This is a genomic window from Chryseobacterium sp. 7, from assembly GCF_003663845.1.
In the GTDB taxonomy this organism is placed as follows: Bacteria; Bacteroidota; Bacteroidia; order Flavobacteriales; family Weeksellaceae; genus Chryseobacterium.
Map to the genome: position 1 here is coordinate 519,042 of NZ_RCCA01000001.1, position 57,671 is coordinate 576,712.

A 57,671-nucleotide genomic window follows, 5' to 3' on the forward strand; every position below is an offset into this window, starting at 1 on the left:
TAGCATCTACTTCATCATCAAGATTTACAGAAAAAAATATCTGGACGGATGAAAAAGCAGGTTACAGCTACAACGTTCAGGTTCAGATTCCTGAAAATAAAATGAACAGCAAAGAGGAAATTGCAGGAATTCCATTGCAAAAAAATTCCAACCGACCGAATCTGGGTGATGTGGCTACCATTAAAAACAGCTTCACCTATGGAGAAACAGATAACCTTGGTGCAATGCCAACCTTAACCGTTACAGCCAATCTTAATCATACTGATTTGGGAACCGCATCAAGAGATGTTCAAAAAGTAATTGACAATATCGGAGAGCTTCCGAGAGGACTGAATGTTCAACTAATTGGTTTAAGTCAAACCTTAAATGAAACATTAAGCAGCTTACAATACAGTCTGATTATTGCTATTGTTGTGATATTTCTAATGTTGGCTGCTAACTTCCAGTCTTTCAAAGTTTCAGGAGTTGTATTGGTGACTGCACCAGCTGTTTTGGTAGGATCTTTAGCATTATTAATGATCAGCGGATCTACACTCAACCTTCAGTCTTATATGGGAATCATTATGTCTGTTGGGGTTTCCATTTCGAATGCCGTACTGTTAATTACCAATGCGGAACAGCTAAGAAAACATAATGGGAATGCCTTACTTTCCGCCAGAGAAGCCGCCGCGTTGAGGTTAAGACCCATCGTAATGACAGCCTTAGCAATGGTTGTTGGAATGGTTCCGATGGCATTAGGTTTAGGAGAAGCCGGAGATCAGGTTTCACCATTGGGAAGAGCTGTAATCGGAGGCCTGGTTGCCTCTACTTTTGCCGCCCTTTTCATCCTTCCTTTAGCTTTTGCATGGGGACAAGGAAAAGCGACCACTCAAAGTGTTTCCCTTGATCCTGAAGATGAAGAAAGTATTCATTATATGCCTGAAATTGTAAAATAAGTAACCTTAAGCTATTAAAAATAAAAGATGAACAAATTATATAAGTATTTAATTCCGGCAGTACTGATTTTTAGTCTTCAAAGTTGCGGTCATGAAGAGAAAAAGGAAGTAAAAAAATCCACAGAGCCTTCAGCACCGGAAATAGAAACGGTAAATCCCAAACAGGAAGACTTTTCTTCTTCCACGGCTATTCCGGGAGAATTACAGCCTTATCAGAAAGTGGATGTTTATGCCAAGGTAAGCAGCTTTGTTAAAAAATTGTACGTGGATGTAGGAAACGAAGTAAAAGCAGGTCAATTACTGGCCACTTTAGAAGCTCCGGAGATCAATTCTCAGCAAAGTGCAGCTTCATCAGCTTTAAAGTCAAAAGAAGCTCTGTATATTGCCAGTAAAGCAAAGTATGACCGTTTAAAGGAAACAAGCAAAACCCCTGGAACCATTTCAGCACTTGATCTGGAACAGGCTTTAGCAGCCCAGAAATCTGATCTGGCTCAATTGGAGGCTGCCAAAGCATCCTATCGTGAAGTAGCGGATGTTAAAAACTATTTGCAAATCAGAGCTCCGTTCAGCGGGAATATTGCCATGAGAAATGTAAGCGCAGGTGCTTATGTAGGACCATCAGGAAAAGGTTCTGACCTTCCGATGTTCAGTCTTGTACAGCAGGACAGATTACGTCTGGTTGTAAATGTTCCGGAATCTTACACCGGATTATTGAATAAAAACGGAGATATTAAATTCTCTATCCAGTCTATTCCAGGAGAAACTTTCACGGCAAAAGTATCAAGATTTGCAGGAGCTTTAGATAATAAATTACGTTCTCAATGGGTAGAAATGGATGTATACAACAAAGACAAAAAACTTCTCCCGGGAATGGTTGCCAATGTTATTCTTCCTTTAAGCGAAAACAGTAAATCATTGTCTGTTCCTACATCTGCTGTGCTTAATTCTACCCTGGGGGTATTTGTCATTAAAGTAGAAAAAAATACGGCTCATTGGATTCCGGTAACATCAGGGATTGCCAATGGCGAGACTACTACAATTATAGGTCCGGTATCTTCTGGCGATATGATTGTTAAGAATGCATCAGAGGAAATCCGTGATGGGCAGAATATTAGAATTAAAGCCCCGAAATAGGCTTACAACCGTGTATTTATTAACAAAAATTATAATGGCTTTTTTAGACTTAAAAATTTAGAAAATGTACTGATTCAGGATAAAACGAAATAAGTTTGTTAAAGAATCTTAATAAAAAAAACCGCACACTTACCAAAAATAGGCTGTTGCGGTTTATTTTTCTTTAACATATGTAAATAATATGTTAAAATGTGTTAAAGTAAGATCCTGACAATTATCATATCAGGGGTCTTTTGCTCGGAATCTCTACTTTTGTAATGCTTTTGAAAATAAATATTCCTTTTTAACACGGATAATCAAATATATATGAAGAAAAGAGTTTTGTTTTATTTAGTTGCTTTAGTTACTACAGTATCAATGCAATCGTGTGCTACAAATTATGTGGTTTCAAAACCAGCAACTTACACAAAAGAATACAAAACAGATGCCAAACTAGCTTCTATAGATAACAAAAAAATGGAACAGGATAAGCAAAAACTTATCGACTCTTTCCTGGCTGAAAAGGCCGCATCTATCGCTAGTGCAAAAAAAGCAGTTAAGAATTCTGAGATTGCGAAAGTAATCAAACATAATAAAACCATTGATGGTATCCTTGAAGAAGCTGAAACATACCTTGGGACTCCTTACAGATACGGAGGGACAACCAGAAACGGTATAGATTGTTCAGCTTTTGTTCTTTCTGTATTCGGAGCAGCAGCAGGGCTTAGCTTACCAAGAGTAGCTGCATCTCAGGCTCAGGAAGGTGAAAGAATTGAAAAAGGAGATCTACAGAAAGGAGACTTAATCTTCTTTTCTCATGGAAGAAGAATTTCTCACGTAGGTATTGTAGAAAGTGTTACTGAAGAGGGAGAGATTAAATTTATCCACGCAGCAACATCAAAAGGAGTAATGATTTCTTCACTGAACGATTCTTATTGGGGACCTAAGTTCAGATTCGCAAAAAGAGTGATCAATGAAGAAGGAGAGTCTTACAATAACTTAGCAGCCGCTAGTCTTCCTACACCCGCAAATTTTTAATTTTATAAATAATTGATTTAAATAATGAAGCCATCAGAATTCTGATGGCTTTTTTATGTGCGTTATTTAAGATGAGTTTCGGCTAAAGCCATGTCGAATAAATATTAAAAAGAAAAGCGGTTAAAACCCTAGTCATGGTCGGAAGATTTTTTCTTCCGACTTTTTGTTTTTAGATATTCAATATTATTATTGTAATTAATTGATTATCAACTATTTAATTTGTTTTATTGTTTCATTTTTTCATTTTTTGTATCTTTATTGCTGATAATCAATTGTTTATGTCAGTTTTTAAAGATCACAAAATATCACTTAAAGATGTTTTAGAATTTATTCCCGAAGCACTTTTAAGTCACCTTTCCGCAAGTACAAAAGTGGATTATTATAGTAAAGTTTTGCATGGAAGAAAAATATTCTACCTGCTTTTGTATTGCATATTTGATAATGAAAAATTAAGTCAAAGAACACTCGAAGATACTTTTAATAGCAGTGGATTCAAAGCCTTATTTGGTTTAGGGGAAGAGGAAAAGATTCGAAGGAGTTCAATTTCTGAGAGGCTTTCAAAAATTGATTCCAATTATTTCCTAGAAATCTACGAACAGATGTACGAAAGATTTTCGGAACTTTATTCCAAGACAGAAATCGAAAAATACAACTTAATCAGAGTTGACAGTACCATTGTAGCTGATACATGTAACAAGCTTAAAGAAGGAATTGATCAGAAAAGTGGAAAAAAATTAGTGAAATTCAGTTTTTCATTTGACGGAATTTTGCCATCAGCGGTAGATGTTTTTACGGGGCAAAAATACTCAACAGAAGATAATGCTCTTGCCCAGGCTGTTCTGAACCAGGTGAAAAAAGAAGATCATCATGATAATATTTATATCATAGACAGAGGGATCCAGTCTACAAGGACGATGAAAGATTTTGAAGAAAAGCTTCTGAAATTTATTATCCGTTCCAAAGAAAACAGGAAATATGAAGAGATTGAATCTTTTATTAAAACAGAAACCCCAATAAAATGGGATGATTGGGGAGTTATTAAAGACAGCAAAGTGAAGCTTTACACCGGAAAACCCATCCAAAACAAACGGGGAAATATTCATCATCGTGAAGAAAAAGTAGAAACATATTTTCGGTTGATCGTTATCAAAAATGAAAAAACAGCTAAAGAACTTTGGTTCATAACCAACGAATTTGAACTTTCTGCCAAAGAAATATCGGATTATTACCGTAAAAGGTGGGATATTGAGGTATTCTTCAGATTTATGAAACAAGAGTTGAATTTAAGCCATCTTGTTTCGCTCAATAAAAACGGAATTGAAGTAATGCTCTACATGACAATGATTGCTTCTATGCTGCTCTTGATTTACAAAAAAGTAAACAATTTAGGATATAAAACAGCTAAAAGACGCATCGCTATGGAACTTCGGGATATGATTACCGCAATTCTAATAATATTTGCGGGGGGTGATCCTGCAAAAGTCTTCAAAACTTAAAACATAAAAAATGGTCGGAAATTTCTTCCGACCATGACTAGTTAAAACCCAGCTTCTATTGATTCAATATCTATATTTTTATAAGTAATCTTTACACTGTGGGAGATCAGCTGTTCTTGTCAATTTCAATATCCAGCTTATACAAAAGTCCGTAGATTTCGGAAAGTGAAAATTTAGCCTTTTTAAGCTTATTTAAAGCCGGATCTATTGAATAGTTAACCGAAGTCCTGAAATCTGCCTTTTCGAGGTTGGTATTGTCGAAAACAGCGCCTGACAGATCACAGTTGCTAAAGACTGCATTAGACAAATCGCATTCAGCAAAATCTACTTCAATTAATTTAGAATCTTTGAAAACCGTTTTCTTAATGGAAGTCTGATAAAATACCGAGTTATTTAAAGCACTTCCATCAAATCTGAAAGAGAGTCCGAATGGATTACAGTCATTAAACTGAAGTCCGAACATTTTACATTCTTTAAAAATCACATCATGAAACGCCGTCTTTACCAATTTTGCCATGCTGAGGTTACACCCGATAAACTCACAATCTGAAAAGCTTACTCCTGAAAGGTTGCTGTATTCAAAATTACAGTTTCTGAAGGTGCAGTTTTCATACTCACTCTTTTCAAAAGAATATTGTGTAAAATCTTTGTTCTCGAAATTTTCGTCTGAGAAATAGGATTGTTTCATAAAAAGTGTATTGATGAAGTTGATTTTGAATACGAATGATAAGCAGAACAATGATCAACTTCCATCAGCCAGCTTCCAGCCTACCTCTTTTACACCAAGCTATTCTTATCCGAATAATTAAGTTTAAAGAAAATAAAAGTCATCATTGAGAAGGCCAGCAAAGAACTTCCTCCATAACTGAAATACGGAAGCGGAATCCCAACAGTTGGGAAAAGTCCCATAACCATCCCTAGATTGATTGAAAAGTGCATTAATAGGATCGAGGCAAAGCAATATCCGAATACGCGGTTAAAAGTAGATTTCTGCTGTTCTGCCAGATAGTAGATCCTTCCGATATAAATCATGTAGCACAGGATAAGAACTGCACTTCCTACAAAGCCCCATTCTTCCCCTACGGTACAAAAGATATAATCGGTTTCCTGCTCCGGCACGAATTTCCCCTGGGTAACTGATCCCTCACGGTACCCTTTCCCCCAGATTCCTCCGGATCCGATAGCTGTTTTGGAATATAACAAGTTGTAACCCGAAGTATCTCGGAATGCCTTTTCACCTTTATAAAGAACCTCAATTCTTTCTCTCTGGTGTTTAGGCAATTTTTCTAAAATATAAGGAGACCCGAAAGCCAGTCCGCACAGCAAAAGAATAGATCCTGAAATTCCTGAAATAGTAATCACATCCCAGGACATTCTGTGATAGTTCATCGCAATCAGAACCCCGGCAATAACTAAAACAGCTACTGCCACATAAACAGGAGGAATCGCCAATGAAATAAGAAAGACCCCGGCAAAAATAAATCCGACAGTAAATAAAAGACCACTCAGTCCTTCTCTATATAGTGCAATGAAGAATGCAATAAATACAAGCATGGAACCTACATCCGGAATGGCAAGTACTACAGCCGCCGGAATACCAATAATGGCTAAGGTAGTCCATGAAGACTTTTTATTTTTAAGATTAAAATCTGGTCCTGAAACATAATTAGCCAGCATCAACGCTGTACCTATTTTTGCAAATTCCACAGGCTGCATAGTAAAACTTCCAAATTTATACCAGTTCTTCTGCCCAAGGATTTCCTTACCAAACGGGAAGAGTCCTATCAACAGCAAAACACCGCCAATGTAAATGATCCCCGCCATATTCTCAAAAAACTTACTTCTGCTAAAGAAGATGATAAGTCCCACAAATAAAGAAATACAGAAAAACACTAATTGTTTCTCGCCCAGTTTCTGGTCAACACTGTAGATATTTGCAATCGCAAAAATGCAAAGCAGGAAATACAGCCCAAGGCCCAGTTTATCTATTCCTTCTGTCCATTTCATTGCTTCACAGGTTTTTTAGCAGTGTTATTCTTTTTAGCGTCTTCTTCTATTTTCTTTTGCAGCTTAGCCTTTTGCTGTTTCACCAGCTCCAGACTATCTTTTATTCTTTTTTGCTTGATTGAATCCGGTTTAGGATCTACATACAATCCTTTACGTTTCAAATCTGCAATCCATTGTCTTTTGTATTCAGGCATGAAACTCGAAGTGATCATCTTTTTGTAAAGATTTTCTCTTTTCAAATCACCTGTAATATATTTTTCAGCGATCACTGTACAAGCAGGCCCTGCCCATGTAGCCCCAAATCCGGCATGCTCCATTACGGCTACTACTACAATTTTTGGTTTATCAGCAGGAGCAATCAGTACAAAGATAGAATTATCCTTCCCTTGTGGAACCTGTGCAGTACCCGTTTTGGCTAATTGGGTAAAATCATTGGATTTCAAACCTCTCGCTGTTCCTCTCAAAACCACAGCCTCCATCCCTTTCAGTACCGGTTCGAAATGCTTTGGATCAACCAAAGTCTGATGTTTCACCTTAAATCTTGGATCAGGATTGGGCTTTCCATCAATTGCTTTCACAATGTGAGGAGTATAGTACCACCCTCTGTTAGCAATAGCACCCACATAGTTCGCCAACTGAATAGGTGTTACCAAAACATCACCCTGTCCCATCCCGTTATAAATAGCTCCGGTGGACATTTCATCCCAGTTTTTAAAATCAGTTCTTTGAGAACCGCTTGCTTTCATGATGGCTTTAAATCTTTTTTCGTAAAAATCTCCTGAAGGAATTCTTCCTTTGGCTCCCACAGCAAAATCATTATTCAAAAATTCTCCTACTCCGAAACTGCTCATGATTTTTTTCCACTCATCAACCCCTTTTGAAGGATTTCCCGGATATTTCTTGATGATCGCAATAAATGCGTAAGTAAAGAAACAGTTACTGGAAACCTGAATGGAAGGAATAAGCGGATCTGCTCCACCATGACCTTTAATTCTTTTTCCTTTATAGAAAAATCCACCACCACAAGGGAAAATAGTCTTTTCGTCCATTACTCCCATCTGCATTGCTGCCAGGGCTGTTAATAGTTTAAAAGTTGATCCCGGAGGATATCCTGCCTGTAAAGAACGGTCAAAAGTGGGTTTATTTTCATAAAGTGTATCTTTTGAAAGGGCGTATAAATTTTTTGATTTATAAGGTCCGGTAAAAAGGTTCGGATCAATATCCGGCCCGGTTGCTGCCACTAATACTTCTCCATTATTAGGATCTAAAGCTACGATAGCACCATGTTTGTTGACCATCATTTCCTCAGCCGTTCTCTGAAGATCGTAATCAATGGTTAAGGTAATATCTTTACCCGTAATCACATCTTTATCCAGAGATCCGTTTTTATAGGAACCAATGTTTCGGAGTCTGATATCTTTTTGTATATATTTTACTCCTTTTACTCCACGAAGTTCTTTCTCGTATGACTTTTCAACTCCTGTTTTCCCGATAAAATCTCCCGGTAAATAGTACGCTGAGTCCTTTTTTATTTCACGTTCATTCACTTCACTGGTATACCCCAAAAGATTACCGGAAGTGGAAACTTCATATTGACGCTGAGGTCTTTGTACAATGTTAAAAGCCGGATATTTAAAAATAATTTCCTGTACTCTCGCGATGTCTTCTCTGCTCAGATCCTTCAGGAACGTCATGGGAGTAAGTTTGGAATAATACTTCTCTTTTTTAATGACATCAATTCTTTTGATAAAATCTGCCTTGGAGATCTTCATCAAACTACAAAAACCGAGCGTATCAAAATCAGGTCTCATTAAAGCCTGTGTAAAGGAAACTTCATAAGCAGGCTGGTTTCCTACCATGATTTTACCGTTTCGGTCAAAAATAACTCCACGTTGTGGAATAATGTATTCAGTTTTGATGGAGGTATTGGCTGCATTTAAAGCATAACGGTCTGTAAATAACTGCAAATAAGCAAGCCTCGCCACAAAAATAAGGGCGATGGCAACGAGGATCGAAAAAATTTTTAAATAACGTGTGTTCAAACTTTTTGTTTGATTTTAAATATTAATGCGTAGATGACTATAAAGATAAACGAAATTACACTCGTCACCAACACATTAAATAATATTTCAAAAAACCTGCTAAACTTAAAGAACTCAATATACTGTACTAAAAGCTGATGCAGGAAGATACTTGAAAATAAAAACAGCAAAAACTGCGCCCATTGAAGGGACTGAAAAGAGAAAAAGTCCGTAGACGTATCTGTGGAAGTCCTGAAGATCAACGTTCTGAAATAAGCAATCAACGTTGTCGCAAACGCATTGATCCCCCATGAATAGAGGAAACCGTCAATAGAAAGTCCTATTAAAAAGCTCAATGCCAGGAACTGAAATTTATTTCTGAAAAATGGATAGAACATAACGAATACAGGATATAATACCGGAGTATATTTCCCGAAAAGCGTAATCCTGTTCAATACAAATATCTGTAATGCAACAAGAAAAATCATGATCAATATATCGGTAAATAAAGTCCTGCTAATCATTTTCTTTTTTATTACAGCCTGCATAGTGTCCTGAATCTTCTGCACTTCTGCTTTCTTAAGATTCTTCACTACATACACTTTATTCAACGCTCCCATTTTTTCACTCAGCTCTACGGAGATATCCCAGAAGCCGGTTTTATTATCTACAGAATATCCTGCAATGGTACCAATGGTAACCCCTTTAGGGAAGATTGCGGATTTACCGTCTGTAACAACTGTATCTCCAACCTTCAGGGCAACATATTTTGGAATGTCTGCAAGGTGCATTACCCTGGAGTTATCTCCATTCCATGTTAGAGTACCGAAATATCCTGAGCTTTTGAGTGCTGCATTAATTCTGATCTTGTTTACACTTAAGACCGACTGAACCAATGCATAACTATCTGTAGAATTGATTACAATTCCCGCAATACCTCTTGGCGCCATTACACCCATTTGAGGGAAAACACCATCTCTGCGGCCACGGTTGATTGTAAAATAGTTATTTCTTCTGTTGATACTGTTGAAAACAATTTCTCCGTCAACAAAAGTATAAATCTGCCCACCACCAATGGTATCATGAACTCTTTTGAAAACAGGCATTTTCGCTCCGTCTTTTCCGTAGAGCTGAGTCATAAGGGCTTTATTCTGAACTACAAGATCCTCATTGATCTGTTTTAGCTTCAGATAAGAAACTCCTTCATCAATATATCCGGAAACCCAGGAATTGAACGCAGCCGTCTGTCCCGCTATCCAGGATTTCTGCATGGCATTTCTGGAGAATATCAAAACCAGAGCAATAATTTGCAGGAATATAAAGAAGACGAAAAGAGTATTCTTCGAAAATAATCTCAGCAAAAATCCCATTCAGATATAAAGTCGTAAAAAGTTAAAATTATTTAATTAAGAAATTGAACTTATCCATATTCTTAAGAGCAATACCTGTTCCACGAACTACAGCTCTTAACGGATCCTCTGCCACAAATACAGGAAGACCTGTCTTTTTGTGAATTCTGTCCGCAAGACCTCTTAATAACGCTCCTCCTCCGGCAAGATAAATACCTGTTTTGTAGATATCAGCTGCCAATTCCGGTGGTGTAAGAGATAATGTTTCCATTACAGCATCTTCGATTCTGATGATCGATTTGTCTAATGCACGTGCAATCTCTTTGTATCCAACCATAATTTCTTTAGGTTTCCCTGTAATAAGGTCTCTACCTTGTACCGGGATATCCTCAATATCTACATCAAGATCTTCTACTGCAGAACCTACTTCAATTTTGATTCTTTCAGCTGTTCTTTCTCCGATATAAAGATTATGGTGAGTTCTTAAGTAATAAGCAATATCATTGGTAAATACGTCTCCTGCAATCTTTACAGATTTATCACATACAATACCTCCTAAAGCGACCACAGCAATTTCCGTAGTACCACCACCTATATCGATGATCATGTTTCCTTCAGGTTTCTGTACATCAATACCTACTCCAATTGCGGCTGCCATTGGTTCGTAGATCAACCTTACTTCTTTTGCATTGACTTTCTGAGCAGAATCTCTTACCGCTCTTTTTTCAACTTCAGTAATACCAGAAGGGATACAGATTACGATTCGTAGTGCCGGTTGAATGAATTTACCTTTGATTCCGGGAATTTTTTTAATGAATTCCTTGATCATGTGTTCAGAAGCGTGGAAATCAGCAATAACCCCATCTTTCAAAGGACGGATAGTTTTGATATCTTCGTGAGTTTTACCTTGCATATGCTTAGCCTGTTCACCTACAGCAATGGGTTTACCCGTAGAACGTTCAATTGCAACAATTGAAGGTTGATCTATAACAATTTTATTATTATGGATAATAAGGGTATTAGCCGTTCCCAGGTCTATCGCAATTTCTTGCGTAAACATATCAAATAAACTCATATTTTTCTTCTGATTTTAAGATTACAAAGATATAAATTTAAGACTAGTAAAGAAATTTCCCACCAACTTAATTTGGTTAAAATTTTATTAAAATTTATAATTCTTTATTAACTTTTAGTCTAGACATTTACAGAGTTTGATTTCAACTAAAATTAATGGGGTGTTAAAAGGGCTAAAAAGGCTAGGAAAGTTGGAAATTCTTAAGTGTACAAGGTAGAGATAAGAACACCATAAAAACTTTAAAAACAATTGAAATTTAATTTATAGAGCCATTCATTTGTTATTTCACATTTTGTATTTCCGTTAATGCACCTTTTCCTCCCCCTTATAGTTTTTTACGATAATTATCATATACACTATCTGAGAGTGATTAATTAAAAAAAGCGTAAATTTGCGACTGCTTATGTTACAGTATTCCAACATCCATCAGACGTCGAATTTTGCCGTGCTTTCCATAAGCTACGAGAAAGCCGATGTAGAAACGAGAGGAAAGTTTGCATTCTTTGATGAAAACATCAAAAATTTTGTTTCCAGAGTCCATCAGGAAGATCTGGGCGATGCATTTGTAGTTTCTACCTGTAACAGAACAGAGATTTATACCACTTCTCCCAATTATCTTTTAGTAGCTGAAGAGTATTGTAAAACCATAGGAGTACATCTTACGGATTTTCTTCAGTTTGCCAATATTCTGACTAAAGAGGAAGCACTTATTCATCTTTTCAGAGTAGCAGCCGGGCTTGAGAGTCAGATTATTGGAGATTTTGAAATTATCGGACAGATCAAAAAAGCATACAGCCGCTTCAAAAAAGAAAGACAAAATTCTAATCCTTATCTGGAAAGAGCAATCAATGCCGCGATTCAGATTTCAAAAAGAATAAAAAATGAAACCGGCATTTCCAACGGTGCGGCTTCTGTTTCTTACGCGGCAGTTCATTATATCTTAAACAGCCAGAAAAGGATTGCTGAGAAAAATATTCTTCTTCTGGGGGTAGGTGAAATTGGGCAGAATACTGTTGAAAATCTGGTCAAGCATGTCTTTCAGCCGAAAATTAAAATTGCCAACAGAACTCAGGAGAAAGCTGAGAAGATTTCCCAGAAATATAATATTCCTCACGTTGATTATTCTGATTTTGACCAGGAATTAAAAAATACTGATATTCTTATTGTAGCAACAGGAGCCAAACATCCTATTATCAACCAGTCTCATTTCCCGAACGGAAAAGAAACCCTGGTGATTGATCTTTCTATTCCTCATAACGTAGAAAAGAATGTTACCGAAAATGAGAACGTAACATTGATTGATGTGGATGAGCTTTCAAAACAGATCCAGGAAACGATTCAACAGCGTGAAAGAGAAATTCCAAAAGCTGAAAAAATCATCAAGGAACTGATGAAAGACTTTATTGAATGGGAGAAAAAGAGAAAACTGGCACCCAACATTCATCATTTCAAAGCAGTTTTAAAGAATATGGAACGCAATGAAATGCATAATTTTTACAGAAAAAATAAATACATAAACATCACGGACATGGAACTTTCTGACAAAATGATCCAGAAAATCACCAACCGTTTTGCAAAATATATCATCGATAACCCTTTAAAAGCCGAAGAAATTAGTAAATTAATGCACGAAATATTAGTTGAACAACCAAACAACGAATTCAATGAAAAGCATTAGAATCGGAACGAGAAATTCCGCACTTGCACTTTGGCAGGCTAGAGAGGTTGCGAGGCACCTTCAGAACAACAATTATTTAACGGAAATTGTTCCTATCGTTTCTTCTGGCGATAAGAACCTTAATCAGCCACTTTATTCTTTAGGAATTACCGGGGTTTTCACAAGAGACCTTGATATTGCCCTATTGAATGATGAAATTGATATTGCCGTACATTCCTTAAAAGACGTTCCTACCCAGCTTCCTCAAAATATTGAAATGATTGCCTATCTGGAAAGAGACCATCCGGAAGATATCCTGATCAGAAAAGAATCTGCAAGGAATAAAGAATTCCATGATCTTAAACTTGCCACCAGCAGTTTGAGAAGAAGAGCTTTCTGGCTGAGAAATTATCCTACTGCTGAGTTTTCGGATATCCGTGGAAATATTCAGACAAGACTTCAAAAACTGGAAGACGGAGATTTTGATGCCACCATTTTATCTTTGGCAGGAATCAAAAGAATGAAAATGGAAATTGATTACGAAATGCTTCCATTAATGATCTGCGCTCCATCTCAAGGAGTAATTTCTGTAGCAGGACATACAGACAAACCGGAGATCAACGAGATTGTAAGACAAATCAACCACCAGTCCACTCAAATTTGTGTAGAGATTGAAAGAAACTTCCTGAGTACTTTGGAGGGAGGCTGTACTGCACCTATCGGAGCTTTTGCACAAATCATGGGAGATCAAATCCGCTTCAAGGCAGCACTTTGCTCTCTGGACGGCAAAAACTGTATTGCTGTAGATGAAAACTTTGAATATATTCCAGCTGAGAATTTCGGAGAAAAGTTTGCCAAAGTAGTTCTTGAAAACGGTGGAAAAGAATTAATGGCAGAAATTAAAAGTCAGATTTAAAAAATTTCCTTCATCCAGCTTCTTGCTTCAAGCCTTACAACATGAAAATCTTATTTACCAAAAATATAGACCAAGCTATTATATCCAAAGAATTAGGAGAGGATATTTCGGCGGACTGTGTGGAGGTAATTAAGACAAAGCCTATTATGATCAGCCCCTTTGATCTGAAGAATTATTCTTTAATTTTCACCAGCTCAAATGGCGTTATTTCATTTTTCAAAAACAGGTTTAAGCCCAATGAGAATTTTACCGCCAAAAATTACAACAAGATCTATTGCGTAGGTGAAAAAACGAAGAGAGAACTCAGAAAACACGGTTTCGGAACTTTTAAAGTATTGAAAAATGCTGAAACTCTTTCCAGATTCATTGTCGGAAAGTGCCAGCACGAAAAGTTTCTTCATTTTTGCGGCAACCTTGCCATCAATGTTCTGGACAAGGAGCTTCCATTACAAAATATTAAGTACAAAAAAGTTACGATATACAATACTGAGGAAACTCATCCCATAATAAATGAAAAATATCATGCCGCAGTATTTTTTAGTCCGAGCGGAGTTCGTAGTTTTGCAAGGCGAAATTCTCTGGAAGGTATGAAGCTTTTTTCAATTGGCGAAACCACTTCCGGTGAGCTGCGAAATTATACACAGGAGGAGATTTTTACTTCTGAAGAAAATACGCTTACTTCTATTTTTGAACTGATAAGAAAAGAAATCAGAAGTAGAATTTAGAATATCCGTTATCGGGATATGACCGATAATATTAGTTTAAATAGATTATGATAAAAAACGACCTATATTTAAAAGCACTTCGCGGAGAAACCGTTGAAAGACCTCCTGTCTGGATGATGAGGCAGGCTGGAAGATATCTGCCGGAATTCATTGCTTTAAGAGACCAATATGATTTCTTTACAAGATGCCAGACTCCTGAGCTTGCGGCTGAAATTACCCTACAGCCTATCCGCAGATTTCCTTTGGATGCTGCGATTTTGTTTTCTGATATTCTGGTAGTTCCACAGGCTATGGGAATTGATTTCAAAATGAAAGAATCTGTAGGCCCATGGTTAGATACTCCTATCAGAACGATGGAACAGGTTCAGAATATTGAAACTCCGGATGTAAATGATACTTTAGGATACGTTTTTGATGCTATTGAACTTACTCTTCAGAAACTGGACAATGAGATTCCATTGATCGGTTTTGCAGGTTCTCCATGGACAATTCTTTGTTATTGTGTGGAAGGAAAAGGAAGTAAAGCTTTTGATATTGCAAAATCTTTCTGTTTCCAGCAGCCTGAAGCAGCTCATTTGTTACTGCAAAAAATTACAGATACTACGATTGCTTATTTAAAGAGAAAAGTAGAAAAAGGAGTTTCTGCAGTACAGGTTTTTGATTCCTGGGGTGGAATGCTTTCTCCTACAGATTATCAGGAGTTCTCATGGCAGTATATCAATCAGATTGTAGAAGCATTAAGTCCGCTTACCCACGTGGTGGTATTTGGAAAAGGATGTTGGTTTGCATTGGAAGATATGACCATGTCTAAAGCTTCTGCTCTTGGAGTAGACTGGACGATTAAGCCGGAATTCGCAAGAACATTAACAAACCATACGATGACGCTACAAGGAAATTTTGATCCTGCAAGGCTTCATTCAACACCTGAGACGATTAAGAAAATGGTGAATGAGATGATCAACCGCTTTGGAAAAGACAGATATATCGCTAATTTAGGTCACGGAATTCTACCGAATGTTCCTGTTGAAAATGCTGAGGCATTCATCAGAGCCGTAGTCGATTGGAAACCGAATTTATAAGATTATTCTCTTAAGAAAATAAAAAATCCCTGTTATTAAATAACAGGGATTTTTTATGATTATTAATTTTTCCGCAGCCTTTTATTTATTTCTTTATATTTGATTACGAACACTTTAAATCTTTATTATGAAAAAATTAAACAAAGAAAAATTGAAAAGCATTGTAGCAGGAGGAGAAATCTGCCTGGAATGTGCTATCGGATATTATCAGGTTATTATTGATGGCCGATGTTATTGCGTTCCGATGGACTAATTAAAAAAGCAGCCCAATGGCTGCTTTTAATTTATATTATAAAGAATGTAGGATTGATTAGCTCAACATTCTTTGTGCTTTCTTCACTCCCTCTACCAGAATATCAATTTCCTCGAAAGTGTTATATACTGCAAAACTTGCTCTTACCGTTCCTGCAATATTAAAGAAATTCATAATAGGCTGTGTACAGTGATGTCCTGTTCTTACAGCAATTCCCATTTTATCAAGAATCATCCCTACGTCAGAAGCAATACCCACTCCTTCCAAGTTAAAGGAAACAACTCCGGTTCTGTTTGCTTTTTCTCCATAGATTTTAATTCCTTCTAATTCTAAAAGCTGTCTTTGGGCATATTCCAATAAAGCATTTTCATGATTCTGAATATTAGTATGCCCCACTCTGTTCATGAAATCAACGGCAGCACCCAAAGCAATATTTCCTCCTACATTAGGCGTTCCTGCTTCATATTTAAATGGAAGACCTGCATAGGTAGTTCCTTCGAAAGAACATGTAGCAATCATCTCTCCTCCTCCATGAAATGGCGGCAAAGCCTCTAAAACTTCACGTTTTCCATACAAAATACCTGTTCCCATAGGAGCATACATTTTATGGCCTGAGAAGACAAAGAAATCACAATCCATCTTCTGAACATCAATATTGAAATGCGGAGCAGACTGAGCACCGTCTATTACAACATAGGCATCAGTATTTTTTCTTGTTTTAGCAATAATTTCCTCGATAGGATTTACAATTCCCAATGCATTGGAAACCTGATTCACAGAAACAACCTTTGTTTTTTCGCTTAAAAACTGATCAAAATGGTCCATTTGAAGAATTCCGTTTTCATCAATAGGAATTACACGAAGTTTTGCCCCTGTCCTTTCACAAAGCATCTGCCAAGGAACAATATTAGAATGGTGCTCCAGATAGGAAATAATGATCTCATCATCTTTCTGGAGTTTCTGTGTTAAAATATAAGCGATGAGGTTCAGACCCTCTGTTGTTCCTTTTGTAAAGATCACTTCAAAATCATGCTCAGCATTGATGAACTTCTGGATCTTTCTTCTTGAAAGCTCCATTTCCTCTGTTGCCAGCTGGCTTAGGGTATGAATTCCTCTGTGAACATTGGCATTAAGCTCTGTATAATATGCGTGACAGACTTCCAAAACTGAATTTGGTTTTTGGGAGGTAGCTGCATTATCCAGATAAACCAAAGGCTTACCGTTCACTTCTCTGTCCAATATAGAAAACTGGCTTCTTATTTCCTGAATGTCAAACATTTATTTATTTTTTAAATTAAACCGTCCTTATTTAGAACTCTTCAAATTTACGGCTTTTTTTCCGAAAGGAAGTATGAGATAAGGAGGTGATAGTTATCAGTTGATAGAAATATTCGATAGTGTATAGTAAGGATAGTATATGAGGTAAGAATAGTAAAGGGCAAATTGTTATTTATCTTTATCAAACAAAAAAACCTACCAATAAATTGATAGGTTTTATATTGTTTAAATAAGCAATTCTTATTCTGCTGCAGTTTCTGCTGCAGCTTCAGGAGCTGCTCCTTCTTCAGTTGCAACTTCTTCTTCATCTTCATCATCCATTGCAGCTGCACCTCCTTTCATTGCATTTCTAGACATCTTAACAGCAACTACTACTGCATTGTCTGGATGTACGAAAGAATAACCTTCTGTTTTGATACCACCGATGTAAAGTTTGTTACCAATTCTTAATGGAGTAACATCCACAACGATTTCGTCAGGTAGGTTAGCAGGGATAGCTTTTACTTTTAGTTTTCTGAAAGACTGACGTAAAACACCACCAGCAACAACACCTTTAGAACGTCCAGTAATTCTTACAGGAACCTCCATGATAACTGGCTTATCGTCAGATAATTGATAGAAGTCGATGTGAAGAATTTTGTCCGTAATTGGGTGAAACTGAATATCCTGAAGAACAGCTGGAATTGTTTTTCCGTCAACTTCAATAGATACCGTGTGTGCTTCAGGAGTGTATACTAATCCTTTGAAAGCTCTCTCTTCAGCAGAGAAGTTCAAAGGTGCTTCACCTCCATAAACAACACAAGGAACTAATTCAGCATCACGTAAAGCTTTTGTAGACTTTTTGCCCACGCTTTCTCTTTTTGTACCTTGAATTGTAATAGATTTCATTTATAAAAATTTAAAAAATTGTTCTAATTTTAATTTGCAATCTGCTAAAAATCAATTAAATAACAAATTTACTGCTAATTGATTTATGCTCATGAACCATAGTCATAACATCCGCAAATAACGGGGCGCAAGATAGCACTTTTATTTTAGATGACAAATTATTTTTAACAGGAATTGAGTCAGTTACAATAACTTCCAAGAGTTTTGAGTTCTCAATATTCTCGTAAGCCTTACCTGAAAGCACTCCGTGAGTGGCCATAGCTCTTACTGTTTTTGCTCCTTTCTCAATTAAGATATCTGCTGCTTTACAAAGTGTACCTGCAGTATCAATCATATCATCAATAAGGATTACGTTTTTACCTGTTACATCCCCAATAAGGAACATTTCTTCTACTACATTTGCTTTTTTTCTTTCCTTATAAGCAATTACTACTTCAGCACCTAAGTGGCCTGCATAGTTTTTAGCTCTTTTTGCCCCTCCCATATCCGGAGAAGCAATAGTAAGGCTATCAAGATTTAAAGATCTGATATAATCCACAAAAATAGAAGAAGCATACAGGTGATCCACCGGAATCTCGAAGAACCCTTGAATCTGATCTGCGTGAAGATCCATAGTCATTACTCTTGTTGCTCCTGCTGCGGTAAGAAGGTTAGCAACGAGTTTAGCACCGATCGGCGCTCTTGGTTTGTCTTTTCTGTCCTGTCTGGCAAGTCCGAAGTAAGGAATTACTACGGTAATGCTCTTTGCAGAAGCTCTTTTCGCTGCATCAATCATTAGAAGAAGCTCCAAAAGATTGTCTGCAGGAGGGAATGTAGATCCAATCAGGAAAACTCTTCCTCCTCTTACAGATTCATCCAAAACAGGCTCAAATTCCCCGTCACTGAACTCCTGAAAGTTGATTTTTCCTAATTCTTTCCCATAATTCTGGGCAATTTTCTCTGCCAAGTCCCTGCTGGTTCTTGTACAAAATAGATAACTTAACTGATCGGCCATTTTTACTTTTTAAAAGATTTTGCAAATTTAAAAAAAAACCACAAGATTTACTCCTGTGGTTTCTAAGTTTTTATTTTATCAATTATTAAGGGAATTTAACTCCTGAATATTTGTTCGGATCTACCTGTGGAAGTGTAGACCTGTATTTAGCATTGATAGACTTAATAAATTCATTAGCAACAATACCATATCCGCGACCTGTAAGGTGAACACCATCCAGAGAGAAAGCTCCTCCTGTTACAAATTTCGCAGTATATTTTACTCCGTCAAACGAAATACCGGACTGTGCGTTCAGTTCAAGCATTTTAGCAGCTGCATCTACAAAAGCCAATCCATAAGAATCAGCAAGAGATTTTATAGAATTATTATATGCTGTTGTAGCTGTTTGTACATAGCCCGCTTCTGTTTTTGTTAATACATGCTGGTTTTGTAATGGATAAGAAATACCATAAATATTTACCGGAGCCGGAACTCCCGCCGCAGTACTTCCAATTACAGAGCTTGTAGTAAGTAAAATGTAATCATCTGCTGTAGCCTGTCTAGCCTGTCCAAAGATCTGTCCGAAAGCAGCAGCTGTTGGAGCTCCCAAAGAAGGAGTCAGTGCAGCAGTAAGCTGTGCAGATAAATCTGTAAGAGCCACATCTTTAATTAAGACAGGATTCGGGCCTGTTGCAGAAAGTAAATTAATTCTATCCCCAGCTCCAAAAGCAGTAAGTGCCTGCTTCAAAGGACCATATAAACTTGAATTTAGAGTCGATAAATTTGCTCCTAAAAGAGCAGGTGTCAAAGGGTTGTAAGGCACAGTAGTAAAGAAAGGAACTGAAGTAACAGAAGGAATATTCGCAATAACACCTTTTGTTGTTCCTACACTTTTAAGACCATCTAAAACGGCTTTAATAGACCCGGCAACAAGTGCAGGATCGGAAATGTCATTTGACTTATAAGTCGTAGGATTTGTATTTCCCGTCTGAACCGTAGCAGCAGTATAAGTGGTAACCCCTCCTACTGTTTGAGAGTTTGTTCCTCCATTGGTAGCATAAGATAACACATCATTATTTCCTATCCAAAGAGAGAAGAAAGTTGCCTTCTGAGCCATAGCATCAGCCAATACACTTGTAGTAGCAGAAGAAGCAAACCTTACAAAATAAGGATTAGCCGTACCTGTCGCAAGACCTGCCTGACTGCCATATCCAGGTGCCACCAAGTGGAATGACTTCGCACCAGGCACACCCATATTATTATAAGCTCCTCCACCAGATAAAACATCTAATGCCGCTGCCGGACCACTTGCCACAGGAGACAATGATCCATTAACCACCTGAAGATTTAATTTCCCAGGGAATCCCGGAAGATTATTAAATCCTCCTACATCATTAGGCATTAATGGCAGTTTAAAATCTCCTCCTCCTGCAAACTTCATTTGTCCTGCAATCATATTTGGATAAGATTCATTTTGGCCGCTGCTGTATAAAGCTCCGTCACGATAGCCGGAAGTAAGTGAATTCCCCAGTGAAATATATTTCGTAAAATCTGCGTCACCTTTTGTTACCTGGATATCTCTCACATCCGTATCGAAATCCGTATTACAGCTTGTTACTGTAAAAAGAAGTGCAGAAACTGCAATTGTCGATATTATAATTTTTTTCATAGTCTTCTAAAATTAAAAAGGATTATAAGATAAACCTAGACCTAAGTAAAATGCTGTTGCTTTCGACTGTCCGTAGAAACCTAGACCAGCATTATTTACACTTCTGGATTGAGGCATTGCATATCCTCCTGCAATATCAACTCCGAATTGTTTCAGCTTAATACCGATACCTCCTGTTACAACATAAGTGTCATATGAAGGTGTTTCCGGAATAAAGTTATCTGTAGTATAAGGTGCTTCATCATAATAAGCTCCTAAACGTCCATAGATCATATTGGTAAATGCATATTGAGTTCCCAGTCTGAATGTTTTGGAGTTTTTGAAGTTTTTAGGATTTGTAAGAATAGTAGGATCCGATGGATTGTTTCCAATAGGTGCATTCTCGAAATCTAAAGTAAGCTTGCTGTATCTTTCCCATCCATGATAGTTAAAGTCTGCAGAAACCAACCATTTCGGTGTTATTTTGTATGTTAAACCGATGGTATATTCTTCTACTAATGGCAGCGTTGCAGAGAACCCATCCTGTCCGGCTGCATTTAATTTCAGCTGGTTATAGATAGATTGAGATGGGAATTGGAAAGTAGCTGTACCGTTTTTAGCTTTCATATCGATTGCTGAACGATAAGCAATACTTACGTCTAATTTCGGATCTGGTCTGAAATAAAAACCGAAACCATATCCGTGTCCGCTTGCTTTTTTATCATTAATATTTACCTGTCCTCCAAATTGAGTTACCGCTTTATCCCAGTCTACGACTCCTTTTGCATAGATGTAGCTGGCACCAAATGATACCCATGGAGCAAGTTTCACGGAAATCATCGGCTGGAAGTAGAAACTTTTCAGTTCTAACTTTTGAACCATTTCTTTACCTTCCCAGTCATTTGGCCACTTAATTGTACTTCCAAAAGGCGTTGTAACACTAAGACCTACGGTAAGTTTTTCTATTGGTCTATAAGTAATCGCAGCATAGAAAGGAGTTCCTACAGGGTTATCTGTTTCTGTACTTTGTAAAGTATTGAAGTTCTGAAAAGTAACTTTATTACTTGCAGCAAACCCTCCTGCCACTACACTCAGCTTGGTAGGGATAAATGACATACCCGCCGGGTTAAAAAATGTCACACTCGCGTCTTCGGCATGAGCACTAGTATGCGCCATTGCCAATTGTTTTACCCCCTGCAGGGAAACTCTGAAGCCTCCTGCGTAAGATAGAACTCCCGCCAATAAAGCAGTTGATACTAATATTTTTTTCATAGACTATTATTATATAAGCCAAATATAAAATTATTTTGAATACGTCTGTTAATATTTGCCAATATTTTAAACAATATCTTCAAAGAAAACTATGTTTGAAATAACACCTTCCAATAAACAAAAGACAAAACTATCATTATTAAACAGTTAAGATTATTTTTAACAAGTACAGATTAGACTGTTTAATTTTAAACAATTGTTTAACTTAAAAGTAATCTTATGTTTAAAAACAAGAACAGAGGGTAAAATAATAACAAATGTTAAAGGAAACAACTGCGGGCTAAAATATTAAATTAAAAAAAATTAATCTGCTCTTAAATTCTGTAAAAGCGTTCTTATTCCATTTATCTGCTTCCATTCTTACCTAAAATAAGCAAATGTTTTATCCCGAATTCAGGTTATTTAAGTATTTTAGGATTGCATAAAGATAAAAATACATAAATTTGCAGATTATAAATAATAGAAATATGAGTTGTGGATGTAAAACATCCGGCGATTCTGCACATTCTTGCGGCCCTAAAAAAACCGCAAATGGCTGTGAAAATGTAAATACCTGCGGGAATAGTTATAAATTAAGTGTTTTTGACTGGCTTTCTAACATCAACAATCCGGCACCGAACAGGTGTGATTTTGTAGAAGTTAGATTTAAAAATGACAGAAAATCGTTTTATAAAAATGTAAATAATATTCCTTTACATATAGGTAGCGTAATTACAGTAGAATCAAGTCCGGGACACGATGTAGGCGTTGTAAGCCTTACGGGAGAATTAGTAAAGATTCAGATGAAAAAGAAAAAGTTTTCTGAAGAATCTGCACTCAAAATATACAGACAGGCCAACCAAAAAGATCTTGAGGTATGGCAGGAAGCAAGGAAAAAAGAAGACGGTGTAAAGCTTGAAGCAAGAAAAATTGCTCAGAGACTAGGCCTTGAAATGAAAGTTACCGATGTGGAATACCAGGGTGACTCTTCAAAAGTTACCTTTTACTACACTGCCGAAAACAGAGTAGATTTCAGACAGCTGATTAAAGATTACGCCGGAGCATTCCGTACAAAGATTGATATGAAGCAGATCGGTTTCAGACAAGAAGCTGCAAAAGTAGGCGGAATTGGGTCTTGCGGACGTGAACTTTGCTGTTCTACATGGCTTACGGATTTCAGATCTGTAAATACCAACGTGGCAAGATATCAGCAGCTGAGTATTAACCCTCAGAAACTGGCAGGACAGTGTGGTAAGCTTAAATGCTGCCTTAATTATGAACTTGACAGCTATCTTGATGCATTAAGCAACTTCCCTTCTTCTTCAACGATCTTAGAAACAGAGAAAGGAAGAGCGTTCTGTATCAAAATTGACGTTTTCAAAAAGAAAATGTGGTTTGCTTACGTAGACAGCTCTATTGCATGGTATGATTTCGACATTGATCTTGTTAAAAAACTGATTTCAAAAAACAAGAGAGGAGAAAAAATACTTCCTCTTGAAGATCTGAAACAGCCGGAAACCTCTAATCACACTATTGACCTGATTCAGGAAAATAATGTAGACCGTTTCGAAAAGAAAAACAGAGGAAACAGGAACAGAAACAGCAACCAAAACCAGAATAAGCAGCATAACAACCAACAGGGACAGCCACAAGGGCAAAAAAGAAACAGACCTGAAAGACAGGAAAGGCCAGACAGATCTGAAAGACCTGAGAACCCTAATGCTAATGCTCAGTCCGGAAATCAGCCCAGACCTCAAAAACAACACCCACAGCAAAAACAGCAAGTGGAAAAAGTAGAAGGAAGTGCTAATGCTGATAATAAGCCACAAAATAATCCGAGCAAGAAGAAATTCAAGAAAAAATATCCTCCAAAAAAAGATAATAATGCATAAAATTTTAGGATTACTGTCACTTATCCTTTTCTTTAGCTGCAACTCTTCCTCAGGAGGAGATGTCATCATGAATTCCGTTGATAACAAATGGAATAAGAAAAGTGAGCAAAAATTTAATCTTGAAATTTCAGATCCGCAGAATCCTAAAAATATTATATTTGTTGTAAGAAATAACAACAATTATCCTTACAGTAACATAAGGTTTATAGTGAATTTCACTAATCTCCAGAACAAGAAAAAGGAAACTGATACCTTGAATTATGTACTGGCAAAACCTAATGGAGAATGGCTTGGTACAGGGTTTGGTGATACGAAGGAAACTTTGTTTCAGTATAAGGTAAAGTATAAGTTTCCGGCAAAAGGGAAATATGAAATCGGCCTGATACAGGCGATGAGGAATGACAACCTTGTGGGAATTGAGGATATTGGGGTAAAAATAGAAACGGCTAAACCGTAACCATAAATGGAAGAAAACAAAAAAAATGCAGGAAATAAGGGGAAAACATTTCCCCTGCCTCCCAAAAAAAAGAAAGATACCTCCTGGAGAAAATGGGTCTCGTTCATTTGGATCGGACTTGTTGCAGTAGTTCTGGGAATTTCAGGACTTTTCTTTGCGGTTTCTCAAGGATTTCTTGGAGAAATGCCTGATGTAAAAGAACTTGAAAACCCAAATATCTATGTAGCTTCAGAGATCATCTCTTCAGATGGGGTTACTTTGGGTAAATTCGAAAAAGAGAAAACACAACCTATCGTTTATAAGGATCTTCCTCCTTTCCTTATTTATGCCCTTCAGGCTAAAGAAGATGAACGTTTTAAAGAACATTCAGGAATTGACCTTCAGTCTGTTGCCAGAGCCGTAGTTTTTGGTGGTGGCCGTGGTGGAGGTTCTACCATAACCCAGCAGTTAGCAAAATTACTTTTCACAGGGAAAAGAGCCGACAATAAATTTAAGGCTGTCTTTCAAAAGCTTAAAGAATGGGTAGTGGCTGTAAGCCTTGAAAAAAGATATACCAAAGAAGAAATTGTAACTTTATATTTCAATAAGTTTGACTTTTTATACAATGCAAACGGTATTGAAATGGCTTCCAAAATCTACTTTAACAAGAAGACATCCGAGCTTACTTTACCTGAAGCAACAATGTTTGTTGCTATGCTTGAAAATCCGGTAAAAAACAACCCAATGAGAAATCCGGAAAGAGCAAAAGCGAGAAGAGATGTTGTTTTGGATCAAATGCTGAAAACGGGTTATATAGATCAGGCTACGTTTGATAAAGCTACTGCTACACCTATTACATTAGATTATCATCCTATCAAAAATATTAACGATGACTATTCTGCCTATTACAAGTTTTATCTGAGAAAAGAAATTGATAAGTATCTTGAAACTCATGAAAAAGAAACCGGCAAAAAACTGAATCTTTACAAAGACGGCTTAAAGATCTATGTTACTCTTGATTCTAAAATGCAGAAGTATGCAGAAGATGCCATCAAGGAACACTTAACAGATCTTCAGAAAAGATTTGACGCAGAGCAGAGAGGAAGAAAGAACAGACCGTTCTATTATCTGAATGACAAACAAATCAACAGCGTGATGGTTCAGGCAATGAAAAGAACCGGCAGATACAAACTGCTGAAAGCTGACGGCATGCCTGACGACTCTATTATGATGGAATTCAAGAAACCTATCAAAACTTCACGATTCACATGGAACGGAGAGGAAGAGATAGAAATGTCTCCTTGGGACTCTATCAGATATCACAAACAGATTGCACAGGCAGGTTTGATGTCTATGGTTCCGGGAACGGGAGAGATCAAAGCTTGGGTTGGAGGTATAGACTGGCAGCATTTCCAGTATGACCACATTAAGCAGGGTAAAAGACAGGTAGGATCTACATTCAAGCCTTTCGTATATGCAACCGCTATTATGAAACTGGGAATGACTCCTTGTTCAGCAGTTTCTAACGGAACTTATGATCATAACGGATGGCATGTACCGGGAAGAGGTGGAATGCTTACCTTAAAAGATGCATTGGCACACTCTCAAAACCCTGTCGCCGCAAGACTTATTGAAATGACAGGAGTAGACGCTGTAATCCAGACTGCAAGAGATCTGGGAGTAACAGAAGATATTCCAAGAAACAATACAATCGCTCTAGGTTCATCAGACATTACGATTTACGAAATGCTAGGTGCCTACAGTACTTTTGCCAACTATGGTAACTACATCAAGCCAGAAATGATCTGGAGAATTGAAGATGCCAACGGTAGAGTAATCAAGGAAGTAAACGTAGAGCCGAAAGAAGTAATGAACCCAATGTATGCATACACCATGATTGAACTGATGAAAGGTGTGGCACAATTCGGAACCGCGTCCGGAGAACTGGGAAGAAAAGGTATTTCCAAAGCAGTAGAAATTGCAGGTAAAACAGGTACCACTCAGAATAACTCTGATGGATGGTTTATGGGAATTACACCAAAATTAGCAACCGGAGCATGGGTTGGATGGGAAGATAGAGCTACCCACTTCTTTGGTACAGGTGAAGGTCAGGGTGCTAAAATGGCATTACCAATCTGGGCTATCTTTATGAAGAAAGTATGGGCAGATAAAAGCTTAGGAATAACTCCTGATGATAAATTTATCAAACCATCAGACTGGAAAGACGGCTGTGCCAATCTTAAAGGTTTAAGCGGAGGATATGGAGATGACGGAAGTCTTCAGACTATCGATGAGATCAAAAATCCAAGACCGATAGATCCGACACCTAAAAAACCATCAGAAAAGAAAGAGGACAACATCAATGAAAACCTTCATTCCAATGATGAAGTAGATTTCAATAAATAAATTCTCTTTTAGAAATATACAAGACCTTTCAATAATTTGGAAGGTCTTTTCTTTTATAATTAATACCTTTGAACTATGAATATCGAACGTATCAGACAACCTTTTATCGAGAATTTTCCTGGTGATTTTTCTAACAACCCAATGCAGAGAAACACACCAAAGGTTTTATTTGCCACCTTTAAACCAGCCGGTTTTGACAAACCTGAAGTAATTGCTTTTAACGAAGTCTTATCCGAAGAAATAGGATTAGGAAAATTTGAAGATAAAGATCTGGACTTTCTGGTGGGAAATAACCTTCCGGAAAACGTTCAGACTTACGCTACAGCTTATGCGGGACATCAGTTCGGGAACTGGGCAGGGCAGCTTGGAGACGGAAGAGCGATACTTGCTGGTGAGATTACCAATGAAGCCGGCAAAAAAACAGAAATCCAATGGAAAGGAGCCGGAGCCACTCCGTATTCAAGACATGCGGATGGAAGAGCTGTTTTAAGATCTTCTGTGCGGGAATATCTGATGAGTGAAGCTATGTATCATTTAGGAATCCCCACAACAAGAGCATTGAGTCTGGCTTTCACCGGTGAAGATGTTATGCGCGATATCATGTACAGTGGAAATCCGCAGCTTGAAAAAGGAGCCGTGGTGATCAGAACAGCCGAAAGCTTTCTTCGGTTCGGTCACTTTGAACTCATGTCTGCCCAAAGAGAATATAATAACCTACAGGAATTGGCAGATTTTACCATAGAAAACTATTATCCGGAAATTACATCTTCAGACAGTCAGAAGTACAGAGACTTCTTCGAAAATATATGTACCCGTACTGCGAATTTAATGGTTGAATGGTTCAGAGTAGGTTTTGTTCATGGTGTGATGAATACAGATAATATGTCTGTTCTGGGATTAACCATTGATTACGGACCTTATTCTATGATGGATGAATATGATTTGAATTTCACTCCCAATACAACCGACCTTCCAGGAAGAAGATATGCCTTCGGAAAACAGGGGCAGATTGCCCAATGGAATCTTTGGCAACTGGCCAATGCCCTTCATCCATTAATTAAAGATGAAAAATTCTTAGAAGATACTTTAAATAATTTCGGAACGTATTTCTGGGAAGCTCATGACCAGATGCTCTGTAAAAAATTCGGATTTGATCAGCTTCGAAAAGAGGATGAAGATTTTTTCACCAACTGGCAGGGACTTATGCAGGAGCTTCAGCTGGATTACACCTTATTTTTCAGCAAACTGGAAACTGTATCATCAGACACTGACTTGAAAGAACATTTTAGAGACATATCTTACATCATTTTAAATGAAGAAATGTTGGAAAAGCTTAGCCATTTCATCACAACCTATGAAGCAAGATTAAAATTAAACTCTATTTCAAAAAAAGATTCAGTAGGAATGATGAAAAGAACGAATCCAAAATTCATTCTCAGAAATTACCTTCTTTACAAATGCATAGAAGAGATCAGTAATGGCAAAAAAGAAATGCTGGAAAAACTAACTGAAGCCCTGGAAAATCCTTACCAGGAAATCTACCCCGAACTCTCCGTCAAAAGACCATCCGGGTATGATGACACTGCTGGATGCTCTACACTTTCATGCAGTTCTTAGGAAATCAACAACAAAAATGATAGTTAACTAGCATGTTTTTAGCATATTAAATATTTTCACTACATTTAGAAAAATCTTTAATATGAAAAAAGTTGTATTTTCTTTAGCATTGGCATCATGCTTTTACAGCCATGCCCAGACCTTACTTTCGGAAAGCTTCGAAGGGACGACATTTCCTCCAACAGGATGGACTAAATCTAATACAAACGCTACAAGAGCATGGGATTTAACCGGTTCCGTTTTTTCCGGAACTACAGCCCCTGCCATTGAATTAAAAACAAGATTTACCATTGCCGGAACCAATTCTGCTACCATAGACTGGATTGCAGGAGCCAATACCGCCAATCTTGTGAGCCCAACATTCAGCTTGGTGGGAGCTACAGCTCCAGTTTTCAGCTTCAAAGTAAAAGTGGGCTGGGGCTACATGATAAGCCTGAATAAAGGTAATCTTCTGGCACAGATCTCAACGGACGGAGGAACCAACTGGACCACTCTGTGGAATGAAGATGCTGAAACCGCCTTTACCGATGATGGTGATGGCAATATAGACACCGATTTTTACAATACTGTCACTGTACAGAGAAGCCTTAGCAGCTATGTTGGGCAGGCCAATGTAAAAGTTAAGATTTCAGTATGCTGCTACTGATGCTGACGCAGTTTCAATTGATGACGTACAGGTTATAGCCAATGGAACCCTTGCCACCAATGAAATTTCAAACACAAAAACCACCGATATTTCCATTTATCCTAATCCTTCAAAAGGAGAAGTCAACATTAAAACTGACAAAAAAATAAAGTCAGCATCCGTTATTGACCTATCAGGAAAAATTCTCCGAACAAATGATTCCGGAAATACAGATATTTCTTCCCTTCCAAAAGGAGACTATTTGCTGAAGGTAGACTTTACCGACGGAACTTTTACTACAAAAAAACTCATCAAACAATAATAAGCTTGATGCAAACTTTATAAAGCCACCAACTTTTGGTGGTTTTTTTATTTTACTTTTGCAAAAAATCTGACACGTGTCTTTTATCAAAACAAAAATTATCCATTTTTTTAAACTCATTTTTCCATCCACTTATACTGAACTGGCAGTTTTTCTATTTTTTATTATTTGCTATGGGATTTTAGGTTCATATATTGCTATTCATTACAGAATTATTTTTGACAGCAGAATTCCCTGGGATGCTTACTTCAGTTTTGACAATAAATCTATTCTGATGACCGGAGGCAGTTTTGAAAGACATCCCCTATCCTATTATTTTTTCAATTGGGTAAGAGAATTCTCATTATTCATTTCCGGTGGAAAAATGGATGCAAATTTCAGACTTACTCTGGCGTGGCTCAGTAATATTATCATCACCTTAAATATTGTTCAGGTTTTCAAATATCTTAAAAACATTATCTGCCTTCCATTATGGCTAAGCATTTTAATAATTCTGTTTTTTGGAGCTTTTTCAACCAATATCATACTATCATTCACTCCTGAAAACTTCACCTACACCCTGTTTTTACTCTCATTATACAACTATTACGCAGCAATAAAACTCAGACAGGAGGAAAAAATACCAGCAACAGCTCTTTCTCTTGCCGGAATTACTATAGGAGGACTTACCATTACCAATTTTGTGAAAGTTTTCATCCCTCTTCTTTTTGAAAAGGGTTTATTCAGAGATTGGAAAAAATTTGGAAATGCCGTATTTAGAGTAGCCGTTGCTACAATCTGTTTTGTACTGCTTTACTTAAACAGAATTGATTTTAAATACCAGAATATCTTTTCCAAAACCAACCAGCAATACGAGAAATTCTCCAACGTAGAATCAATGCCTACATGGGATATGATGATTTCTTTCTTTTTCGGAGGCAATATTCTTTTCCCAGGATTCATCATTTCGGATAAGCATAATATGAAAGGATTTAATTTCAAAGGTCTTTACATGGATCTTTATACATCAGCTTTTCCTTACATTTTTATAACCCTTTTATTGATCCTGATTATTTGGAGTTATTGTAAGAATTTCAAAAACAAATGGGTTCAGGTCCTTACTATTTCATTTTTTGTTGATATTATTATTCATTGTGTGATGAGGTTCGGTCTTCATACCTCATATATCTACGGAGGTCATTTTGTCTTTGTATATCCTCTTCTTTTAGGATGGCTTTTCTTCGCCTACAGATCTTCACCAAAGGTAATGTCATTTCTAACATTCACTCTGGCCATATTAGTGGTTTATTTACTGATCAATAACCTATTTCGAATGACAGAATTTTTCTCTTTCATGGAAACATATTACCAATAAAAAAGCTGAGAAAAATTTCTCAGCTTTTTTATTTATTTCGAGTAGAAACTTTTCTATTTTGCTTCCGCACAGAAAATTCTGTACTGTACTGCCATTGCAGATTTAAAATACTCTCTGATTTTAGAAAGATCACTTGCCGCACTCTGCTTAGTGAAATAACTTCCTGCCAAAATTTTATAGTTAGGCCTTAAAGAAGCATCCGTTTCCACTTTAAGGTTAGGGAATCTTTTTCTGAAATAAGACTTTACCTCATTGGCTTCTTCGTTACTTTTCACCGTTGTAATCTGGATTTTAAACCCTAAAATTCTAGGATTTTTACTACAAATTTCGGCATTGGTAAGCGCTCTGTTCGGAACATAAATTTTGGGAGGTTTTGTACTGATCCCTGTAGAAATTCCGCTATCACCAGAACTGAAATCTTTTGAAGAATTGGTGGGTGTCACTTTAGCACATTTTCCTTCAATTCCTTCCAAAGCAGCATTTATTTTAGAATCCATAGTCATAACAAGCTCCGTCCCGGAAAGGGTGTCCTTTTTAACAACTTGCTGGGCTCCAACACTATAAAAACCAAATAGTGATAATATCGAAAATATTTTGATCAAATTTCTCATTTAAACTTGTTTGCGCAAATTTATACAAATTAAAAAACTATACCAAACTAGTTATTTAGAATCAATACAAATTAAACGTAAATGATATTTTCCCTTTTCGATATACCGTTAAATTCCTGTTAAAAATATTATTTTTGCGGAATTGATTGAATGTTCAATAATTTACTAACATAAGATAATTTAAATGATTAGTTGGAGAAAGCATTATAAAAAAACGTTGATCGCAATAGGCTTATTGCTATCAACCAGTGCTTCATTTTACGGGCAAGACGGCGATCCTAAAAACGGAGAGAAACTTTTCAAAGCGAATTGTACTGCATGTCACGCGCTGGACAAACAAGTTGTTGGACCACCATTAAAGGGGGTTGTAGAACGAGTAAAGACAGAAGGTGGTGTAGACAAAGATTGGCTTCACAAGTGGATCAAAGACAACAAAGCTCTAAGGGCTTCTGGGGATAAATACGCCAATGAGATTTTTGAAAAGTTTAATAAGACTGAAATGCAGGTCTTTCCAAATCTTACAGATAAGGATATTGACGACATTTTAGCTTTCACGACTAATCCTCCTGCTCCGGAAGAGAAAAAGCCGGAGGCAACACCTGCAGCTGACGCTACTGCGGCAGCACCTGCAGACAAAACAACAACAAACGTTGTCATCATTTCACTTTTAGCGATCGCAGGTTTACTGGTTTGGATCTTGGTTAAACTAAGACAATTGGTAACGTTAGGTCAGTCTGAAGAATTAGCAGGATTGAATGAAACAAGAGTTCGTTCGTTCAGTGAAATGTATGAGAAATTCCACTACATCGGGAAAGGTTTACTGGCAATTCTTGCTATTCTGGCCGCTTACGGAGTATGGAACTGGTTAATGTGGATCGGGGTTTACAAAGGTTATAAGCCTGAGCAACCTATCTACTTCTCTCACAAAATCCACGCTGGAGAACAGAAAATTGACTGTCAGTTATGTCACTCTAGTGCTAAATACGGAAAAGTATCTGAAATTCCTTCTATGAACGTTTGTATGAACTGTCACAGAACAATTTCTGAATACAACAAAGATCACTACATGGAGCCAGGAAAAGATAAGGCATTCTATGATGGCGAAATCCAGAAGATCTATGCAGCAACAGGTTGGGATCCTGCAAAACAACAGTACACAGGAAAAACACAGCCGGTTGAATGGACAAGAATCCACAACATGCCAGACTTTGTTTACTTCAACCACTCTCAGCACGTAGTAGCAGGTGAGCAGGCAATCATCAATTCTTTCAACAAAAAGAATCCTAACAACAAAATTGATGTTGTTTGTAAGGCTTGTCACGGTAAAATTGATACTATGAATGTTGTTCAGATGGCTAACGACTTTACTATGGGATGGTGTATCGAGTGCCACAGAACGACTGAAGTTGATATGAACAACGGTTATAATAAAGAGTACTTCAAAAATCTACATGACAAGTTGAAAAAACAGTATCCACAAGATGGAGGTAAGATCACTGTAGATGCAATTGGAGGTCTTGAGTGTGGTAAATGTCATTATTAATAACTAAAAAATTAGAAGTATAAATGGCTTCAAACAAAATACAATTCAGAAGTATTCATGAACTTAAAGACCCAGCTTTAAATGGAAAGCTGGCTCTTAAAGAGTTTCAGGAAGAAATTCCGGTAGAAGATTTCCTTGGAGATGCTGAGAAAAACGGATCAAGTACTTCAAGAAGAGATTTCCTTAAATTATTAGGATTCTCAACAGCAGCAGTTACTTTGGCTGCCTGCGAAGCTCCGGTAATCAAAACAATCCCTTACGTGGTAAAACCACATGATATTATTCCGGGGGTTCCTAATTATTATGCATCAACATATTTTGACGGTTTCGATTTCGCTAGTGTTTTAGTAAAAACCCGTGAAGGTAGACCTATCAAAATTGATCCAAACCCAGCTGCTGGTGATTTAGGTAAAACAAACGCAAGAGCTCAGGCAAGTGTACTTTCTCTTTATGATAATGATAAAGTAAAGCAGCCTAAACTAGACGGTAAAGACGAAACTTTCGATAAAGTAGACAGCTTTGTTCTTAAAGGTTTAGAAGAAGCTAAAGCGTCAGGTAAAAAGATTGTGCTTTTATCACATTCTTTTGCTTCGCCTACTTTCAAAAAGCTATTCGGTGAATTCAAAGCTAAATATCCTACAGCAGAATTAGTAACTTATGATGCTTTCCCTTACTCTGCAGCATTAGATGCAGCTCAGGAAGTATTCGGACAGAGAGCGTTACCTGTTTATGACCTTAAAGGTTCAGAATTGGTAGTTTCTTTCCAGGCTGATTTCTTAGGAGATTATAACGCTTCAAGCTTAGAAACTTCTTATGCAGCAGCAAGAAAGCCAGGTCAAAACATGTTGAGACACGTTCAGGTGGAATCTAACATGTCATTAACCGGTGCTAATGCTGACTCAAGATACAGATTAAAGCCAAGTGCAGTAAACAAAACTTTAGTTGAAGTTTACAACGCAATCGTTGGTGGTGGTACTACAGATAAGACTGCTACTGAAATTGCTAACGAATTGAAAGCAAAAGGAAGCAAAGCTGTTGTTTTTGCTGACGGTTCTAAAGGAGCACAGGTTTTAGCACACTTAATCAACCAAAAATTAGGATCAGTAGCTTTCACAGGTAAAGCGAACTTCCTTAAAGAATTTGATAAAGCAAGATACCAGGAATTCTTAGGATGGGTAAATGCGGGTCAGGTTGGGGTATTAATTACCAACAATGTAGACCCTATCTACTCTCATCCAAAAGGAGAAGATTTCAAAAAATCTTTATCTAAAGTTTCTTATGTAATTGCTGTAGCTGATAAGAAAAATGAAATGTACAAAGCAGCGAAAGCTGTAATTCCAGTAGCAAACTGGTTAGAGTCTTGGGGAGATATCGAACCACAGACTGGTGTATATTCATTAATGCAGCCTACAATTCAGAAGATCTACAAATCAAGACAGATTGAAGAATCTCTATTGGTTTGGAAGAACGGTAAAAACAATGCTGCAAACAACTACTATGATTATTTAAAAGCTAGCTCAGCTTCAATCTTAGGTGCTACATCTTTCAACAAAGCATTGTACAACGGTATTACTACTTCTAATAATGCAACAACATTAGCTTACGCAGGTGGAAACGCCGCTCAAGCTGTTGCAGAACTAGGCAACTTCAAACCTTCTGAATTAGAATTGGTATTATATACTAAGACTTCTATGGGAGATGGTACTCAGGCAAACAACCCTTGGTTGCAGGAACTACCGGATCCATTGACAAGAATGTCTTGGGATAACTACTTGACAATTTCTCCCAAAGATGCAGAGAAGTTTGCTATTGATAACGATCTTAACGCGAGAATGCAGTTAGATGGTTCTATTGTAAACCTTACTGTAAACGGAGTAACAATAAAAGATGTTCCTGTATTTATTCAGCCTGGTCAGGCAGAAGGATCTGTAGGTCTTGCCCTTGGTTATGGTAAGAAAAACTCAGGAGCTACTGCAGATACCGGAGTAAATGCTTATCCTTTATTTGACGGCTCTAACCTGGCTGTTTCAGGGGTTAAAATTGAAAAAACAGGAGAAGACCACGAATTTGCAGGTATCCAGCTTCAAAATACATTAATGGGTCGTTATGAAATCGCTAAAGAAGTTCCTTTAGCTGAATTCATCAATGTTCCTTTTGATGATGAGCACAAAGGATGGAACAAGCCTTTGGAATACCACACTATCAGTGGAGCTCTTCCAGCAAGAAAAATAGACCTTTGGGATGCTTTCGATGATACAGATGGACCTCACTTCAACCTATCTATCGACTTGAACTCATGTACAGGTTGTGGAGCTTGTGTAATTGCTTGTCAGGCAGAAAACAACGTTCCTGTAGTAGGTAAAGAAGAAGTAAGAATGTCGAGAGATATGTATTGGTTAAGAATTGACCGTTACTATTCTTCAAGACAGAAAGTAGAAGTATACGAAGGATTGAAAGAAGGAATGGCTGTACCTGAATTGTATGGTACTGCTTTCGGAGACGGAGGTGCATTAAACCACCCTGCAGACAATCCGGATGTAATCTTCCAACCAGTAATGTGTCAGCACTGTAACCACGCTCCTTGTGAAACTGTATGTCCGGTAGCGGCTACTTCACACGGTAAGCAAGGTCAAAACCATATGGCTTACAACAGATGTATCGGTACAAGATATTGTGCAAACAACTGTCCGTACAAAGTAAGACGTTTCAACTGGTTTACGTATAACCTAAATGACAAGTTCGATTTCAACATGAACAACGATTTAGGAAGAATGGTACTTAACCCAGACGTAGTTGTAAGAACTAGAGGGGTAATGGAGAAATGTTCAATGTGTATCCAGGAAACTCAGGCTACTATTTTAGCGGCTAAGAGAGAGAACAGAAAAGTAACAGATGCTGAGTTTAAGAACTCTTGTGCTTGTGCTGCTGCTTGTTCTACCGGATCAATGACTTTCGGAGACATGAATGATAAAGAGTCTGAAGTTAGAGATTTATATTCTAGCAACAGAAGATATTATTTACTAGAGGAGATCGGAACAAAACCAAACGTGTTCTATCACACTAAAGTAAGAAACAGAGTAGAAAAATAAAGTTTAAATAATAAATAGGTAAAAAATGTCAGGACATTACGAAGCTCCGATAAGGGAACCTCTAATTATTGGTCACAAAACTTATCACGATATCACAGAAGATATTGCACGACCTATCGAAGAAAGAGCAGGTAAATTATGGTGGATCTCATTATATGCTGCACTAGTTCTATTCCTCTATGGATTCGGCTGTATCGCTTACACTATCGGGACAGGTATTGGAGCATGGGGGCTTAACAGAACTATTAACTGGGGTTGGGATATTACCAACTTCGTATGGTGGGTAGGTATCGGTCACGCCGGGACCCTAATCTCCGCAGTATTATTATTATTTAGACAGAGATGGAGAATGTCTGTAAACAGATCTGCAGAGGCGATGACGATCTTTGCGGTTGTACAGGCAGCAATCTTCCCTGTAATTCACATGGGTAGAGTTTGGGTTGGATACTGGGTATTCCCTTTACCAAACCAATTCGGTTCTCTTTGGGGGAACTTCAACTCTCCTCTACTTTGGGACGTATTTGCGATCTCTACGTATTTCTCGGTATCAACTGTATTCTGGTTCATGGGACTAATCCCTGACTTTGCAATGATCAGAGATAGAGCTAAAACTCCTTGGACTAGAAAAATTTATACATTCCTGGCATTCGGTTGGGGTGGTAAAGCAAAACACTGGCAAAGATTCGAAGAACTTTCTTTGGTTCTTGCAGGTTTGGCAACTCCACTTGTATTCTCAGTACACACTACCGTATCTTTTGACTTCGCAACTTCGGTAATTAAAGGATGGCACTCTACGATCTATCCTCCTTACTTCGTTGCAGGAGCAATCTTCTCAGGATTTGCAATGGTACAAACACTATTGTTGATCGCTAGAAAAGTTTGTCACTTAGAAGAATACATCACAATGTATCATATCGAAATTATGAACATCGTAATCGTTCTTACAGGTGGTATGGTAACGGTAGCTTATGCAACTGAATATTTCATCGGATGGTACTCAGGATCTAGATTTGAAGATTTCACATATCTTTCTCCGGGTGCTGCTGTAGGACCTTACTGGTGGGCATTCTGGTCATTGATCATCTGTAACCTTGTGGTTCCTGCTTCATTCTGGTTCAAAAGACTTAGAACGAACATTATCTGGACATTCATTGTTGCATTAATCATCAACATCGGTATGTGGTTTGAGCGTTTTGATATCATCGTTATCAACCTTTCAAGAGACTACTTACCAGGATCATGGACAATGTTTAAGCCAACGATCATTGATGTGGGTGTATATTTAGGAACTATCGGATTCTTCTCTGTATTATTCTTATTATACGCAAGAACATTCCCTGTAATTGCACAGGCTGAATTAAAATCGATTTTGAAAATCTCAGGTGAAACTTATAAAGCAAAAGAAGGAGATGAGCACCACTAAAATTGTATACGGACTTTATGCTGACGACGACGATTTAATGAACGGCGTTAAAGCATTCAACGATAAAGGAATCGCAATAAACGAGGTTTATACTCCGTTTCCGGTTCACGGACTAGACAAGGCTTTAGGGTTAAAGAAAACCAGAATTTCTGATGCTGCATTCTTATATGCTCTTTATGGTGTTACTATTGGTGCTACTGTAACCTGGTATGTAATGAACCATGACTGGCCACAGAATATTGGTGGTAAACCAGCTTTTGACTGGGCACACAATATGCCGGCATTCGTAGTTCCAATGTTCGAATTAATGGTATTCTGCGCAGCTCACATGATGTCTTTAACTTTCTTGGTTAGAAACAAAATGTACCCGGGAGCTCCAGCTCAGAATCCAGATCCAAGAACTACTGATGATAAATTCATGATGGAATTTGTAACTGAAGATGTAGAATCTGTAAAACAGTTGCTTATTGAAACTGGAGTTGAAGAAATAACTGTTAAAGACGCTTAAAATGAAAAAGAATGTATTAAAAATTACAGCAGTTTTAGGTTTAACAACAGTTTTACTTAACTCTTGCGGACCAAAGGAGAATACTCCGTTGGTATATTTCCCGGATATGTATTTTCCGGTAGCTTATGATCCATTGATGAAAGCTCAAGATGCTTATTCAGATCATGAAAATGAAATTCCTGCTTTTGTTAAAAATAATGGTGCAACAGGTCTTTCTCCAGTAGAAGGATCAGTTCCTCAAAATAAAGACGGTGTTTTTGAAGAAAGCTTATTACCTAAGAATGTTGACGAGTACAACGCAGGGTATGATGCTTCTAAAAAACTTACAGTATCTCCTCTGAACCCAGCTAATGTAGCTAAGGATCTTGAAAGAGGTAAAGTATTGTTTGATCACACTTGTGCTGCATGTCACGGAACAGGAGGTGATGGACAAGGACCTATCGTACAAAGTGGAGCATTCTCTGGAGTGCCTAACTATGCTGACAGAGAAATTACTGTAGGATCTGTTCATTATGTATTAACAAATGGTAGAAACGCGATGGGATCTTATGCAGGACAACTAAACGCTGGAGACAGATGGAGAGTTGCAATGTATGTGATGAGCGCTTTCAAAAAAGGAGCAGCAGCACCAGCGGCGGCAGCTACTACTGAAGCAAAACCTGAAACTACTACTGAAACTAAAAAATAAGAAAAGAAATGTATAGTTTTTCACCAAAATTAAAATCAACTTCTTTAATACTTCTTGTTGCAGGTTTAGTGCTATTTGGTATTGGTTTCTTTATGAACAAAGGAATCTCTACTGAGAAGATTGAACAAATGATGGAAGCTGTTCATGCTTCAGGTCATGATGCACCTACTCACTCAAGTGAAATGATAGGACCTCAAGATCATGCTGCTCACCTTGAGCATGCTACTCTACAGATCCACAATCAGCCTTTAGCGGCAATACATTTTGTAGCTGTATTTTTCTTCGGAGTAAGTTGTGCTGTATTATTCTTCTATTGTATTCAGCACGCTGCACACGCAGGTTGGCCAATTATTATTACAAGAGTAATGGAAGCTATTGCTTCTTATATTCCATACGGAGGAGCTATTTTGATCATCTTAATGCTTTTAAATATCTTCCACCAAGGACACCTTTTCCACTGGATGGATCCGGATTTGACAGATCCTAACTCTGCTCATTTCGATGTGATCTTATTCGAAAAGAAAAGATTCCTGAATATTCCTTTCTATGCTATCAGAACGTTCATCTATGTACTAGGTGCCTCTTTCTTCGCTTGGAAACTGAAGGCTCAGTCTAAAAAAGTAGACGAAACAAAATCAAAAGTAGAATATCAATTCCTTTACAGATGGGCTGTAGGATATATTGCATTCTTCGGATTTGCTTCTGCTGCCTGGGCTTGGGACTGGTTGATGTCTATTGACCCTCACTGGTACTCTACAATGTATATCTGGTATTCAATGGTGAGCTGCCTTTCAAGTGGTATTGCTGTAATCATTTTACTAAGTGTATACCTTAAGAAAAACGGATTCCTTCCTCAGTTCAATGACAATCACTTACACGATTTAGGAGTTTTCCTTTTCGCTACAAGTATGCTTTGGACATATACATGGTTCGCTCAGTTCATGCTTTATTGGTATGCAAACGTTCCGGAAGAGGTTAACTACTTCTTTGGAAGATTCCAGCACTATGGTACAACATTCTTACCAATGTTGATCGTAAACTTCTTATTACCTTTATTGGTATTAGTAAGCAGCAGTATCAAGAGAAACTACAAAGTTGTTACAACAATGGCTGTAGTAGTGATCTTAGGACACATTCTGGATTATTTCAATATGGTAATGCCGGGAACGGTAGGACCTTACTGGAACACTCCTGAAGTATTCATCCTTATCTTGGGAGCTTTATTATTCGTAATCGGATTATTTATGTTTACTGTACTTTCAGCTTTATCTAAACTGAAGCTGATCCCTACAGGAAACCCATTCTTACACGAATCTGAAATTTATGAGTATCCTTTCTAAGGACTCGTAACAAAATAAACAAAAGACCGATCGTCATCATGATGATCGGTCTTTTTTATTAAAATAGAAGTCAGTCGACGAAAAATAAAGTTTTGTGCGTTAAAATTTTCTATACTTCACTTAAATTTCTAAGACTCCTCAACTTCCCTATCTTTTAAATTCAATTTAAAAACGCAGGGCTTTCATAAAATAAAATTGAATCCATTCCACCGAATCATCCAGAGTAAGGCTCTGAATATAATTGTTTAAATTTTAATTATTTTTTTAACACGACGAGTTTTGTCGCACCCCCCTTGTACTTTTGTGTCAGTAATTAAATAAAGAGAATCCTAGGCAGTACTTTTATTTAATAACCAGTCAATAAAGAATGTTATGCTTGTATGTGCGCAGTACAAAATAAACAGGAAATATTGATTTTAAAAACTCCATATCAAGATATAGGGTAAAACACAAATCTTAATAATTAATTTATAATTTTAAAATGGCACAAATCACAACTTACACTGTGGATCCTGCGAAACGTAGAATCCTCACAGTTGAAAATATGGAAGAGTTAGGAATAACACCTGATTTTATTCAGGATTTTTTGAATAAAAAAGTACCTGAATTAAGAAGAATTAAAGTAGATCAAAAAGGAAGTCCTGTACTGGATACTAAAAACCAGCAAATACCATTATGGCCGGTAGGAGTATCTATAAACGATAAAAAATTTGGTAATTTCCCTGATCCAAACGCTGCACAAAGAGGATGGATGGGATTTTTCGAAGTTGGATCCCCATTGTTTGAAGAAAGATCGAATATCATCCAGCCCACTGCCGATGTACTATCCACCAGAACTTATGATAACAGAGCGAATGAGCCACGCGAATTTTCTGATACTATTGAATTTAGTATAGGGAATAGCATCACCTGGACTTTGTCAGCTACGGGACACGCTAATTTTGGAGGAAAAGTTGCCGGAGAATTACAAGGACAAATGTCAACGACTTTAGAGACTACTTTGACAGAAAGTATGTCTAATAGTTTAGCAAATTATCTTAGCAACACTCTTACGCAAACAAACACCCATGATAATCACAATCATAAAGACAATATTGGAACAGAAGATATAAGTGCTGCTGCTACTGCCAATCAATCAGCTGCTACTGCAACAACTAATTTTACTTCTACCAATTCAAATAGGGAAAGTCATACCGGGACAGGTACTGCTATTGGCCGAGGAGAGTTATATGCAGAACTAGGGCTTGCTTTAACGGGTACAATTTCCGGTACATTAACAACATCATGGAAATCAAGTTCTAGCGTTTCAGGAACTATTTCTCCTAACTCCCGTGTTGAGACCAAAGCAACACAAAGACGTCAGGTGAAACAATTTACTTACGAAATACCTATTACGTTTGATGGATACATTGCATTGAATTATGATGAATTAGTTCTTCCTATTGCAGATGGAAATGGACCACCACTTGCCAGTACTAATTATACAACTCCATCCAAAGTTATTCCTGTTAATATATCCTATTTGAAACTTGTAGAGTCAGGTAAACTATACAGAGCAAAAGGAATGGCGGAAACAGTATCCGCTTTGGATGTGAACCATACTATTTTCGACACTAAGCCGCTTAATAGAGACGGTAGTCAGAAATTCGGGACAGAGCGTCCTCACAATTTGTAAATCAATATAACTTATTTTAAAAAAAACACCAATATGGCATTTCAAGATATCTTCAATTTTACCCGCAGTTTATCTGCAGGAGGAAGTACAGCAGAAGAGCAAGTTTCCGGGTTCATACCAAAAAAAGAAAATGAATCAGTAAGTGTTGCTCCTCACGATCCATTTGATCCTCAGCAACAGGTTCAACAAGATCCGAAAATAGTGAGAGAAACCTCTCCACAATCCGATATAGTATTCAATTTTATAAAATCTGTGACTTCAGATATTAACGAATCCAGTAATAGTGTAGAGACATCAATGGCTAACCCTTCAACAGTAGTAGATCCAGCTACAGGATCTATGACTAAAGCCAGAGAAACTTCTGATCACGTTCAGGATGATACTACTACTGCTGATACATCAGTTACCGCTCCTCCTCAACCTAAAGATGTGAAACCGGAGGGATGGAATAATACACCCCAGGCAACTGATCCCAGTAATTAGGCTAACGGTAAGCATATAATCAAAAACATTTAACTATCCAAAGCAAGAATATTCTTGCTTTGGATTTTTGCTTTATAGATTCACTTTAAACTACCTCTACATGCAATGTGGAGTTCACCTGAACAAAGATTAAGAAATTTAATTTATTTAAAATGATGAATAATTAATGAACAATCCTTATCAACCAAAGTAAGAGAAAAAAATTTATAGCTTTTCAATTTTATAACTTATTCATGCATTTGACATCAGCAGTAATGAATGCCTTCATATTTAAGCATAAAAAAATCAGGAGAACGTTCTTCCTGATTTTTTCTTTTATTATAGAAATCTTGCATTAAATACTTTAGCGGACAAGCTTTACACTACGGTACTCAGCCTGTAAATAAACCAATTCTTTATTCCTTATACTTTCATTTAGATGCTTTATCATACTTTCCGGAGTAAGATAGTCCTGAAAGTAGTTTAATACATTTTCTCTCATCCTATTAATTTCAGTTTCAGGTGTATCAAAGATATTCTGTAAAATAGAATCCAGATGTTTTAAATCATCAAAAATTATAGCATTTACACCGTCTGTCAGATTAGGATACATTACTTCTGCATACTCCTTCTGAATAATCGGGATAGTACCCACAGACATGGCTTCAATTACATTATGGCACAAAGGCATTACAACTCCCGGACAGCAAAAATAAAAGTTGAAATGAGATAATGTTTCTCTCACATCTTCCATGGGAAGTTCGAAATCTTCTTTAATTGCAAAGGCGTATTTCTTTTTCAGGCTTCCTTCTTTTATCCCTTTTAAAAGTTCCTCTTTGCCGGAAAGTGTCACAAATCCAGACTTTTCTTTCATGAAGCTTAGGAGTTCTGTTCTGGGAACCACAGAAAACTCTGTTCTTTTAATATCAAGATAAGCCAGAGCATCAAAATTACCATAGCAAAAAATTGAGTTCAATCTCTTTTTATTGACATCCACCCTACGATTCCACAATCCATAATGATACATTAAAGGATGAAAGCTCATGGGAACATGAAATACATGATCCGTATTATTATTCTTTTCAAAATAGGTGGAAAAATAATCTGGGCTGAACATTTCATCTTTTATCTCGATATAATTTTCAGGTTTATATTTCTTATTCACAATTAAGAAATTATCTTCCCTTACAATCATACTGAGGTATTTCTCTTTATTGCGTATATTCCTGAATGTTGCAAAATCCATCTGATAATAGACGTTGTATCCTGCAAGCTTATAAAATTTAAGAAGCAAATAGAAAAAACGATGATAGGTAGTGTGATGCTTAATGCTAACCACTACTGCCTTTTGTGTATTTTCAGGCTTGTTTTTTTTAATCTCCTCAAAAGCTAAAATATCTTTTACAAGCCGATTTACCTGATCAAATCTTTTCTTAATCATTTGTTTATTTATTATATTCTTTATTCTCAGATTTCTTAAGATGAGAAAATTTAAGGATTGGAAGAAATAATAAAGACAATCTACATTCTCTTTATTATGGAACTTTCATATTTCACCCTCTCCCCTTCTGGTATTTCTACCATTTGCTCTTTAACAGCTTCATTAACCAATCTTCCGGCAACAGGTACTTTTTCTTGAGCATTCTGCAAGTACCACATATATTCTAAATCTACATGCCCTATATCTATTGTCCAGATGTTTTGTTTTGCCAGGTCATAAGCCATTACCGTTGCTGTAGGACCTAATGCCAAAAGTACCAGCTTATCTCTTCCAAAAGCTTTAATTTCAGAAAAAATTTTCTGGTATGAGGAAAAGGCATCTTTTGCCGGGCAAAGAATTCGCTGTAAAGATTTTACATCATCAAAAAGATCATTTCCAACTCCCAATCGTGAATATTCACCTTCTACAATCAAAACATCCTGATCTTTCCAAAGCTTTTTTATTTTCTCCAGAATTTCAGGAATGTGTTTTTTGGTTTCGTAATCCAAATAAAATCTTGTAATAAAGGCATTAGAATATTTTTTCTTCGGGTTCAGATGATGTGAAATCTGAACCCCCACTGTATTGATGTAATTCAGCCACCAAAACTTCACCCGCCAATTGAGATTATTCCTCAGAGAGAAAGTTTCAGGAATAGCTACCAGATGATTCGGTAAATCTGAGGCAAGAACTTCCCGAAGCCTGTGCGTAATCTCTTCACTCCCATTTTGAAAGCCAATACCTGCCGTATTGAGTACCAAACGAAACTCTCCGTCTCCAAATCTGCTGATATTCTTTTTATGAATACGGATTTCATCTATGGTTTCTGCCAGAGATTCCACTTTATAAAATGGAAAATTCTTCCTCAGCTTTCTGGTGCTGAGAAAAAAATGATAATAGTGATATCTTTTTTTTAAACTATTCATTAAGTCTGAAATTAAGCGAGACTGCATAACAAAAAACCTGTAGCTTAATCTCAACATTTAAAACAAATAAAATTACAATATTTTTCCAAGACAAAAGATGAGATCGTAAAATATCTATGCCTATCTCATACTTCCGGATGAATATTCTTCTCTAGGGATTTGTAACAAAATAAAATTATAAAAGACTGATTGCTAAAACTATCAGTCTTTTTTTATAGAAGTCAGCTGGCAACTATTATGAACTTTATGCGTCTCTGTAATGAGATCACCCAATAAAACAAATTCTTATTATGAAAACAAAATTTGTCATTTACTCATTATTCTTATTTCTGTTTAGCTTTTTTCAGGCTCAAACCATCACATTTGTGTCAGAAAAAACAAATCAGCCACTTCCAAGAGTTTCTGTATTTGGAAAAGACGGAAATATACTTGCTTTTTCTGATATTGACGGAAAAATTGATAAGCAGTCATTATCTCCTGCACAGGAAAAGTTCCAGTTGGTGTATAATAATTTTCTGGTGGCTACCTTATCTTATTCTGACTTTGAACAGCCTGTTATTAAGCTTAATGATCAGGTAAAAGAAATTGAAACCATCGTCATCAAAAACAGCAAACCTGCCAGATATATTTTAATCAAAGGTAATTTCAATGCCTATGTAACGGTAAACAGTAAACTGAACAGTTATACGGATGGAATTGTAACCTATATTTTTGATAATAAAACAAAAAAACTGAAAAGCGCCAATGTAGAGCAATACAGAGTTTTCAGACTTACAGATTCTAAGAATGAAAAAAAAGAAACTTCATCATGGGATTATGGAAATTCCTTACAGATTCCCAAACTTAAAAATGTAGGAAATCTGGAAGAATATAAAACAAAAAGAAATACCATTAAAGAATTGAAGGGTGACCGAAAAGATCAGATTGAGGTAACAGGCGCCGCGCTTCAGGAAAAAGAATTTTCGTTGTTCGGATTTAGATTTTTTGATATCAAAACCATTCTGAATATGTCTTTTGAAAAAGGATCAGAAAAAACACTGAAAGATTTCCTTGAATATAACGAAATGGCTTTTGTAAAGCTGAAACATAAAAGCGAGCCGGATTACAACCAGATTATTCTTTATAATAATTTTTACCCTACAGAATTTAGCTTCAGCAATGATAATGACGTTGAAAAAGTGAAGTTTGACAAAGACAACAGCAACTACAAAACATCTTACTGGCAGGATGCATCATTCCCGAATATGCAGACTATTTTCAGCAATTTCTTCAAAGGAGCACTGAAAGAACAGCCCAACAAAAAGTAAGAATATAGGATTATGGCTACTGTTAAAAGGAAATAAAATAAGCCATAAAACATAAAGTGAAAATAAAATCCAGTATTAATAAAGGTTTTATTAAATTTGCAACAAACCAAATAAAAATGAAAAAGTTTTCTTTTCTACTTGTTTTCAGCCTGTTGCTTTTTACAGCATGCAAGAAAGATCATGTAGATGCTACGAATACTAAAACACTGCAGTCAAGTATCAATGATATGACTTCCAGTTTACCCACCATTAAGCAGATTAAGTTTAATGAAGCTCTTTATATCCTTAAAACATTTGGTGTAGAAGCAGATGGTGATATCAATGAGCTAAAAGCCCTTGGGAAACTGATTAATGGAAAAAAAGTTCCTGAAATTATGTCCCTTGCAGACGAAGTGGCACAGAAAAACGGAATAGAATGGGCAAGTACCGCCCCACCATCACTTGGAGAAATGAATATCTTCGGGGATGATAAAGCTAAAGAAAGCGATCCTAATGATATAAAGGCCGGATCATTAAGTCTTGTTACAAGACCTACAGGAGACGATGGTACCGGAGCACCTACTGCAATCCAGATTGTGCCAAGACTTGTAGATACAGCAGGAAACCCGGTTTCATTTACAGGAGCTGGGCTGGAAGCGACCCTTGAAGTATACAGCAACGGTGTAAGATTAGCAACCGCTAAAAACCTAATGCAGGATAATAACTTTAAAGGATTCAACCTGAAGTTTTCTTCTATTCCTGCTGCAAAAGTGGTGGATAATAAAATTGATATCACAGTTTCTGTAAAAACAACTGCCAAGACTTTCAAAATGTCAAAGATCGGGCTTGATGTAAATGCAGCTGCTTTGAAAGTTCCTGCCATTCCTAAAACCGATACACTTGCTGTACCGGAGCAACCAAGCGCAGCAGTAGATCCAAACAATCCATCAGCAACTCCAGGAGCCACTACAGATCCTGCAACGGCTACCCCAACTGCACCAGCAGCACCAAAACAACCGACAGCAGATCCTAAAAATACAGTAAGCAAGTTTTTGAACAGCGTAAGCTCACAGAATTTAAAAGCAGCTTACGAAACAGCTAGTAACCCAAGCTGGGGAAGCTATGAGTCTTTCTCTAATCCTAATTCAGGTTTTGGAGCGGTGAAAAATGTAAGTGTAAAAAATATTACGACTAGTGGTGCTAATGCCAACAGTGCAAGCGTAAATGCTACGTATGATGTAACGGATAAAAGCGGTAAAACTACTTCTTTAAAAGTAACTTTCGGGCTTAAAAATGTAAATGGAGACTGGAAAATTTCCAGCTATAAAATCAATTAATACATGGCTTCAGCAGAACTGATCAAAAAACTAGAAGAAACTATTGAAAATATTCCTGATTTTCCGATTCCGGGAATACAGTTCAAGGATATTTCGCCTATCTTTTTAGATCCTAAACTTTATGAAGATGTTATTGCAGATCTTGCAGCATTCAGTAAAGGAAAAATAGATGCAGTCTGCGGAATAGAAAGCCGTGGTTATTTGTTTGGAATTGCTATAGCCGTAGCTTTAGATGTTCCTTTCATCTTAATCAGAAAAGCAGGAAAACTTCCCCCACCTGTTATTTCAGAAAAATATGACCTGGAATATGGAAGTGCTGTTATTGAAACCCGCGAAGGACAAATAAAACCGGGACAAAGAGTTTTGATTCATGATGATCTTTTAGCAACAGGAGGAACCACTGAAGCCGCTGCCAAGCTGGTTGAAAAACAAGGGGCTACCGTTGCTCAGTTCAGTTTCCTTATCGGGTTAAAAGATTTGAATGGTGATGAAAAACTGAAGAAGTTTGGTGCTGAAGTGTACCATATTTTAGGCTATTAAATGTAAGACATATATGCTTCGACAGGCTCAGCATGGCAACGCTAATAATTTACTGTGAGATAAAAACAGCTAGTATTATAAGTGTCATGCTGAGCAGAGTCGAAGCATCTTTTTTAATAAATTCATCTTTCACGATCAACAATTCACAAAATTTCATCAATAATACTCACAAAGTATTTTGTAAATCATTCAGAAACAATTAAATTTGCATTTCAATTTTTAAAAACTTATGGCAAAATTGGGAAAGAATGCTCAGAACGAGCAAGAAGGAAAAGAAACGGTTGAGTTCTTTAAAGACCTTGACAGAGAAGCTTTAAACACTGAGAGATTTGTAGAAAAATATTCAAAACCTCTAGGATTTGTATTTGGAGCATTAATTTTAGGCGTTTTAGGATTCTTCGCTTACAAGCAATTTGTAGTGGCTCCAAAGAATGCTGAAGCTGTGAAAAGTTTCCTTTCTGCTCAGAAAAGTCTTACTGAAGGTAAAGATAAAGATGCTTTGGGTGGAAAGTCTGCGGCTAACCCGGGTTTTGTAGGTACATATAACGAATATTCTTCTACTAAAATCGGTAAACTTTCATCTTACAATGCAGGTTTACTGAAGTTCAAAGAAGGAAAATTTCAGGAAGCTTATGATCTTTTAGACCAGTTTTCATCTGATAACAAAACTTTAGTAGCAATGAAATACGGTGCTATGGCAGATGCAAAGTCAGGACTTAACAAGAATGATGAGGCTTTAGCTTTATTAGACCAGGCAGCAACAGCTTCTGATGATCCTTATACAACCTACTATTTCACAAGAAAAGCAGGTATTGTGGCTTTAGGATTAAAGAAAAATGCAGAAGCTAAAAAATACTTTGCTACAATTGACGAGAAATATCAGGACTACGACAACGGAATGTCTGATTCTTATATCGAAATGACTAAATATTATTAAAAAATGGCAACAGTTAATCTTTCCGATTACAAGCCACTTCATATAACGAATGCCGAAGATTTTTCTATCGGCATTGTTTTTTCTGAGTGGAATGATTTTGTAACCTACAATCTTCGTGATGCAGCTTTGGAAATACTTGAGAAAGAAGGCGTAAAACCTGAAAACATCAAACTTTTCCCTGTTCCCGGAGCTTTTGAACTCAACTATGCGAGCATGCAGCTTTGCAAAGAAAGAAAATATGATGCAGTAATTTCTATCGGATGCGTAATCCGTGGAGAAACGCCTCACTTTGATTATGTATGTTCTGCAGTAGCACAGGGAATCAAAGACTGTAACATCATGACTGACACGCCTACTATTTTCTGTGTATTAACAGATGATACCAAAGAGCAGTCTATTGCAAGAAGCGGTGGAGATCTTGGAAACAAAGGTGTAGAAGCAGCCGTTACCGCTTTAAGAATGATTGATTTCAAAAAGAAATTATCTGATAAAAAAGGTAATATCGGTTTCGGACATTCTTAACCGTAAAATAACCTTTACAATATATCAGGACTATTTTTTAATAGTCCTTTTTTATTGGGAACTTTTTAAATCATAAATATTATTAATAAACGGGATGTTTTTGTTTTTTTCCGTCAAAAGTTCTGTACAAAAACTATCTTTGTGAAAACTAATAAAAACAGTACATACATGTTTTTAAGCAAAATAAAACCGTTCCTATACTTAGGAGTTTTCTATCTTATTATTTCATTGATAATAAGAACAGTATTTTTTTTTCATCCTATTACCACCGCTAGTTTTGGATTCTTCGAAGTTATAAAAGTGTTGCTGATAGGTCTCGTGAATGACATTTTTGTTTTCATATTGGCCAGTTCTGTTCTCGCGCTTTATTTCCTCTTTCTTTCCAATTCAAAATACAAAAAACCTTACGGATATATTATTTTGGGAGCGTTGGTTCTGTTCTTCCTTTACATATGGCTTGTTCCTAACAATATTTTCAAGCAGTATGGAGGTTCAATCATGGAAGTTGCGCTTGTTTTTGTAGGAATAAAGACACTTTTCTTCGGACTGATGCTTTTCCTTCCTACTCAAAGAATCAAGATCCGTAATACGTTATATTTCATCATATTACTATTATACGTTCTTCTGATTATTTTCAATGGAGTAAGTGAATACTTCTTTTACAATGAATTTGGAGTGCGTTATAATTTCATTGCTGTAGATTATCTTATTTACACAAATGAGGTGATTGGGAATATCATGGAAAGCTATCCTGTTATTCCACTGTTTTCGGCCATTATGATTGTTACGCTTACCATCACCTGGTTCATTTATAAAAAGACGAAAGATGAACTGCTGGAACTTCCGGATTTTAAACAAAAAATGGTGCTGCTTGGCAGTTTTATGGTACTTTGTGCCCTTAGTGCACTGGCAATACCTTCATTGATGCAAATCAGGTCAGACAATGTTTTTGCAGACGAAATTGAGGCCAACGGCCTTCCTAAGTTCTACTGGGCATTTACCCATAATGAGCTGGATTATTTCCAGTTTTATTCACAGATTAACCAACAGCAGGCAGAAAAGAATTTCCTAAGCCAGTATCCACAAAAGACACTGTCTAGAGCTGTAGTTGCAGAACAGCCTGAACTCAAGAAAAATGTTGTATTGATCTCTATTGAAAGTCTTTCAGCAGATTTCATGGAGCATTATGGCAATACACAGAAAATAACGCCTTTCCTGGACAGCCTTGCAGATAAGTCTCTCATGTTTACCAACCTGTATGCAACCGGAAACAGAACGGTGCGTGGTCTGGAAGCTTTAACGCTTTGTATTCCTCCTACAGCTGGAGAAAGTATCATCAAGAGAGATGATAATAAAAATAAATTTACAACCGGAAGTGTTTTCAAATCCAAAGGATATGATGTCAGATTTCTATATGGAGGATACAGCTATTTCGATAATATGCAGGACTTTTTTGCAGGAAACGGATATGGTATTGTAGACCGAAATAACTTTAAGCCTGAAGAAATCACATTTGCCAATGTTTGGGGTGTTGCTGATGAAGATATGGCTAAAAAAGCGATTCAGGTGATGAATGGAGAAGCCAAATCCAGAAAACCATTTTTCAATCACTGGATGACCGTTTCCAACCACAGGCCATTTACTTATCCTGACGGAAGAATAGATATTCCGGGAACAGCAAAATCACGTGAAGGCGGTGTAAAATACACAGATTATTCTCTTAAACTGTTCTTTGATATGGCTAAAAAACAGGACTGGTATAAAAACACTGTTTTTGTGATCATTGCAGACCACTGTGCATCAAGTGCCGGAAAAACGGAGCTTCCAATGGATAAATACAGAATTCCTGCGATGGTCTTTTCAGAAGGGTTTGTACAGCCCCAGAAATTTGAGGGATTAATGTCTCAGATCGACCTGATGCCTACCGTTTTCGGACTGTTGAATTTCAGCTATCAGTCTAAATTCCTTGGACAGGATGTATTTAAACCGGAATTCCAGCCTAAGGCTTATATTGCAACATATCAGGATTTAGGTTTAGTGAAAGACGGCCGTCTTACGATTATTTCTCCGGTAAAAAAGGTCAAACAATATTCTCTGGAACTGGAAAAAAGCGATCTGGCACCAGCATTTAAGCTGTATTACGACGAGAAATTATTAAAAAACACAGATCAGAAACTGGTAGATGATGCCGTATCAGCCTATCAGTCTACTTCTTACTGGTTAAAAACGAAACAACTTAACAGATAAAGATCTAGATATTTTTCGCTTATAGTTTGGCGTAAATTATTTAAATTAACACCTAAATTTATTATCATGAAATGGACAGACGACAGAGGCGGAAACGTTGATGACCGCCGTGGTTCCGGAGGAGGAAGTGGAGGTATGATTGTGGGAGGAGGACTCGGAACTTTAATTATAGCAGCCATTGTATTCTTTTTGGGAGGTGATCCTTCCGGTATTTTGAATTCCGGCAGCATACAGTCTTCAGGAGCTCCTACTGAACAAAGAGAGCTTACAGCAGGTGAAAAACAGATTGGGGAAATGGTCAAAATGATGGATGCATGGAATAGCCAGACCTGGACTCAGATTTTTAAAGAAAATGGGATGACTTATACTGATCCAGGCATTGTACTTTTTGAAAATACCACTTCTTCAGGATGTGGTACAGCTCAGTCTGCCATGGGACCGTTCTATTGTCCGGCTGATCAGAAAGTTTATATGGATATGAGTTTTTTCAATGAACTTCAACAGAAATTTGGAGCTAAAGTAACGGAATTTACCGTAGCTTATGTTCTTGCCCACGAAGTAGGACATCATGTTCAGACTCTTTTAGGAACCACTCAAAAAGTAGATGCCCTGAGAAGAAGCGGACAATATTCTGAGGAACAACTGAACAGAGTATCCGTCGCTACAGAGTTACAGGCAGATTTCTACGCCGGAGTATGGGCAAAAAGAACCAATGACAGCAAACATATCCTGGAACCCGGAGATATTGAATCTGCAATAGATGCAGCAGAGGCTGTTGGTGATGATAACATTCAGAAAAGAGCGCAAGGATATGTAAATCAGGAAAGCTTTACTCACGGATCTTCTGCACAGCGTAAAGAATGGTTTATGAAAGGCTATAATACCGGAGATATCAGACAGGGAAATACTTTCGATCAGCTTTTGAAATAACTTTCTAAGTATTTTAAACAGCATACAAAATAAAAATGCGGTCTCAAATTGAGACCGCATTTTTCATTTATTGCAATTCGATTGGATTAGAGTTTTTCTTGGCATCTTCTTTTACCCTTTCTTCCATTCTCTTTCTCATATCGGCCGGGTTTTGGTTTCCGCCACCGCCTCCAGGGCCTCTTCCTCCACCGCCAGCTCTCATTGGAGCACTAATACCGCCTGCACTCTGATTCATGAATGACATTGGATCCGTTCTGAACTTTTGCTGCTGTTTTAAATAATCTGATCTTTTTACTTTCAAAGTATTTCCAAACTGATTCAAAGTTGGGAACTCAGCAATCTTATAGTTCTTCATTAAATCAAAAGAATAATCTCCTTTATCATCTTCCACTTTTACAATCAGCCCCGGAAGTCCTCCGAATTTGTACGGGCCGTCCTGATAAGGAAGATCTGTAGTAAACCATGCCGTCCATTTTCTTCCGCCAAAATCTGTTTCAGCTTTCTGAACTTTATACTCTCCTATTTTTCTCGTTTCTGATTCAATTTTCCAGTTTAGAGGCCTGTCTTCCTCGTAGGAATATAGATCACGTCCAATTCTGTCTTTAAAATAGGTCTTTTGATTTGTCTTATCTTTTTCTATGGAATAGCTGATGTTAGTTCTCAATCCTTCCATCTGATCCCGGTTGATGCTTCCTCTTCCGCCTCCACCCTGAAATGCTTTTTGCATAATAGAGTCTCTTTTGATTCTGTTTTCAGAATAAAATACAGATTTCTCAGGAGAAATATCCAGGTAAGCGTTTTCAGTCTTTACATCTGTTTTATTTTCAGCATCAGATTTCATAGTCACCTGATACACAAACCTGTTTGTTTGTGCAGAAACATTCTGTATGAAGAGTGCCAATGCGATAATACCTAATTTTTTCATTTATATTTTTATTTATTTTAATTCAATTGGATTCTGTGGTGCATTCGTAAAAGAAGAGCTTTCTACGGATGGACTCTGTGACATTGGACTTCCCTGGCTGTCTCCACCCATTCCACCTCTGTGCATTCCGCCACCGCCGTGGCCGCCGCCTCTCATTCCTCCTCCCATTCCACTGCCGTTCATACCACCACCCATGCCGCCTCCATGTCTTCCACCGCTGAAATTCATATTTCCGCCGCCATTATTTCCTGCTATAGTCTTTCTGTTTTTACCGAACTCCAGCTCTAAAGCAGCTTTATCACTATGGAAGTTCGCTCTTGTAGTTTGTTTGGCATCAGGACTTATCTGTTCTTCGAAAGCATTTTTAACCGTAATTTTCTTGGCAAGATCAAATTTATAATCTCCTTTATCATCTTCCAGCTTTACAATCAATCCCGGTAATCCTGAGAATTTATAAGGACCATCAGACAAAGGGATTTCTTTTGTGAACCATGCTGTCCAGACTCTTCCTCCAAACTCCGCCACTGCTTTCTGAGCAGAATAACCATTTTGTTTTTCAACAACATTTGAAACCTCCCATTTTACCGGTCTGTCTTCCTGGTAATAAATTTGCTTTCCGGCTGCCTTTTCATAATAATTTACTTTCTGTTCCGGAATGGTTTTGGTAATAAAATATTCAAAAAAAGTAGGCTCGAAGTGTCTCTTCCCTTCCATCTTCGAAAAATCTTTTTCTTCTTTCCTATCATTTTCTTTCGCTTCAGATCTGACAGACATAAAAAGAGAGTCTCTTTTCAGCTTATTTTCACTGATGAATAAGGATCGGTCTCCTTTAACGTCCAGAAAAGTTCTTTCACTTTTCATACTTACCAGATTGATGGAATCTGGGTTTACCAGTGTTTCGTAAACAAATCTTGTGGTTTGACCATAAGAAACCGCTGCGAAAAGCAATACAAAAAAAGCAACTATTTTTTGTCTCATTACCAATTTTATTTATAGATCAAAAATACGATTCAAGGTTAAAATCCGTAAAAAAAACTTCACATTGAAAGGCAAAATTTATCTTTTTTTAACATATTTTGTTCCTCCAGACCGACCTATTAATATAAGAATCATTAAAATAGATATCTTCGATTTGAGATTGCGGAAATTAGTTCGTATTTTTGCATCATTAAATCATTCTAAATAAATACAATGATAAAAGTATCAGACTATGCAAAGGAGAAAGCCATCCAGTTGATGACGGAAGATGGTTTTAACCCTGCTGAAGATTATATAAGAGTAGGGGTGAAAAGCGGCGGATGCTCTGGTTTAGAGTATGTTTTAAAGTTTGATAACCAAAAAACAGACGCAGATCAGATATTTGAAGATAATAATATTAAAATTATTATAGATAAAAAATCCATCCTTTACTTGGCGGGAACAACTCTTGAGTATTCAGGAGGATTGAACGGAAAAGGGTTCGTTTTTAACAACCCGAATGCATCCAGAACATGTGGATGTGGAGAATCATTTAGTCTTTAGAGAAAAGACCTTAGATCCTAGATTTCAGACCTCAGAGCTTCTCTGACTTCTGAAATCTAAAATCTGAAATCTAAAAAAAAATAATGAGTAAATATACAGAAGACGATTTAAGAGTCGATCTAGAAAATAAAAAATATGAATTCGGTTGGGAAACGAAGATTGATTATGAAGATTTCCCTATCGGTTTAAATGAGGATATCATCCGTGCTATTTCTGCGAAAAAAGAAGAGCCGGAATGGATGACTGAATGGCGTTTGGAATCGTTTAAAATCTGGCAGAAAATGATAGAACCTGAATGGGCAAATATCAAGTACGAAAAACCAGATTTCCAGGCAATCCGTTACTATGCTGCTCCTAAAGTAAAGCCTGAACTGGCTAGTCTTGACGAGGTAGACCCTGAATTATTGAAAACATTCGCTAAGCTAGGGATTAACATCGAAGAGCAAAAAAGACTTTCCGGAGTTGCCGTAGATATCGTAATGGACTCAATTTCTGTGAAAACCACTTTCCAGGATACATTGGCAGAAAAAGGAATTATTTTCTGTTCAATTTCTGAGGCTATTAAAAACCATCCTGATTTAGTAAGAAAATATCTTGGAAAAGTAGTTCCAAGAGGAGATAATTTTTACGCAGCATTGAACTCCGCAGTATTTTCTGACGGAAGTTTCTGCTATATTCCTAAAGGAGTAAAATGCCCTATGGAGCTTTCCACTTATTTCCGTATCAACCAGGCAGGAACAGGACAGTTTGAAAGAACGCTTCTTGTGGCTGATGAAGGAAGTTATGTTTCTTATCTTGAAGGATGTACAGCACCGTCAAGAGATGAAAACCAGCTTCACGCTGCGGTAGTGGAACTGATTGCTTTAGACAATGCAGAAATTAAATATTCAACGGTTCAGAACTGGTATCCTGGTAATGAAGAAGGTAAAGGAGGGGTATTCAACTTTGTAACGAAAAGAGGTCTTTGCGAAAGAAATGCAAAAATCTCCTGGACACAGGTAGAAACAGGTTCTGCAGTAACATGGAAATATCCGTCTTGTATCCTTAAAGGAGACAATTCTATCGGAGAATTCTACTCTATTGCGGTTACCAACAACCACCAGTATGCAGATACAGGAACAAAAATGATCCACATCGGGAAGAATACAAAATCAACGATTATTTCTAAAGGTATTTCTGCCGGAAAATCCCAAAACTCATACAGAGGACAGGTGAAAGTAATGCCTTCAGCAAAAGGGGCGAGAAACTTCTCTCAATGTGACTCTCTATTGATGGGTAATGAATGTGGAGCTCATACTTTCCCATATATTGAAATTAAAGATCCGACTGCGCAGCTAGAGCACGAGGCAACGACTTCAAAAATCGGGGAAGATCAGATTTTCTACTGTAACCAGAGAGGTATTGATACAGAAAGAGCAATTGCTCTGATTGTGAATGGTTTCAGTAAAGAAGTTTTAAATAAGCTTCCAATGGAATTTGCTATTGAAGCTCAGAAATTACTTGAGATTTCATTAGAAGGTTCTGTAGGATAAATTTCAACTAAGGATCTCACAGATAAAAACAAACTGATTTAAAGGCAAGGTTTTCAGAGTTTTTATCAGATTAAAAGCCATTTTTAAGTGGCAATATAAGTTGTACTCTTCACAGAAGATGATTACAAAAACAAAATATAGAAAGCTTCTTTCTGTCTTCTGAAGTAATATTTCAGATAAAATGATGTGTATCTACAGACAAGAAGCTCATACAAATATAAAAAGCAAAAGTTAGCAAGAATGTTACAAATTAAAGACCTTCACGCCAAAATTGAAGATGGCGCAGAAATATTAAAAGGTATTAATCTTGAAATAAAGCCGGGCGAAGTTCACGCTATTATGGGGCCGAACGGAGCTGGGAAATCTACCCTTTCTTCTGTAATCGCCGGAAAAGAAGATTATGAAGTTACTGGTGGAGAGATCCTTTTCCAGGGAGAAAACATTAGTGAAGATGCTCCTGAAGACAGAGCTCATAAAGGAATTTTCCTTTCTTTCCAGTATCCAGTGGAAATCCCGGGAGTTTCTGTAACGAACTTTATCAAAGCTGCTTTAAACGAAACGAGAAAAGCAAACGGATTGGAAGAAATGCCGGCAAAAGAAATGCTTGCATTAATCCGTGAAAAATCTGAAAAACTGGGAATTAAAAAAGATTTCCTTTCAAGATCATTGAACGAGGGATTCTCAGGAGGTGAAAAGAAAAGAAATGAGATCTTCCAGATGATGATGCTTAATCCTAAATTGGCTATCCTTGATGAAACTGATTCAGGATTGGATATCGATGCATTAAGAATCGTTGCAGATGGGGTAAATCACTTTAAAAATGAAGGAAATGCAGTTCTTTTGATTACACACTATCAGAGATTGCTTAACTACATTCAGCCTGATTTCGTTCACGTTTTAGCAGATGGAAAAATCATCAAAACTGGTGATAAATCTTTAGCATTAGAGCTTGAAGAAAAAGGTTACGACTGGCTTCTTAATTAATTTGAAATTAAATATTTGAGATTTGAAATTATGGCCACTATAAATAATTTTGAGGATTTAGATATATGGAAAAAATCCAGAGAATTATGCCAAAAAATTTTCATCTCACTAATACAAAATTCAAATTGCAGTCAAAATATTAAAAATCAAATCGACCGTTCATCTGCTTCTGTAATGGATAATATTGCAGAAGGTTTTGAAAGGGAGGGAAATAAAGAGTTTATTAATTTTTTATCTATGTCGAAAGGATCATGTGGAGAAGTAAGATCTCAGTTGATCAGAGCATTTGATAGAGATTTTATTAACGAGAATGAATTTAATGATTTGAAAAAAGATTATGCGGATTTATCAAAAATGATTTCAGGTTTTATGAAGTATTTAAAAGCTACCGAACATAACGGAAATAAATTTAACCGCCCATAATTTCAAATCTCAAATTTCAAATTTCAAATAAACAATGAGTTTAAAAGAACAAATTATAGAGAACCATAATGAATTTTTGGAGAGTCTTCGTCACAGATTTCTGGATGATGAAAGAAAAGCAGCCCTTCAGAGATTCGCCAATCTTGGTTTTCCGACAAAAAAAGACGAAGAATATAAATATACCAATCTAAAGGAGATCACGGAAAAAAGCTACAACTTCTTCCCGAAAGAGAACCACAATATCACCAAAGAACAGTTTGATGAACTGCACCTTGGAGAAGAAAATTTTGATTGGATTGTTTTTGTAAACGGTAAACTTCACAAAGAACTTTCTAAAGTTTCTATTGAAAATGTAGAGTTTCTTTCATTCAATTATGCCCTGAATGAT

51 protein-coding genes and 1 pseudogene (2 of these 52 cut by a window edge) are annotated in these 57,671 nt (G+C 37.0%); 36 read left to right on the forward strand and 16 right to left on the reverse strand.

Annotated features, from left to right (window positions below):
* The 4 genes from CLU97_RS02395 to CLU97_RS02410 all read left to right on the forward strand — a co-directional run.
* A protein-coding gene (locus CLU97_RS02395) for an efflux RND transporter permease subunit (RefSeq protein ID WP_121486530.1) crosses the window boundary here: on the forward strand, nucleotides 1-935 show its final stretch. The gene continues 2,335 nt to the left of window position 1, outside the view; 935 of the gene's 3,270 nt are visible here — the last part of the coding sequence; the start codon falls outside the window, past its left edge; its stop codon occupies nucleotides 933-935.
* Nucleotides 936-962: 27 nt separating this feature from the next.
* Nucleotides 963-2,069 (forward strand): efflux RND transporter periplasmic adaptor subunit, encoded by a 1,107-nt coding sequence (locus tag CLU97_RS02400; RefSeq protein ID WP_121486531.1) that lies wholly within the window; start codon nucleotides 963-965, stop codon nucleotides 2,067-2,069.
* A 306-nt stretch (nucleotides 2,070-2,375) separates the two neighbouring features.
* Nucleotides 2,376-3,086, forward strand: coding sequence for a C40 family peptidase (locus tag CLU97_RS02405; RefSeq protein WP_121486532.1), 711 nt, complete (start codon nucleotides 2,376-2,378; stop codon nucleotides 3,084-3,086).
* 278 nt (nucleotides 3,087-3,364) lie between these two features.
* Nucleotides 3,365-4,582, forward strand: coding sequence for an IS4 family transposase (locus tag CLU97_RS02410; RefSeq protein ID WP_121486166.1), 1,218 nt, complete (start codon nucleotides 3,365-3,367; stop codon nucleotides 4,580-4,582).
* A 106-nt stretch (nucleotides 4,583-4,688) separates the two neighbouring features.
* On the opposite strand, the gene CLU97_RS02415 is transcribed toward CLU97_RS02410, so the two are convergent.
* The 6 genes and pseudogenes from CLU97_RS02415 to CLU97_RS02440 form a co-directional block, all read right to left on the reverse strand.
* Nucleotides 4,689-5,270 carry a pentapeptide repeat-containing protein gene (locus CLU97_RS02415; protein ID WP_121486533.1) on the reverse strand — a complete coding sequence of 194 codons (582 nt, stop codon included), beginning with the start codon at nucleotides 5,268-5,270 and terminating at the stop codon, nucleotides 4,689-4,691.
* An 89-nt stretch (nucleotides 5,271-5,359) separates the two neighbouring features.
* Complete coding sequence (gene rodA / locus CLU97_RS02420) at nucleotides 5,360-6,589, reverse strand: rod shape-determining protein RodA (RefSeq protein ID WP_121486534.1); 1,230 nt, start codon at nucleotides 6,587-6,589, stop codon at nucleotides 5,360-5,362.
* Nucleotides 6,586-8,631, reverse strand: a complete 2,046-nt coding sequence (locus CLU97_RS02425) for a peptidoglycan D,D-transpeptidase FtsI family protein (RefSeq protein WP_121486535.1) — start codon at nucleotides 8,629-8,631, stop codon at nucleotides 6,586-6,588. The genes rodA and CLU97_RS02425 overlap by 4 nt, the downstream gene beginning before the upstream one ends.
* Complete coding sequence (locus tag CLU97_RS02430) at nucleotides 8,628-9,134, reverse strand: hypothetical protein (RefSeq protein WP_002982456.1); 507 nt, start codon at nucleotides 9,132-9,134, stop codon at nucleotides 8,628-8,630. The genes CLU97_RS02425 and CLU97_RS02430 overlap by 4 nt, the downstream gene beginning before the upstream one ends.
* Nucleotides 9,135-9,137: 3 nt before the next feature.
* Nucleotides 9,138-9,980, reverse strand: a pseudogene (mreC, locus tag CLU97_RS02435) (rod shape-determining protein MreC); the annotation flags it as partial.
* 28 nt (nucleotides 9,981-10,008) lie between these two features.
* Nucleotides 10,009-11,034 carry a rod shape-determining protein gene (locus CLU97_RS02440; RefSeq protein ID WP_045491741.1) on the reverse strand — a complete coding sequence of 342 codons (1,026 nt, stop codon included), beginning with the start codon at nucleotides 11,032-11,034 and terminating at the stop codon, nucleotides 10,009-10,011.
* Between the two features lie 403 nt (nucleotides 11,035-11,437).
* Between CLU97_RS02440 and hemA the strand changes: the two genes are divergently transcribed.
* The 5 genes from hemA to CLU97_RS02465 all read left to right on the forward strand — a co-directional run bounded on the left by hemA (nucleotide 11,438) and on the right by CLU97_RS02465 (nucleotide 15,664).
* On the forward strand, nucleotides 11,438-12,712 hold the full coding sequence (hemA, locus tag CLU97_RS02445) for a glutamyl-tRNA reductase (protein ID WP_121486536.1): 1,275 nt from the start codon (nucleotides 11,438-11,440) through the stop codon (nucleotides 12,710-12,712).
* Complete coding sequence (gene hemC / locus CLU97_RS02450; protein WP_121486537.1) at nucleotides 12,699-13,607, forward strand: hydroxymethylbilane synthase; 909 nt, start codon at nucleotides 12,699-12,701, stop codon at nucleotides 13,605-13,607. The genes hemA and hemC overlap by 14 nt, the downstream gene beginning before the upstream one ends.
* A gap of 41 nt (nucleotides 13,608-13,648) precedes the next feature.
* Complete coding sequence (locus CLU97_RS02455) at nucleotides 13,649-14,332, forward strand: uroporphyrinogen-III synthase (protein ID WP_121486538.1); 684 nt, start codon at nucleotides 13,649-13,651, stop codon at nucleotides 14,330-14,332.
* 47 nt (nucleotides 14,333-14,379) lie between these two features.
* On the forward strand, nucleotides 14,380-15,411 hold the full coding sequence (gene hemE / locus CLU97_RS02460; protein WP_089692984.1) for a uroporphyrinogen decarboxylase: 1,032 nt from the start codon (nucleotides 14,380-14,382) through the stop codon (nucleotides 15,409-15,411).
* Nucleotides 15,412-15,538: 127 nt separating this feature from the next.
* Nucleotides 15,539-15,664, forward strand: coding sequence for a GNAT family acetyltransferase (locus CLU97_RS02465; protein ID WP_121486539.1), 126 nt, complete (start codon nucleotides 15,539-15,541; stop codon nucleotides 15,662-15,664).
* Nucleotides 15,665-15,721: 57 nt separating this feature from the next.
* On the opposite strand, the gene CLU97_RS02470 is transcribed toward CLU97_RS02465, so the two are convergent.
* From CLU97_RS02470 to CLU97_RS02490, 5 genes are all read right to left on the reverse strand, one after another.
* The gene (locus CLU97_RS02470; protein ID WP_121486540.1) at nucleotides 15,722-16,942 is read right to left on the reverse strand and encodes an aminotransferase class V-fold PLP-dependent enzyme; all 1,221 of its coding nucleotides are present in this window, start codon (nucleotides 16,940-16,942) and stop codon (nucleotides 15,722-15,724) included.
* Nucleotides 16,943-17,182: 240 nt separating this feature from the next.
* Nucleotides 17,183-17,830 carry a 50S ribosomal protein L25/general stress protein Ctc gene (locus CLU97_RS02475; RefSeq protein ID WP_121486541.1) on the reverse strand — a complete coding sequence of 216 codons (648 nt, stop codon included), beginning with the start codon at nucleotides 17,828-17,830 and terminating at the stop codon, nucleotides 17,183-17,185.
* Between the two features lie 55 nt (nucleotides 17,831-17,885).
* Nucleotides 17,886-18,824, reverse strand: coding sequence for a ribose-phosphate pyrophosphokinase (locus CLU97_RS02480; protein ID WP_047376208.1), 939 nt, complete (start codon nucleotides 18,822-18,824; stop codon nucleotides 17,886-17,888).
* Nucleotides 18,825-18,909: 85 nt separating this feature from the next.
* Complete coding sequence (locus tag CLU97_RS02485; protein ID WP_121486542.1) at nucleotides 18,910-20,472, reverse strand: G-D-S-L family lipolytic protein; 1,563 nt, start codon at nucleotides 20,470-20,472, stop codon at nucleotides 18,910-18,912.
* A 12-nt stretch (nucleotides 20,473-20,484) separates the two neighbouring features.
* Complete coding sequence (locus tag CLU97_RS02490) at nucleotides 20,485-21,723, reverse strand: OmpP1/FadL family transporter (protein WP_121486543.1); 1,239 nt, start codon at nucleotides 21,721-21,723, stop codon at nucleotides 20,485-20,487.
* A gap of 467 nt (nucleotides 21,724-22,190) precedes the next feature.
* Here CLU97_RS02490 and CLU97_RS02495 point away from each other — a divergent pair, with 467 nt between their 5' ends.
* The 7 genes from CLU97_RS02495 to CLU97_RS02525 all read left to right on the forward strand — a co-directional run bounded on the left by CLU97_RS02495 (nucleotide 22,191) and on the right by CLU97_RS02525 (nucleotide 30,354).
* Nucleotides 22,191-23,594, forward strand: a complete 1,404-nt coding sequence (locus CLU97_RS02495) for a stage 0 sporulation family protein (protein ID WP_121486544.1) — start codon at nucleotides 22,191-22,193, stop codon at nucleotides 23,592-23,594.
* Nucleotides 23,587-24,051, forward strand: coding sequence for a gliding motility lipoprotein GldH (locus tag CLU97_RS02500; RefSeq protein ID WP_121486545.1), 465 nt, complete (start codon nucleotides 23,587-23,589; stop codon nucleotides 24,049-24,051). Before CLU97_RS02495 ends, CLU97_RS02500 begins: the two co-directional genes overlap by 8 nt.
* Before the next feature lie 6 nt (nucleotides 24,052-24,057).
* Complete coding sequence (locus tag CLU97_RS02505; RefSeq protein ID WP_121486546.1) at nucleotides 24,058-26,436, forward strand: transglycosylase domain-containing protein; 2,379 nt, start codon at nucleotides 24,058-24,060, stop codon at nucleotides 26,434-26,436.
* A 75-nt stretch (nucleotides 26,437-26,511) separates the two neighbouring features.
* Nucleotides 26,512-28,053, forward strand: coding sequence for a protein adenylyltransferase SelO (locus CLU97_RS02510; RefSeq protein ID WP_121486547.1), 1,542 nt, complete (start codon nucleotides 26,512-26,514; stop codon nucleotides 28,051-28,053).
* Nucleotides 28,054-28,135: 82 nt separating this feature from the next.
* A complete protein-coding gene (locus CLU97_RS02515) occupies nucleotides 28,136-28,699 on the forward strand; it encodes a hypothetical protein (RefSeq protein ID WP_121486548.1) in 564 nt (187 codons plus the stop codon).
* 94 nt (nucleotides 28,700-28,793) lie between these two features.
* Nucleotides 28,794-29,000, forward strand: a complete 207-nt coding sequence (locus tag CLU97_RS24335; RefSeq protein ID WP_410493417.1) for a T9SS type A sorting domain-containing protein — start codon at nucleotides 28,794-28,796, stop codon at nucleotides 28,998-29,000.
* 76 nt (nucleotides 29,001-29,076) lie between these two features.
* Complete coding sequence (locus tag CLU97_RS02525) at nucleotides 29,077-30,354, forward strand: DUF6080 domain-containing protein (protein ID WP_228437478.1); 1,278 nt, start codon at nucleotides 29,077-29,079, stop codon at nucleotides 30,352-30,354.
* A gap of 53 nt (nucleotides 30,355-30,407) precedes the next feature.
* Here CLU97_RS02525 and CLU97_RS02530 read toward each other — a convergent pair whose 3' ends face one another.
* Entirely contained in the window at nucleotides 30,408-30,965 is a 558-nt protein-coding gene (locus tag CLU97_RS02530) for an SPOR domain-containing protein (protein ID WP_121486549.1), read from the reverse strand.
* A 184-nt stretch (nucleotides 30,966-31,149) separates the two neighbouring features.
* On the opposite strand from CLU97_RS02530, the gene CLU97_RS02535 reads away from it, so the two are divergent.
* The 8 genes from CLU97_RS02535 (at nucleotide 31,150) to CLU97_RS02570 (ending at nucleotide 41,714) form a co-directional block, all read left to right on the forward strand.
* A complete protein-coding gene (locus tag CLU97_RS02535; RefSeq protein WP_121486550.1) occupies nucleotides 31,150-32,508 on the forward strand; it encodes a c-type cytochrome in 1,359 nt (452 codons plus the stop codon).
* Between the two features lie 23 nt (nucleotides 32,509-32,531).
* Nucleotides 32,532-35,597 carry a TAT-variant-translocated molybdopterin oxidoreductase gene (locus CLU97_RS02540; RefSeq protein ID WP_121486551.1) on the forward strand — a complete coding sequence of 1,022 codons (3,066 nt, stop codon included), beginning with the start codon at nucleotides 32,532-32,534 and terminating at the stop codon, nucleotides 35,595-35,597.
* Between the two features lie 25 nt (nucleotides 35,598-35,622).
* A complete protein-coding gene (nrfD, locus tag CLU97_RS02545; RefSeq protein ID WP_121486552.1) occupies nucleotides 35,623-37,020 on the forward strand; it encodes an NrfD/PsrC family molybdoenzyme membrane anchor subunit in 1,398 nt (465 codons plus the stop codon).
* Nucleotides 37,007-37,528 carry a DUF3341 domain-containing protein gene (locus CLU97_RS02550; protein ID WP_047376185.1) on the forward strand — a complete coding sequence of 174 codons (522 nt, stop codon included), beginning with the start codon at nucleotides 37,007-37,009 and terminating at the stop codon, nucleotides 37,526-37,528. The genes nrfD and CLU97_RS02550 overlap by 14 nt, the downstream gene beginning before the upstream one ends.
* Nucleotide 37,529: 1 nt before the next feature.
* Nucleotides 37,530-38,216: a c-type cytochrome gene (locus CLU97_RS02555; RefSeq protein ID WP_121486553.1), complete on the forward strand. Its 687-nt coding sequence runs from the start codon at nucleotides 37,530-37,532 to the stop codon at nucleotides 38,214-38,216.
* Between the two features lie 8 nt (nucleotides 38,217-38,224).
* Complete coding sequence (locus tag CLU97_RS02560; protein ID WP_121486554.1) at nucleotides 38,225-39,556, forward strand: quinol:cytochrome C oxidoreductase; 1,332 nt, start codon at nucleotides 38,225-38,227, stop codon at nucleotides 39,554-39,556.
* A 481-nt stretch (nucleotides 39,557-40,037) separates the two neighbouring features.
* Nucleotides 40,038-41,231, forward strand: a complete 1,194-nt coding sequence (locus CLU97_RS02565) for a hypothetical protein (protein ID WP_121486555.1) — start codon at nucleotides 40,038-40,040, stop codon at nucleotides 41,229-41,231.
* Nucleotides 41,232-41,264: 33 nt separating this feature from the next.
* Entirely contained in the window at nucleotides 41,265-41,714 is a 450-nt protein-coding gene (locus CLU97_RS02570; protein ID WP_121486556.1) for a hypothetical protein, read from the forward strand.
* Between the two features lie 343 nt (nucleotides 41,715-42,057).
* Here the strand turns inward: CLU97_RS02570 and CLU97_RS02575 are convergent, their stop codons facing one another.
* Together CLU97_RS02575 and CLU97_RS02580 are read right to left on the reverse strand one after the other, a co-directional pair.
* Nucleotides 42,058-43,134 carry a glycosyltransferase gene (locus CLU97_RS02575; RefSeq protein ID WP_121486557.1) on the reverse strand — a complete coding sequence of 359 codons (1,077 nt, stop codon included), beginning with the start codon at nucleotides 43,132-43,134 and terminating at the stop codon, nucleotides 42,058-42,060.
* An 80-nt stretch (nucleotides 43,135-43,214) separates the two neighbouring features.
* Complete coding sequence (locus CLU97_RS02580) at nucleotides 43,215-44,099, reverse strand: GT-D fold domain-containing glycosyltransferase (RefSeq protein WP_183084503.1); 885 nt, start codon at nucleotides 44,097-44,099, stop codon at nucleotides 43,215-43,217.
* Nucleotides 44,100-44,389: 290 nt separating this feature from the next.
* Here CLU97_RS02580 and CLU97_RS02585 point away from each other — a divergent pair, with 290 nt between their 5' ends.
* From CLU97_RS02585 to CLU97_RS02615, 7 genes are all read left to right on the forward strand, one after another.
* A complete protein-coding gene (locus CLU97_RS02585; protein ID WP_121486559.1) occupies nucleotides 44,390-45,406 on the forward strand; it encodes a hypothetical protein in 1,017 nt (338 codons plus the stop codon).
* 116 nt (nucleotides 45,407-45,522) lie between these two features.
* Nucleotides 45,523-46,722, forward strand: coding sequence for a hypothetical protein (locus tag CLU97_RS02590; protein WP_121486560.1), 1,200 nt, complete (start codon nucleotides 45,523-45,525; stop codon nucleotides 46,720-46,722).
* A 3-nt stretch (nucleotides 46,723-46,725) separates the two neighbouring features.
* On the forward strand, nucleotides 46,726-47,262 hold the full coding sequence (locus CLU97_RS02595) for an adenine phosphoribosyltransferase (RefSeq protein WP_121486561.1): 537 nt from the start codon (nucleotides 46,726-46,728) through the stop codon (nucleotides 47,260-47,262).
* A 229-nt stretch (nucleotides 47,263-47,491) separates the two neighbouring features.
* Nucleotides 47,492-48,199, forward strand: coding sequence for a tetratricopeptide repeat protein (locus tag CLU97_RS02600; protein ID WP_121486562.1), 708 nt, complete (start codon nucleotides 47,492-47,494; stop codon nucleotides 48,197-48,199).
* A gap of 3 nt (nucleotides 48,200-48,202) precedes the next feature.
* Complete coding sequence (ribH, locus tag CLU97_RS02605; protein ID WP_034734563.1) at nucleotides 48,203-48,721, forward strand: 6,7-dimethyl-8-ribityllumazine synthase; 519 nt, start codon at nucleotides 48,203-48,205, stop codon at nucleotides 48,719-48,721.
* A gap of 168 nt (nucleotides 48,722-48,889) precedes the next feature.
* The gene (locus CLU97_RS02610) at nucleotides 48,890-50,968 is read left to right on the forward strand and encodes an alkaline phosphatase family protein (RefSeq protein WP_121486563.1); all 2,079 of its coding nucleotides are present in this window, start codon (nucleotides 48,890-48,892) and stop codon (nucleotides 50,966-50,968) included.
* Nucleotides 50,969-51,034: 66 nt separating this feature from the next.
* Nucleotides 51,035-51,898, forward strand: coding sequence for a neutral zinc metallopeptidase (locus tag CLU97_RS02615; RefSeq protein ID WP_121486564.1), 864 nt, complete (start codon nucleotides 51,035-51,037; stop codon nucleotides 51,896-51,898).
* Between the two features lie 67 nt (nucleotides 51,899-51,965).
* Here the strand turns inward: CLU97_RS02615 and CLU97_RS02620 are convergent, their stop codons facing one another.
* Both CLU97_RS02620 and CLU97_RS02625 read right to left on the reverse strand, forming a co-directional pair.
* Nucleotides 51,966-52,823 (reverse strand): GLPGLI family protein, encoded by an 858-nt coding sequence (locus CLU97_RS02620; RefSeq protein ID WP_121486565.1) that lies wholly within the window; start codon nucleotides 52,821-52,823, stop codon nucleotides 51,966-51,968.
* A gap of 12 nt (nucleotides 52,824-52,835) precedes the next feature.
* Nucleotides 52,836-53,801 (reverse strand): GLPGLI family protein, encoded by a 966-nt coding sequence (locus CLU97_RS02625; protein WP_121486566.1) that lies wholly within the window; start codon nucleotides 53,799-53,801, stop codon nucleotides 52,836-52,838.
* A gap of 213 nt (nucleotides 53,802-54,014) precedes the next feature.
* Here CLU97_RS02625 and CLU97_RS02630 point away from each other — a divergent pair, with 213 nt between their 5' ends.
* The 5 genes from CLU97_RS02630 to sufD all read left to right on the forward strand — a co-directional run.
* The gene (locus CLU97_RS02630) at nucleotides 54,015-54,344 is read left to right on the forward strand and encodes a HesB/IscA family protein (RefSeq protein WP_045491822.1); all 330 of its coding nucleotides are present in this window, start codon (nucleotides 54,015-54,017) and stop codon (nucleotides 54,342-54,344) included.
* Between the two features lie 83 nt (nucleotides 54,345-54,427).
* Nucleotides 54,428-55,876, forward strand: a complete 1,449-nt coding sequence (gene sufB / locus CLU97_RS02635; protein ID WP_121486567.1) for a Fe-S cluster assembly protein SufB — start codon at nucleotides 54,428-54,430, stop codon at nucleotides 55,874-55,876.
* Nucleotides 55,877-56,116: 240 nt separating this feature from the next.
* Nucleotides 56,117-56,860, forward strand: a complete 744-nt coding sequence (gene sufC / locus CLU97_RS02640) for a Fe-S cluster assembly ATPase SufC (protein WP_121486568.1) — start codon at nucleotides 56,117-56,119, stop codon at nucleotides 56,858-56,860.
* A gap of 30 nt (nucleotides 56,861-56,890) precedes the next feature.
* Nucleotides 56,891-57,283 (forward strand): four helix bundle protein, encoded by a 393-nt coding sequence (locus tag CLU97_RS02645; protein ID WP_121486569.1) that lies wholly within the window; start codon nucleotides 56,891-56,893, stop codon nucleotides 57,281-57,283.
* A 34-nt stretch (nucleotides 57,284-57,317) separates the two neighbouring features.
* Nucleotides 57,318-57,671, forward strand: partial view of a Fe-S cluster assembly protein SufD gene (sufD, locus tag CLU97_RS02650; RefSeq protein ID WP_121486570.1) — the 5' end (the start) only. Its footprint extends 954 nt past the window's final position; 354 of the gene's 1,308 nt are visible here — the first part of the coding sequence; its start codon is at nucleotides 57,318-57,320; its stop codon lies beyond the right edge, outside the window.

Excerpts from the sequence above, each read along its gene's own strand:
- CLU97_RS02630 (WP_045491822.1), top strand. The coding sequence starts at position 54,015 with ATGATAAAAGTATCAGACTATGCAAAGGAGAAAGCCATCCAGTTGATG.
- CLU97_RS02625 (WP_121486566.1), bottom strand. The coding sequence starts at position 53,801 with ATGAGACAAAAAATAGTTGCTTTTTTTGTATTGCTTTTCGCAGCGGTT.
- CLU97_RS02470 (WP_121486540.1), bottom strand. The coding sequence starts at position 16,942 with ATGTTTGACATTCAGGAAATAAGAAGCCAGTTTTCTATATTGGACAGA.
- CLU97_RS02410 (WP_121486166.1), top strand. The coding sequence starts at position 3,365 with ATGTCAGTTTTTAAAGATCACAAAATATCACTTAAAGATGTTTTAGAA.
- nrfD (WP_121486552.1), top strand. The coding sequence starts at position 35,623 with ATGTCAGGACATTACGAAGCTCCGATAAGGGAACCTCTAATTATTGGT.
- hemC (WP_121486537.1), top strand. The coding sequence starts at position 12,699 with ATGAAAAGCATTAGAATCGGAACGAGAAATTCCGCACTTGCACTTTGG.
- CLU97_RS02540 (WP_121486551.1), top strand. The coding sequence starts at position 32,532 with ATGGCTTCAAACAAAATACAATTCAGAAGTATTCATGAACTTAAAGAC.
- CLU97_RS02620 (WP_121486565.1), bottom strand. The coding sequence starts at position 52,823 with ATGAAAAAATTAGGTATTATCGCATTGGCACTCTTCATACAGAATGTT.
- CLU97_RS02515 (WP_121486548.1), top strand. The coding sequence starts at position 28,136 with ATGAAAAAAGTTGTATTTTCTTTAGCATTGGCATCATGCTTTTACAGC.
- CLU97_RS02585 (WP_121486559.1), top strand. The coding sequence starts at position 44,390 with ATGAAAACAAAATTTGTCATTTACTCATTATTCTTATTTCTGTTTAGC.
- CLU97_RS02595 (WP_121486561.1), top strand. The coding sequence starts at position 46,726 with ATGGCTTCAGCAGAACTGATCAAAAAACTAGAAGAAACTATTGAAAAT.
- CLU97_RS02610 (WP_121486563.1), top strand. The coding sequence starts at position 48,890 with ATGTTTTTAAGCAAAATAAAACCGTTCCTATACTTAGGAGTTTTCTAT.
- CLU97_RS02480 (WP_047376208.1), bottom strand. The coding sequence starts at position 18,824 with ATGGCCGATCAGTTAAGTTATCTATTTTGTACAAGAACCAGCAGGGAC.
- CLU97_RS02405 (WP_121486532.1), top strand. The coding sequence starts at position 2,376 with ATGAAGAAAAGAGTTTTGTTTTATTTAGTTGCTTTAGTTACTACAGTA.
- CLU97_RS02510 (WP_121486547.1), top strand. The coding sequence starts at position 26,512 with ATGAATATCGAACGTATCAGACAACCTTTTATCGAGAATTTTCCTGGT.
- CLU97_RS02565 (WP_121486555.1), top strand. The coding sequence starts at position 40,038 with ATGGCACAAATCACAACTTACACTGTGGATCCTGCGAAACGTAGAATC.
- CLU97_RS02430 (WP_002982456.1), bottom strand. The coding sequence starts at position 9,134 with ATGATTAGCAGGACTTTATTTACCGATATATTGATCATGATTTTTCTT.
- CLU97_RS02400 (WP_121486531.1), top strand. The coding sequence starts at position 963 with ATGAACAAATTATATAAGTATTTAATTCCGGCAGTACTGATTTTTAGT.
- CLU97_RS02590 (WP_121486560.1), top strand. The coding sequence starts at position 45,523 with ATGAAAAAGTTTTCTTTTCTACTTGTTTTCAGCCTGTTGCTTTTTACA.
- CLU97_RS02550 (WP_047376185.1), top strand. The coding sequence starts at position 37,007 with ATGAGCACCACTAAAATTGTATACGGACTTTATGCTGACGACGACGAT.
- CLU97_RS02455 (WP_121486538.1), top strand. The coding sequence starts at position 13,649 with ATGAAAATCTTATTTACCAAAAATATAGACCAAGCTATTATATCCAAA.
- CLU97_RS02535 (WP_121486550.1), top strand. The coding sequence starts at position 31,150 with ATGATTAGTTGGAGAAAGCATTATAAAAAAACGTTGATCGCAATAGGC.
- CLU97_RS02570 (WP_121486556.1), top strand. The coding sequence starts at position 41,265 with ATGGCATTTCAAGATATCTTCAATTTTACCCGCAGTTTATCTGCAGGA.
- sufC (WP_121486568.1), top strand. The coding sequence starts at position 56,117 with ATGTTACAAATTAAAGACCTTCACGCCAAAATTGAAGATGGCGCAGAA.
- CLU97_RS02580 (WP_183084503.1), bottom strand. The coding sequence starts at position 44,099 with ATGAATAGTTTAAAAAAAAGATATCACTATTATCATTTTTTTCTCAGC.
- CLU97_RS02560 (WP_121486554.1), top strand. The coding sequence starts at position 38,225 with ATGTATAGTTTTTCACCAAAATTAAAATCAACTTCTTTAATACTTCTT.
- CLU97_RS02440 (WP_045491741.1), bottom strand. The coding sequence starts at position 11,034 with ATGAGTTTATTTGATATGTTTACGCAAGAAATTGCGATAGACCTGGGA.
- CLU97_RS02465 (WP_121486539.1), top strand. The coding sequence starts at position 15,539 with ATGAAAAAATTAAACAAAGAAAAATTGAAAAGCATTGTAGCAGGAGGA.
- CLU97_RS02505 (WP_121486546.1), top strand. The coding sequence starts at position 24,058 with ATGGAAGAAAACAAAAAAAATGCAGGAAATAAGGGGAAAACATTTCCC.
- ribH (WP_034734563.1), top strand. The coding sequence starts at position 48,203 with ATGGCAACAGTTAATCTTTCCGATTACAAGCCACTTCATATAACGAAT.
- sufB (WP_121486567.1), top strand. The coding sequence starts at position 54,428 with ATGAGTAAATATACAGAAGACGATTTAAGAGTCGATCTAGAAAATAAA.
- CLU97_RS02615 (WP_121486564.1), top strand. The coding sequence starts at position 51,035 with ATGAAATGGACAGACGACAGAGGCGGAAACGTTGATGACCGCCGTGGT.
- CLU97_RS02530 (WP_121486549.1), bottom strand. The coding sequence starts at position 30,965 with ATGAGAAATTTGATCAAAATATTTTCGATATTATCACTATTTGGTTTT.
- CLU97_RS02575 (WP_121486557.1), bottom strand. The coding sequence starts at position 43,134 with ATGATTAAGAAAAGATTTGATCAGGTAAATCGGCTTGTAAAAGATATT.
- CLU97_RS02555 (WP_121486553.1), top strand. The coding sequence starts at position 37,530 with ATGAAAAAGAATGTATTAAAAATTACAGCAGTTTTAGGTTTAACAACA.
- CLU97_RS02500 (WP_121486545.1), top strand. The coding sequence starts at position 23,587 with ATGCATAAAATTTTAGGATTACTGTCACTTATCCTTTTCTTTAGCTGC.
- rodA (WP_121486534.1), bottom strand. The coding sequence starts at position 6,589 with ATGAAATGGACAGAAGGAATAGATAAACTGGGCCTTGGGCTGTATTTC.
- CLU97_RS02415 (WP_121486533.1), bottom strand. The coding sequence starts at position 5,270 with ATGAAACAATCCTATTTCTCAGACGAAAATTTCGAGAACAAAGATTTT.
- hemA (WP_121486536.1), top strand. The coding sequence starts at position 11,438 with ATGTTACAGTATTCCAACATCCATCAGACGTCGAATTTTGCCGTGCTT.
- hemE (WP_089692984.1), top strand. The coding sequence starts at position 14,380 with ATGATAAAAAACGACCTATATTTAAAAGCACTTCGCGGAGAAACCGTT.
- CLU97_RS02645 (WP_121486569.1), top strand. The coding sequence starts at position 56,891 with ATGGCCACTATAAATAATTTTGAGGATTTAGATATATGGAAAAAATCC.
- CLU97_RS02490 (WP_121486543.1), bottom strand. The coding sequence starts at position 21,723 with ATGAAAAAAATATTAGTATCAACTGCTTTATTGGCGGGAGTTCTATCT.
- CLU97_RS02485 (WP_121486542.1), bottom strand. The coding sequence starts at position 20,472 with ATGAAAAAAATTATAATATCGACAATTGCAGTTTCTGCACTTCTTTTT.
- CLU97_RS02495 (WP_121486544.1), top strand. The coding sequence starts at position 22,191 with ATGAGTTGTGGATGTAAAACATCCGGCGATTCTGCACATTCTTGCGGC.
- CLU97_RS02475 (WP_121486541.1), bottom strand. The coding sequence starts at position 17,830 with ATGAAATCTATTACAATTCAAGGTACAAAAAGAGAAAGCGTGGGCAAA.
- CLU97_RS02600 (WP_121486562.1), top strand. The coding sequence starts at position 47,492 with ATGGCAAAATTGGGAAAGAATGCTCAGAACGAGCAAGAAGGAAAAGAA.